36 protein-coding genes and 2 pseudogenes (1 of these 38 cut by a window edge) are annotated in these 50,077 nt (G+C 72.0%); 24 read left to right on the forward strand and 14 right to left on the reverse strand.

Translation table 11 applies throughout. The features are described from left to right. On the reverse strand, nt 1-494 hold the start of the coding sequence (locus Plo01_RS03950; RefSeq protein ID WP_203889097.1) for an alpha/beta fold hydrolase. It extends 1,153 nt beyond the left edge of the window; 494 of the gene's 1,647 nt are visible here — the first part of the coding sequence; it begins with the start codon at nt 492-494; its stop codon lies beyond the left edge, outside the window. Between the two features lie 310 nt (nt 495-804). Here Plo01_RS03950 and Plo01_RS03955 point away from each other — a divergent pair, with 310 nt between their 5' ends. Continuing rightward, nucleotides 805-2,604, forward strand: a complete 1,800-nt coding sequence (locus tag Plo01_RS03955; protein ID WP_203889098.1) for a glycosyltransferase — start codon at nt 805-807, stop codon at nt 2,602-2,604. 73 nt (nt 2,605-2,677) lie between these two features. Here the strand turns inward: Plo01_RS03955 and Plo01_RS39970 are convergent. From Plo01_RS39970 to Plo01_RS03970, 3 genes and pseudogenes are all read right to left on the reverse strand, one after another. Continuing rightward, nucleotides 2,678-3,316, reverse strand: a pseudogene (locus tag Plo01_RS39970) (alginate O-acetyltransferase AlgX-related protein); the annotation flags it as partial. Nucleotides 3,317-3,341: 25 nt separating this feature from the next. Continuing rightward, nucleotides 3,342-3,893: pseudogene (locus Plo01_RS41265) on the reverse strand (alginate O-acetyltransferase AlgX-related protein); the annotation flags it as partial. Next, nucleotides 3,893-5,332, reverse strand: coding sequence for an MBOAT family O-acyltransferase (locus tag Plo01_RS03970; RefSeq protein ID WP_203889101.1), 1,440 nt, complete (start codon nt 5,330-5,332; stop codon nt 3,893-3,895). The gene Plo01_RS03970 and the pseudogene Plo01_RS41265, both read right to left, overlap by 1 nt. Before the next feature lie 246 nt (nt 5,333-5,578). Here Plo01_RS03970 and Plo01_RS03975 point away from each other — a divergent pair, with 246 nt between their 5' ends. After that, on the forward strand, nt 5,579-6,061 hold the full coding sequence (locus Plo01_RS03975; RefSeq protein WP_203889102.1) for a trypco2 family protein: 483 nt from the start codon (nt 5,579-5,581) through the stop codon (nt 6,059-6,061). A gap of 17 nt (nt 6,062-6,078) precedes the next feature. Then, on the forward strand, nt 6,079-9,168 hold the full coding sequence (locus Plo01_RS03980) for a tetratricopeptide repeat protein (RefSeq protein WP_203889103.1): 3,090 nt from the start codon (nt 6,079-6,081) through the stop codon (nt 9,166-9,168). Between the two features lie 107 nt (nt 9,169-9,275). Here Plo01_RS03980 and Plo01_RS03985 read toward each other — a convergent pair whose 3' ends face one another. Both Plo01_RS03985 and Plo01_RS03990 read right to left on the reverse strand, forming a co-directional pair. Beyond that, on the reverse strand, nt 9,276-10,514 hold the full coding sequence (locus tag Plo01_RS03985; RefSeq protein WP_203889104.1) for a pentapeptide repeat-containing protein: 1,239 nt from the start codon (nt 10,512-10,514) through the stop codon (nt 9,276-9,278). Between the two features lie 77 nt (nt 10,515-10,591). Continuing rightward, nucleotides 10,592-12,463 carry a beta-galactosidase gene (locus Plo01_RS03990; RefSeq protein ID WP_203889105.1) on the reverse strand — a complete coding sequence of 624 codons (1,872 nt, stop codon included), beginning with the start codon at nt 12,461-12,463 and terminating at the stop codon, nt 10,592-10,594. A gap of 40 nt (nt 12,464-12,503) precedes the next feature. Here Plo01_RS03990 and Plo01_RS03995 point away from each other — a divergent pair, with 40 nt between their 5' ends. The 7 genes from Plo01_RS03995 to Plo01_RS04025 all read left to right on the forward strand — a co-directional run bounded on the left by Plo01_RS03995 (nt 12,504) and on the right by Plo01_RS04025 (nt 21,486). Further along, the gene (locus tag Plo01_RS03995; RefSeq protein ID WP_203889106.1) at nt 12,504-14,840 is read left to right on the forward strand and encodes a glycosyl hydrolase family 95 catalytic domain-containing protein; all 2,337 of its coding nucleotides are present in this window, start codon (nt 12,504-12,506) and stop codon (nt 14,838-14,840) included. A 14-nt stretch (nt 14,841-14,854) separates the two neighbouring features. Then, complete coding sequence (locus Plo01_RS04000) at nt 14,855-17,203, forward strand: TIM-barrel domain-containing protein (protein WP_203889107.1); 2,349 nt, start codon at nt 14,855-14,857, stop codon at nt 17,201-17,203. Between the two features lie 47 nt (nt 17,204-17,250). Beyond that, on the forward strand, nt 17,251-18,567 hold the full coding sequence (locus Plo01_RS04005) for an ABC transporter substrate-binding protein (RefSeq protein WP_203889108.1): 1,317 nt from the start codon (nt 17,251-17,253) through the stop codon (nt 18,565-18,567). A 57-nt stretch (nt 18,568-18,624) separates the two neighbouring features. Continuing rightward, nucleotides 18,625-19,569, forward strand: coding sequence for a carbohydrate ABC transporter permease (locus Plo01_RS04010; RefSeq protein ID WP_203889109.1), 945 nt, complete (start codon nt 18,625-18,627; stop codon nt 19,567-19,569). Next, a complete protein-coding gene (locus Plo01_RS04015; protein ID WP_203889110.1) occupies nt 19,566-20,381 on the forward strand; it encodes a carbohydrate ABC transporter permease in 816 nt (271 codons plus the stop codon). The genes Plo01_RS04010 and Plo01_RS04015 overlap by 4 nt, the downstream gene beginning before the upstream one ends. Nucleotides 20,382-20,626: 245 nt before the next feature. Next, a complete protein-coding gene (locus tag Plo01_RS04020) occupies nt 20,627-21,070 on the forward strand; it encodes an Hsp20/alpha crystallin family protein (RefSeq protein WP_203889111.1) in 444 nt (147 codons plus the stop codon). Nucleotides 21,071-21,171: 101 nt separating this feature from the next. Next, nucleotides 21,172-21,486, forward strand: coding sequence for a MerR family transcriptional regulator (locus tag Plo01_RS04025; protein WP_203889112.1), 315 nt, complete (start codon nt 21,172-21,174; stop codon nt 21,484-21,486). A gap of 54 nt (nt 21,487-21,540) precedes the next feature. Here the strand turns inward: Plo01_RS04025 and Plo01_RS04030 are convergent, their stop codons facing one another. From Plo01_RS04030 to Plo01_RS04040, 3 genes are all read right to left on the reverse strand, one after another. Continuing rightward, nucleotides 21,541-22,437, reverse strand: coding sequence for a carbohydrate ABC transporter permease (locus tag Plo01_RS04030; protein WP_203889113.1), 897 nt, complete (start codon nt 22,435-22,437; stop codon nt 21,541-21,543). Beyond that, nucleotides 22,434-23,378, reverse strand: a complete 945-nt coding sequence (locus Plo01_RS04035; protein WP_239315867.1) for an ABC transporter permease — start codon at nt 23,376-23,378, stop codon at nt 22,434-22,436. Before Plo01_RS04035 ends, Plo01_RS04030 begins: the two co-directional genes overlap by 4 nt. Before the next feature lie 235 nt (nt 23,379-23,613). Continuing rightward, nucleotides 23,614-25,296: an extracellular solute-binding protein gene (locus Plo01_RS04040; protein ID WP_203889114.1), complete on the reverse strand. Its 1,683-nt coding sequence runs from the start codon at nt 25,294-25,296 to the stop codon at nt 23,614-23,616. A 210-nt stretch (nt 25,297-25,506) separates the two neighbouring features. Between Plo01_RS04040 and Plo01_RS04045 the strand changes: the two genes are divergently transcribed. The 3 genes from Plo01_RS04045 (at nt 25,507) to Plo01_RS04055 (ending at nt 30,925) form a co-directional block, all read left to right on the forward strand. Beyond that, nucleotides 25,507-26,712 (forward strand): ROK family transcriptional regulator, encoded by a 1,206-nt coding sequence (locus Plo01_RS04045; RefSeq protein ID WP_203889115.1) that lies wholly within the window; start codon nt 25,507-25,509, stop codon nt 26,710-26,712. Nucleotides 26,713-27,020: 308 nt separating this feature from the next. Beyond that, nucleotides 27,021-29,909, forward strand: coding sequence for a glycoside hydrolase family 3 protein (locus Plo01_RS04050; protein ID WP_203889116.1), 2,889 nt, complete (start codon nt 27,021-27,023; stop codon nt 29,907-29,909). Beyond that, nucleotides 29,906-30,925: a LacI family DNA-binding transcriptional regulator gene (locus Plo01_RS04055; RefSeq protein ID WP_203889117.1), complete on the forward strand. Its 1,020-nt coding sequence runs from the start codon at nt 29,906-29,908 to the stop codon at nt 30,923-30,925. Before Plo01_RS04050 ends, Plo01_RS04055 begins: the two co-directional genes overlap by 4 nt. 168 nt (nt 30,926-31,093) lie before the next feature. Here Plo01_RS04055 and Plo01_RS04060 read toward each other — a convergent pair whose 3' ends face one another. From Plo01_RS04060 to Plo01_RS04070, 3 genes are all read right to left on the reverse strand, one after another. After that, entirely contained in the window at nt 31,094-32,497 is a 1,404-nt protein-coding gene (locus Plo01_RS04060; RefSeq protein ID WP_203889118.1) for a hypothetical protein, read from the reverse strand. Between the two features lie 445 nt (nt 32,498-32,942). Continuing rightward, the gene (locus Plo01_RS04065; protein ID WP_203889135.1) at nt 32,943-34,706 is read right to left on the reverse strand and encodes an acetyl/propionyl/methylcrotonyl-CoA carboxylase subunit alpha; all 1,764 of its coding nucleotides are present in this window, start codon (nt 34,704-34,706) and stop codon (nt 32,943-32,945) included. Between the two features lie 377 nt (nt 34,707-35,083). Beyond that, the gene (locus tag Plo01_RS04070; RefSeq protein WP_203889119.1) at nt 35,084-35,818 is read right to left on the reverse strand and encodes an SDR family NAD(P)-dependent oxidoreductase; all 735 of its coding nucleotides are present in this window, start codon (nt 35,816-35,818) and stop codon (nt 35,084-35,086) included. 177 nt (nt 35,819-35,995) lie between these two features. On the opposite strand from Plo01_RS04070, the gene Plo01_RS04075 reads away from it, so the two are divergent. Then, nucleotides 35,996-36,262, forward strand: a complete 267-nt coding sequence (locus Plo01_RS04075) for a WXG100 family type VII secretion target (RefSeq protein WP_239315862.1) — start codon at nt 35,996-35,998, stop codon at nt 36,260-36,262. A 182-nt stretch (nt 36,263-36,444) separates the two neighbouring features. On the opposite strand, the gene Plo01_RS04080 is transcribed toward Plo01_RS04075, so the two are convergent. Both Plo01_RS04080 and Plo01_RS04085 read right to left on the reverse strand, forming a co-directional pair. Then, entirely contained in the window at nt 36,445-41,550 is a 5,106-nt protein-coding gene (locus tag Plo01_RS04080; protein WP_203889121.1) for an FtsK/SpoIIIE domain-containing protein, read from the reverse strand. A gap of 445 nt (nt 41,551-41,995) precedes the next feature. After that, a complete protein-coding gene (locus Plo01_RS04085) occupies nt 41,996-42,211 on the reverse strand; it encodes a hypothetical protein (RefSeq protein WP_203889122.1) in 216 nt (71 codons plus the stop codon). Between the two features lie 427 nt (nt 42,212-42,638). Between Plo01_RS04085 and Plo01_RS04090 the strand changes: the two genes are divergently transcribed. The 10 genes from Plo01_RS04090 to Plo01_RS04135 form a co-directional block, all read left to right on the forward strand. Then, the gene (locus tag Plo01_RS04090) at nt 42,639-43,346 is read left to right on the forward strand and encodes a hypothetical protein (RefSeq protein ID WP_239315863.1); all 708 of its coding nucleotides are present in this window, start codon (nt 42,639-42,641) and stop codon (nt 43,344-43,346) included. Nucleotide 43,347: 1 nt separating this feature from the next. Then, nucleotides 43,348-44,151, forward strand: a complete 804-nt coding sequence (locus Plo01_RS04095) for a CpaE/TadZ family protein (RefSeq protein ID WP_239315864.1) — start codon at nt 43,348-43,350, stop codon at nt 44,149-44,151. Between the two features lie 94 nt (nt 44,152-44,245). Next, nucleotides 44,246-45,547, forward strand: coding sequence for a TadA family conjugal transfer-associated ATPase (locus Plo01_RS04100; protein ID WP_239315865.1), 1,302 nt, complete (start codon nt 44,246-44,248; stop codon nt 45,545-45,547). Continuing rightward, a complete protein-coding gene (locus tag Plo01_RS04105; protein ID WP_203889124.1) occupies nt 45,544-46,425 on the forward strand; it encodes a type II secretion system F family protein in 882 nt (293 codons plus the stop codon). The genes Plo01_RS04100 and Plo01_RS04105 overlap by 4 nt, the downstream gene beginning before the upstream one ends. Then, a complete protein-coding gene (locus Plo01_RS04110; protein ID WP_203889125.1) occupies nt 46,425-47,384 on the forward strand; it encodes a type II secretion system protein in 960 nt (319 codons plus the stop codon). Before Plo01_RS04105 ends, Plo01_RS04110 begins: the two co-directional genes overlap by 1 nt. Nucleotides 47,385-47,386: 2 nt before the next feature. After that, a complete protein-coding gene (locus tag Plo01_RS04115; RefSeq protein ID WP_203889126.1) occupies nt 47,387-47,647 on the forward strand; it encodes a hypothetical protein in 261 nt (86 codons plus the stop codon). After that, entirely contained in the window at nt 47,631-48,047 is a 417-nt protein-coding gene (locus Plo01_RS04120; protein ID WP_203889127.1) for a TadE/TadG family type IV pilus assembly protein, read from the forward strand. Before Plo01_RS04115 ends, Plo01_RS04120 begins: the two co-directional genes overlap by 17 nt. Further along, on the forward strand, nt 48,038-48,517 hold the full coding sequence (locus Plo01_RS04125; protein WP_203889128.1) for a TadE/TadG family type IV pilus assembly protein: 480 nt from the start codon (nt 48,038-48,040) through the stop codon (nt 48,515-48,517). Before Plo01_RS04120 ends, Plo01_RS04125 begins: the two co-directional genes overlap by 10 nt. Nucleotides 48,518-48,695: 178 nt before the next feature. Beyond that, nucleotides 48,696-49,097, forward strand: a complete 402-nt coding sequence (locus Plo01_RS04130) for a pilus assembly protein TadG-related protein (RefSeq protein WP_203889129.1) — start codon at nt 48,696-48,698, stop codon at nt 49,095-49,097. A gap of 112 nt (nt 49,098-49,209) precedes the next feature. Beyond that, on the forward strand, nt 49,210-50,077 hold an 868-nt coding region (locus Plo01_RS04135), incomplete at its 3' end, for a LysM peptidoglycan-binding domain-containing protein (RefSeq protein ID WP_373871666.1).

The following is a 50,077-nucleotide window of genomic DNA, read 5'->3' on the forward strand; positions in this document are numbered from 1 at the left end:
TCGGAGGGCGTGTGCCGCAGCGCCCAGTCGATGACCTTGGAGGCGTCGGCGACGTCCCGGGGACCGGCGACCTCGATCTTCCCGCCGGACTGCCAGAAGCCGCGCGAGTTGTAGGTCACCACGACGTAGCCCTCGGCGGCCAGCTTCTGCGCCTGGGCGAGATATTCGACCTGCGGCACGGACCAGCTGGTGGGCAGGACGATGAGGGGATGACGGCGCCCGCCGGCCCGGCCGCCGGGGGTGACGACGTTGGCCGCGAGCTTCGTGCCGCCCTGCCCGGAGACGGTGACGAACCGGATGGACGGCGCGGTCGCGCCGGAGGCCGTCCGCGGGGACGCCGCGCGGACGGGTGCGGCGGGCGAGCCGGTGTCCCCGGTGCGGCCGGTGGACGCGTGGGCGGCGGGGGCGGTCGGGCCGAGGGCGGTCCCGGCGAGCATCGCCGCCGCGACGGCGGCGACGGCGGGGGTGCGCGGCGGGGTGCGGGAGTGGTTCACGGGCCGTCTCCTCACGTCCTTGCCGGTCGATGGCGGCCGGTACGCGTGCGGGAAAAGTGACCCGACGGTATCCCGTGGTGTTACCGCTGGTAACCAGGGAATAAGTTACGTGTGGGTAACAATCCTCGAAGTCCTCCGCGAGCCGGGGTGTGACGGGGGACGCCGGAGAGCTCGCCCACGCCCACGCCCACGCCCATGCCCTTGCTGAGGGTGAGGCCGTACTTCATGCTTTGATGTCGTGCGTCTCGCCTACGCCCTTCGCACTTTCAGGCCGGAGCCCACCGGCGGCGCGTGCCCGTACGTTCGCGGGATGGCGGCGCTCATGGCCGGGGCCGGACACCAGGTCGTCGTCATCACCGAGTCCTCCGCGGAGAGCCTGACGTCGCTCGCGGACGCGGGGGTCGTCATCGTTCCCCCGCTGCCCGCGGACCCGGACTGGCGGTACTTGAGTCCGGTGCACGAGTACGCCGACCGCGTGAGCCGTACCCTCGCGAGCCTGGACGATCCGGTCGACGTGCTGGAGGCTCCGGTGGCGGGCGCGGAGTCCTTCACCGCGGTCCGGGTGAGGAGGCTGCTCGGCGGGCGCAGGGCGCCCGTGGTGGCGAGGCTCACGGTGGCGCCGGCGCCCGCGCCGCCCGTGACCTTCCACGACGACATCCGCGCGTTCGCCGAGGATTACGTCCTGCGTCACTGTGACGCGATCTCCCGCCCCCTCGGAGGGGGAGCCCGCGACCGCGTCCGGGGAGTGTGGCCGACGCCTCTGACCACGGATCCCCCGGCGCGGCCCACGATCGAAGACCCGGTGCGGAGGATCGTCTTCCTCGGTGAACTGAGCAGGACGAGCGGGGTCGAGACCTTTCTCGACGTCGCCGACCGCCTCGCCTCGTTCACCGTCGTGGTGGCCGGTCACGACACTCCGACGGATCCCTTCGGCAGGTCGTACGCGGCGTCGCTGCGGTCGGCCGCGACGATCCTGCGGGACACCGGCGATCTCGACGAGATCCTGGCGAAGCCCGCCATCCTGCTCGTCCCCGACCTGTCGCGGGCCTCCGCCGACCTTCTCGACGCCGCCGCCGCACGGGGCGCGGTGATCGTCGGCGGGGGCGCGTCGGCGCACCCGCACGTACTCACCGTGCCGGACACCTCGCCGCGGGCCCTGGCGGATGCCGTCCTGCGGTGGTCGGACCGGCCGGAGGAACTGGAGGCGTGGTCCCGCGCGGCCCGGCACGGCACACTGCGCCGGTGCCGGCCCGCGGCGGTGGCACGGAGCGCGGAGCGCCTGTACGCGACCCTGCGCGAGCGGCCCCCGCGGGCCCGTCGCGTGTCGAGGCGGCACCGGGTCTCGTTCGTCATCCCGCTCTACAACCAGGGGGCGTTCGTACGGGAGGCCGTGGCGTCGGCGCGTGCCACGCGGTGCGACGGCGCCGACGTCGAAATCGTGGTGGTGGACGACGGCTCGACGGACGACCGGACCAGGAGGGTGTTCGACGGGCTGGACGGGGTGACGAAGGTGCGGCAGCGGAACAAGGGACTGGCCGGAGCGCGCAACGCCGGCATCCGGGCGTCGTCCGGCGACCTGGTGGTGCCCCTCGACGCCGATGACCTGGTCGCGGAGTCCTTCACGGGCAAGGCCCTGGGCGCGCTGGCCGATGACGACGCCCTGGCGTACGTCTCCTGCTACTCCAGGAACTTCGGCCTCTTCGGAGGGGTCCTCGCCGCGGTGGGCAACGTTCCCGGCCTCATGCCGTTCCTCCACACCGACGCCCGGTGCACGAGCCTCTACCGCCGTACGGCCCTGGATCGGGTCGGCGGCTACGACGAGGAGATGCCCGCGTACGAGGACTGGGATCTGCAGATCCGGTTGCGGAAGGCGGGCCTGCTCGGCGACGTCATTCCCGAGGCGCTGTTCTTCTACCGCCGCCACCCCGGCTCGCTCGTGCACCGCTACAGCAACGCGGCGCGTGTCGAGTTGATCCAGTATCTGATGCGCAAGCACGCCGACCTGCTGGAGCCGCAGGGTCTCGATCTGGCCCTCAAACTCATTGATCTATGGCGCAACAAGTTCGAACCCAGCGAGTCGATGCGATTTCGGGATACGAACGACCTTTAGGTGCCGCGTTCCTCGAAGCGGGCACACCAACCGGCGGCGCGGGCATCGGGGAGGCGGGCCCGCCGCTGACGGCTCAGGGCGCCGGGTTCGTCTGCGAGCGGTCCAGGGCGGCGAGCATGACGTCGTCCAGCATCTCGGCGCGCCCGCCGACGAGATAGCGCTCCACGATCTCGAACACCACTGTCTCACTCCGGGCGATCGCCTCCGCGACATGCTCCGGCCCCGCCGTGGCGGGCGCGTCACTGCGCACGTAGGTGACATCGGCGAAGTACGGCAGCACCCAAGGCAGCGAGTTGCGCGTGAACGAGTCGCCGATGAGGAGGGTCCGGGGCTGGTAGAGCGGCGCCCGGTCCGAACGGTTGACGGTACGGAACGACACCGGCAGTCCGCGGTCGTCCTGCCGGACCCGCCGCACGCCGTCTCGGATCAGCCGCCACCGGTCGACGGTCTCCTCGCTGGGTATGCCCAGGAGCCCGCCCAGGTCGCCGTCTCGCGCCGCCTGCCCGGCCCGGACCAGCCGGGTGTCTCGGGACAGGCCGGGCTGGAGGGCTCGGGCCAGTTCCGTGCCGTACAGACCGGCGGAGCGCTCGGTCCAGTGACTGTCGGTCCGCCAGTACGCCGGCGTGCCGGACTCCCGCTGCGCCCGCTCCAGCGGGTCCCGGAGATCCAGGTAGCCGGGCAGGTCCGCCGCCCGCAACGCGGCCCAGAACTCCTGCTTGCGCTTTCGGAGGCAGGCCTGGCCGGAAGCGTTCCGGCAGCCGGCCGGGGTGAACCGTGGTCTTGTCGGGGGCCACGGTGAACAGGAACCGCCTGCCGGATCTTCGCACGATCTCGGCCAGGCGGCGCAGGCGTCGCAGAGTCTCGGTGATGGACCGGCGCGGCCGGCACGCCTCGGTCACGTCGTCACCGAAGTAGAGCCAGCCGTCACGCCCCTCGATCACCCGCGGATAGTCCGGGGCGCCCGCCGTGCCGTATGAGGGCGCCTCCCGGAACAGGAGTTCCGACAGGGCGGCGTTGGCGCGGACGGCGTGCTGCCGCAGTGGCAGGTGAGCCGACGCCCACGCCTCCACATCCGGCAGGGCCGCCCAGCCGCGCGACAACGCCGGGAACTCCGGCAGCCTGCGGTTCTCGATCTCCACCGCCCGGACGCCCGCGGCGAAGGCCAGCGCGGGCCCGCAGAAGAACAGCGCCGCCGCGAGCATCGTCATCGCTCGTCGCGCCGACGCGCCGCGGCCCTCGGCTGCGCATGGCGCCGGTTCGGCCCGTACAGCGATCATCGGTGTCCTCATCAGAACTGGTAGTACAGGAAAGGGCTGAAAGTGCCGGCGGCGACCAGCGTCGCCGCGTAGGGGGCGGCCGCCCACGTCACCGCGGCGCGCGCCAGCCGCACCGCCACCGGTCCCCGCTCGGCCTGGATCAGCGGGCCGAGCGCCGGCGAGGCCGGCAGCGCCACCACGGTCAGCGCCAGCGCGAAGACGACCATCCGCTGGTGGTTGGCGGCGAATGCGACGAACTCATCGAGTTCGCCCGGCTGCCAGGTGAACATCGCCCGCAGCATGCCCCATGCCTCGGTCATGCTTTCCGCGCGGAAGAACACCCAGCCGACGACGACCAGCAGGAGCGTGGCGCCCCGGCGCAGCACCAGGGCCCAGGCGGCGCCGGGCGGGCGATCCCAGCCGAGCAGCCGTTCGGCCACCAGCAGGGCGCCGTGGTACAGGCCCCACACCAGGAAGGTCCAGTCGGCGCCGTGCCAGAAGCCGCAGAGCACGAAGATGATCATCAGGTTGCGGTGGGTCTTCGGCGCGCCGCCGCGGTTGCCGCCGAGCGGGATGTAGACGTAGTCACGGAACCAGCGGGACAGCGACATGTGCCAGCGCCGCCAGAAGTCGGTGATGGAGTACGCCGAGTACGGCCGGGCGAAGTTCTCCGGAAGCCGGAACCCGAACATCAGGCCCAGGCCGACGGCCATGTCGGAGTAGCCGGAGAAGTCGAAGTAGATCTGCAGGGCATAGGCCAGCGCCCCCAGCCACGCCGTCGGAGTGTTGATCGGGCCGCCGGCGTGCGCGAACGCGGCGTCCGCGACGGAGGCGAGCGAGTCGGCGACGATCACCTTCTTGGCCAGGCCCAGGGCGAAGCGGGGGAAGCCCGCGGCGAGGTCGCCGAGGCGGTCCCGCGCAGTATCGCCGAGTTGCTCGGCGATCTCGTGGTAACGGACGATCGGCCCCGCGATGAGCTGGGGAAACATCGCGATATAAGTGACAAACCGGACAGGGCTTCGCTGGGCGGGCGTGCTGCCGCGATAGACGTCCACCACATAGGACAGGTGATGGAAGGTGAAGAACGATATCCCGATCGGCAGCGCCAAGGTCACGATCGGGCTGTGGCCCAGCCCCAGCGCGCTGGTCAGGGCGTCGATCTGCTCGGTGGCGAACCCGGCGTACTTCCACACCGCGAGCATCGCCACATTCCACCCGACGGTCGCCAGCAGGACACCGCGGCGGGCCCGGGGCCGATCCCGCAGCCGCGCCGAGTCCAGCCCGATGCCGGCCCCGTAGTTGACGACGACGGCCGACAGCAGCAGCAGGGTGTGCGGTCCGGCGCCCCAGGCGTAGAAGAGCAGGCTGGCCGCGGCGACGACCGCGTTGCGGTGACGCCGCGGGAGCGCCCAGGAGGCCAGCAGCGTGGCCGGCATGAAGAACCACAGGAACAACGGGGAGGCGAACGACATCGGGGTCCAGACGATTTCCGGCTCTCGTCCCGATGCCCGTCAACCTCTGACGCGCCGTCGGGAGCGCATCCCGTGGAGCAGTCGCCGCCGTGCCCCGGCCAGTCCCTCCGGGGTGGCCGGGGGAACGGCCTGCCACATGGCCTTCAGCACATCCATGGTCATCCTCCTTGTCGCTCGGGACCCGACGGATCCGGAGACGGGCTCGGCGACTTCGCGGGGGAGCGTCATGCACGCCGCCCTCTCCCGGTGTATGCGGTCACCTGCATTTACCGCGCCGGGCCGGAATCCTTCACGGGGGCCGCCACCGTCATCGCGTCGCCGACGCTCCGGCTCCGTCGCGCCGTCGTCATCCGTGGTCTGCCGATCCTCTGCGTGAGCGCCCTGCGGGCTGGGATACTCGTGCCAACGACGGCCAAGGCGGAGGCGGGCATGGCTGAACTGGGGTTGGCCGAGACGGTGCGGGCGCTGCGCGAAGAACTCGAGGCCGCGGTGGCCGGGTCAGGAGATCAGGAGATCCGGTTCCAGGTGGGCCAGGTCCAGCTCGAATTCCACGTCGGCGTCCGCCGTGAGGGAGGGGTGAACGGCAAGGCGCGGTTCTGGGTGCTGGAGGCCGGCACCGAGGGCAGGTACGCCCGCGAGTCCATCCAGAAGGTCAGCTTGACGCTCGAGCCGCTGACCGAGGACGGTCGGCCGGTCCGTGTCAGCCGCGGCTCCGCCGAACGTCCGTGACGGCGTAGTCGGCCGCCGTGCGCGTCTCTCAGGTCCTGGAAGTCATCTGCGACCGAGGTGAGGGGAGTGCCGCCCGCTGGTCGGTCGGATCCGGATACCTCGTCGCTGACGGGGTCGCCCTCACGGCCGCCCATGTGGTCGCCGACGCGGCGGCGCTCTCCGTTCGGTTCAACGGAGGCGCGGAGTACGAGGCCACCGTGCTCCTGCGCACACCTCCGGAGGTCGATCTCGCCCTGGTCGCGGTGAGGGCGGGGCCGCCGGCCGACCGGCCGGCGGCCTTCGGGGTGGTGTCGCGCGAGCGTCCGGGACGGATCGGGCAGGGACGCGCGGTGGGTTTCCCGCGTTTCAAGGAGATGTCGCGAGCCGGACGGCGTCTCCGCGACTCGGTTCAGGTGGACGGGTATGTGCCGACCGCCGAAGGCCTGGTCTCGGGATATCTCACTTTCCGGGTCGATGCGAACCCCGCCCCGATCGAGCGGGCACGGACCGAGTCGGCCTGGTCCGGCATGTCCGGCGCCGCCGTGTTCGCGGGGGACATCCTCATCGGCGTGGTGAGCGAGCACCACCTCGCGGAAGGAGACGCTTCGCTCACCGTGACGCCGTTCGACCGCCTGGACCTCGCCGGCGAACCGGTGCGCCGCCGCTTCTGGGAGTTGCTCCACGTCGACGAACCGTCCCGGCTGACCAGGCTGGAGCCGGACGCGGCCGGCACGCGACGCGGTCCGCTGGCGCGGATCATGGCGCTGCCGTCCCGGCTGGGCGACTTCACCGGCCGCGATGACGTGATGGCCGACGTCATCGACCGGGTGTCGCACCTGGGCGGACACGACCGGGTGGTCGTCATCTGGGGACAACCCGGTGTCGGCAAGTCGCAGCTGGCCGTCGAGGCGGCCCATCGTCTGTCCGAGCGCCATCCGGACGGGGCCTGCCATGTCGATCTGCAGGGATACTCGGCCAACCGGCTCTCGGCCGAGCAGGTCGCCGCCCGGCTGCTCGGGGTCCTCGACCCGGAATCGGAGCTGCCGGCGGAACCCGGCGCGCGTTTCGCCGCCTGCCGGGAGGTGCTGCGGCGGGGCCGCTATGTGGTCGTGCTCGACAATGCCGGCAGCACGGCTCAGATCCGGGAGCTGCTGCCCGGCCCCTGCGACACGACGGTGCTGGTGACCTCGCGGTCCTCCCTGACCACGATGGACGCCTCCCTGGTGGAACTCGACGTGCTCGACACGGCTTCGGCGATCGCGCTGATCCGCCGCATGGTCGACCGCGACGGGAGGTCCCGGTGCGGCGACGACGCCGAGGTGGGCGAGCTGGTCCGGCTCTGCGGCCGGCTGCCGCTCGCGCTGCGGATCGCCGGAGCGCTGCTGCGGGCACGACCGGCCTGGACCGTCGGGCATCTGGCCGGCAGGCTCGCCGATGAGAACCGCCGCCTCCATCTGCTGAAACGTGACGACCTGGCGGTGAGACCGGTGTTCGAGAGCGGTTACGCGGAGCTGGACACCACGGCCGGGCGCCTCTTCGCGCTCCTGGGCTCGGTGGGCGCCCTGCGCATCGCGCCCTGGATGGCCGCGGCCCTCCTGGGGACCGAGATCGACGAAGCGGAGGAGTGCCTGGAGCAGCTGGTGGAGGCGCAGTTGCTGCGTTCTTCCGAGACGGACTCCTCCGGGACCCTGCGCTATAGGTTCCACGACCTGGTGAGGCTCTACGCCCGGGAGAAGATGCGCGGCGACCTCGAACCGCAGGACGTGACCGCGGCCGAGGAACGCCTGCTGAGCGGTCATCTGGCGCTGGCGCTCCAGTACACGCGGGACCATCCCGTCACGGCCAACTTCGAGTTCGCGAAGTCCCTGCCGCTGCCCTGGGCGCCCCCGCCGGACGACGTGCCGGCGCCCGCCGACCCGATGGAGTGGCTGCTGGAGGAGCGCGCGGATCTGGTGTCCTCCGTCGAACAGGCTCACGCCCGGGGACATTGGCGCTATGCGTGGGGGCTGGCGGACATTCTGCACGCGGTGTTCATCCTCTCCCACCACGGTCCGGAATCGAGGCGGGTGAAGGACCTCGCCCTGGCCGCCGCGCTGGCGGCGGGCGACGAGGAGGCGGAGCTGGAGGTCCGCTACACCTACGTCAGCAACCTCCTGTCCGAGAACCGGCACGACGAGGGAGTCGCGTTGCTGCGGGAACTGCGGGAACGGCGGCTGGGCAGGGGGGAGGCCCGCAAGGTCGCCCACCTCGACCTGATGGCCGGCGTGATCGAGCGGGACGGCGGCGGGCTCTCTGCGGCCGAGCGAAGCCTGCGCCGCAGTCTCGAGGAGTTCGGGGTGCTCCGGGCCTCCGGCGACTCCACCGTCTCCGTGCTGATCGCCTCGGCACAGCACAATCTCGCCATCGTCCTGCGGGAGCAGGGACGGCTCGGCGAGGCCGACGCGCTGCTGTCGGCGGCTCTGGAGACCTTCGAGGCGCTGGACGACAGGATCGCCGCCGGGCGCGCCCTGCACACCCGAGGCGTGCTCCACTGCTACGTCGGCCGCTTCGACGAAGCGCAGCGGATGTTCCGGCGATCCCATGAACTGTGCCGCGGCGTGGGCGACCGCCGTTGGACAGTGATCGCGTTGCTCGCCCAGGCCCGGCTGGCGGCCCGGCTGCGGGACTGGCCGCGCGCCTCCCTGCTGCTCGACGAGTGCGAGGCGATGTTCACCGCCCTCTCCGACCTGCCGGGTATCGCCCAGGTGCAGCGGAGCCGGGCCGTCCTGCTCCGCCGTACCGGGCGCTACCAGGAGGCGGAGGCGATGTTCGAGACCGCGCACGCCGGCCTCAAGGCGGTGAACGACCGGCGTTCCCACGCCCGGCTGCACTACAGCCAGGCGCTGCTGGAACTCGCCCGTGGCCGCAGGGATGCCGCGCTGGACTTCGTGGGGCAGGCGGAGCGCCTGTTCACCGTGGAGGACGACGCCGTGTGGCGCTGCCGGGTCCTCGTGGCGCGGGCGAGGATCACCGGCAGACCGGAAGAGGGGCTGGCCGGGAGAGTCGACGAATTCGCCGACCTGGCCGGGGCGGGGTTCGAGCCGCTGTGGGTGACCGAGGCGCGCGGGGATCTCGGCGAGCGCTCCTGACCTGCCGGCCCGGGTGACCGGCCGTCACCAGGCGGGTCCCGCCTTCGCCTCGATCACGCTCTGGCTCCGGCACACCGAATCGTCAGGCCCCCGAGCGGCCCCGGGCCTCAGCGGACTCGGGCGCGCAGGCGGAGCAGCGCGTTCCTGCCGTCCTGTACGGCCCGCGCCACGCTGTGCAGCTCCTGCTCGCGCCTGGCGATGACCAGCGCGTTCTTGGCGGCCTCGTAGGCGTCGATGGCCAGCCGCCAGTCCTGGTCGGCCGTCATGCCGCTGTACCCGTTGAGCTGGAACTCGTAGTCGAGCTGGTCGATCTCCTCGCCGAGCCGGGTGATGTCCTCCTCGGCGCCGCGCCGCATGAGGGTGAAGCGGGCCTGGCGCCCGATCCGGCGCTGGTGGCTGACTCCCCAGGCCACCACGGTGAGCGCCAGGCCCACCGCGCTGAGCACGACCATGACGAGCCCGACGGAGACCCCGCCCTCGTCCGTGTCCTCGTCCGGAGTGCCCGCCGATCCGGAGTCCTCGCCTGCGGACGTCGGCTCCGAGGACGCCTCCGAGAGATCGATACCGGTCGGGGTGCCCTTGGCGCCCGCCAGGTTCACGTCGTCGGCCTGGGTGAAGTCGGCGTCCTGGACCGTCGCCCCGGTGAAGTCGGCCCCGTCCAGCTCGGCCTGGGTGAACACGACCTCGGTCAGGTCGGCGTCCTTGAACGTGGCGTTCTGCAGGTTCGCCTGGCCCATCTTGGCCTCGTGGAGCTTGGCGCGGGTGAAGTCGGCCTTGCGCCCCTTGAGCTGACCGGGGGTGCTGTCGGTGAGGTCGGCGTCGATGAGCTTGGCGCTGGTGAAGTTGGCCTGGGTGAGCACGGCGCGGGTCAGGACGGCGCCGGTCAGGTTCGCGTACGGGAACTCGGCCTGCCCCGCCTCGGCGTCCACCATGATCGCCTTGCGCAGGTCGGCGTGGTGGAAGCGCGCCTGCCCGAGGTCGGCCTCGGTGAAGTCGGCCTCGCGCAGATCGGCGTACTTCAACGTGGCCTGGGTGAACCGGGTCCGCTTGAGCGAGGCCCCGCGCAGGACCGCCCCGGTCATGTCCTCCTGGACGAATTCGATGTCGTCCAGTTTCGCCCCCGTCAGGTCGGCGCAGCGCAGGCTGTCGGGGAGCTGGGCGCCCTTGGTGAAGTCCCGGCCCCGGAGGTCGGGGCCCTCGCCGGGCTTGCAGGGTCCCGCCGCGGCCTGGCCGGTCGCGGTCTGCCCGGCCGCGGCGTGGGCGGGCGCGGCGGCCAGGGCCGACAGTGCGAAGGCCGCGGCGGCCAGGGTCAGCGGGACGGACGTCAGGGGAGTGGGACGACGCACGGGTTGCCTCCTTCACGAGCAGCCCCGAGCGTGCCAGCAGATCATTTCATCCCGCTGGACACCCGCTTGAACCTCGGCTACATCGTCTCGGGCCGAGGGATCTCGGTGACCGCGTAGCCTCCGGGGGGCAGCAGCAGGTTACCTGGGATCTTCCTCTCCCGGTCGCCGTGATTGATGGCGAACAGCCGGTCGCCGCGCCGTACCATCTCGACCGGGACGGCGGGGCCGAGCCCGAGCAGGCGGGCGTAGGCGTCGTCGTCGAGGCGGGTGGACAGGTAGACGGCCCGGCCGTGACGGGTGATCGCGGGGGTGCCGTCCGGGTAACGGGCCAGGGCCTCGGCCCCGGCGAGGTGGACGTGCTCGGTCCAGACGGACGCGGTGTCCCCGGTGTCGAGGGTCACCGGATCGCCGATCGGCAGGAACTCCTCCACCCGGATGCCGAGCAGGTCGCGCAGGGCCCCGGGGTAGCCGCCGAGCCGGATCCGCGCGTGCTCGTCGGCGATCCCGCTGAGGAAGGAGACCACGAGCGTGCCGCCACCGGTCTCCGCGTAGCGGCGCAGGCCGGCGGCGGCCTCGTCGCAGACGAGATAGAGGCTGGGGACGATCACCAGGTCGTAGCCCGACAGATCCGCCGAGGGGCGGACGAAGTCGGCGGTGACGCCGTGCCGGTAGAGCACCCGGTGCGCCTGCCGTACCGCGTCCAGGTAGTTCACCTCGGCGGACGGGAAACCGGGCGCCTGGAGGGCCCAGCCCGCCTCGGCGTCCCACAGGATCGCGGCCGTCGCCGTGACCGGAGCCTCGCAGGCCGCGGCGAGCGTGGGCAGGAGCGCGCCGAGGTCGCGGATCTCGCGGAAGATCCGCGAGTCGGGTCCGGCGTGCGGGACCATCCCGTTGTGCCAGAGCTCGGCCCCGCCCCGCGAGGCCCGCCACTGGAAGAACATGACCCCGCGCGAGCCCCGGGCGATGTGCGACAGGCTCAGCCGGGTGATCTCCCCGGGCCGCTTGGCGGCCATCCGGGCGCCGGTGTAGGTCACCACCGCCTGTTCCATCAGCAGCCAGGGCCTCCCCCGTGCCCAGCCGCGCGCGAGGTCGGCGGCGAAGGCCGTCTCCTCCGGGGGATTCTCGCTCGGGTAGTGGTCGACCGCGACGAGGTCCACCTCCTCGGCCCACTTCCACTGGTCGACCGGGACCCAGTCGCCGAAGACGAAGTTGGTGGTGACGGGGACGCCGGGGGTCAGCTCGCGCAGGATCGCCTTCTGCTCGCGGAAGTGGTCGAGCATCTCGTCGGAGAGGAAGCGGCGGAAGTCGAGGACCTGGGAGGGGTTGGGCAGGTACTGGGTGGCGCGGGGCGGCGTGATCTGCTCCCACGCCGAGTAGTGCTGGCTCCAGAACGCGGTGGTCCAGGCGTCGTTGAGCGCCTCCAGCGTGCCGTGCCTGCGCCGGAGCCAGACGCGGAAGGCGGCGGCGACGTGGTCGCAGTGGCACCAGGTGCCGTACTCGTTGTGCACGTGCCACATGGCCAGCGCGGGGTGGTCGGCGTAGCGCCCGGCCAGCGCGCGGGCGATGCGGGCGGAGGCGGCGCGGTACGGCGGGGCCGCGACGCAGTAGGTGTCCCGGCTGCCGTGGGTCAGCCGGGTCCCGTCGGCGGCGACGGTGAGCGCGTCGGGGTGGGCGAGGGAGAACCAGGGGGGAGGGGAGGCGGTGGGGGTGGCCAGGTTGACCTTGATCCCGCCCTCGTGGAGCAGGCCGAGGACGCGGTCCAGCCAGCCGAAGTCGTAGACGCCCTCGGCGGGTTCGAGCCGCGCCCAGGAGAACACGCCGAGGCTGACCACGTTGACCCCGGCCTCACGCATCAGGCGGACGTCCTCGTGCCAGACCTCCTCCGGCCACTGCTCGGGGTTGTAGTCCCCGCCGTAACACAACCCGTCGAGCCCTTTCGGCCAGCGCACTCTGGTTCCTTTGTTAGTACGGTATCTAAACTAATTATCCATGGATCACGGATTCGTCTCAAGGCACGCGACCGGGGACTGGGAACGGGCGCTGATCACCGGCAACGGCCGCCAGGGCGCCCTCGTCTACGGAGGTCCCGGCCGCGGGCCGGCGGGTACGCCGGGCGGGTCGTCCGAGGGAACGTCCGGCGGACCGGGCGACTTCCGCGTGACGCTCTCCCACGAACGCCTGTTCCTGCCGGTCACCGAGCCGCTGCCGCCCCCGTCCACAGCATCGGCTCTGCCCGGGTTGCGGGCCTCGTTGTACGGCGGGCGCTTCCGCGAGGCGGCCGAACGGGTCGTCGAACTCGCCGCCGGGGAACACCCCGGCTACGCCGCCACCCGCTGGATCGACCCCCTCGTCCCCTCCGCCACCCTCGCCTTCACCCCCGCCTCCACCTCCGGGGACTACCGCAGGACGTGCGACTTCGCGACGGGCCTGGTGACGCAGGAGTGGGGGGAGGCGCGGCAGGAGGTGTTCGTCTCCCGCCCGGCCGACGTGGCGGTGATCCGTCACCCGGGGTCCGGGGGGTCGTTGAGGCTGGCCCCGATCGAGGAGGAGCCGCCGGTTCCCATCCGGTTCACGCGGGTCATCGGTCCCGGTCGTCTCGTTCTCGAAGCGGAGTTCTCCACGCCGTGGCCCGGGGCGATCAGGGGATACACGGTCGAATGCCGGGTCCTCGGCGATTCCGAGCCGATCGCCGACGGACTCGCGGTCGACGGTGAGGCGCTCGTCCTCGCCAGGACGGTGATCCACGGCAGCCGGCCCGATCCGATCGAGGAGATCACCCCTGATTTCGATCTCCTCCTCCGCGAGCACACGACCGTCCACGGCGAACTGTTCGCCCGCTCCTCCATCCGCCTGGGCCGCCGTACGGAGGCGCCGGAGGCGGAGGGCGTGAGCGGCGGCGGTGGGAGGGGGGAGGCGGCCGAGCGGTTGGTCGAGGCGGGCCGGTATGCGGTGATCTGCAGTTCGGGGGAGCTGCCGCCGACCCTGCAGGGGGTGTGGAGCGGGACCTACAGCCCGCCCTGGTGCAGCGGGTTCACCCTGGACGGGAACCTGGCCTCGGCCGTGGCGGGACTGGCGGTGACCGGGACGCCGGAACTGATGACGCCGGTGTTCGACCTGCTGGACGGCAAGATGGCGGACTTCAGGGAGAACGCCCGCAGGCTGTACGGCTGTCGCGGGATCCTGGTCCCCGCCCACATGTCGACGCACGGCCTGCACAACCACTTCGGGCCTGTCTGGTGCCTGACCTTCTGGACGGCCGGGGCGGGGTGGCTGGCCAGGCTCTACTACGACCACTACGCGCACACCGGGGACCTGGCCTTCCTGCGGGACCGGGCCTGGCCGTTCATGACCGAGACGGCCCTGTTCTACGAGGACTTCCTCACGAGGAGCGGCGACTTCGTCCCGTCCTACTCGCCGGAGAACACCCCCGCGGGGGGCGATTCCCAGGCGTGCGTCAACGCGACCATGGACGTCGCGGTCGCCCGGGACGTGCTGGGCAACCTCGTGCACGCGTGCGAGGTCCTCGGGCTGGAGGATGCCAGGTGGCGGCGGCTGCTGACCCGGCTCCCCGGCTACCGGGTCGCGCCGACCGGGGAACTGGCCGAGTGGATCGGCGCGGGAGGGGCCGGGGCGGGCGGTGCGGAGAGGCCCGGCGCAGAAGGATCCGGTTCAACCGGCGCGGGAGGGGCCGGGGCGGGGGAGCCCGGAGACAACCACGCCCATCGGCACGCCTCTCATCTCTACCCCTTCTGGTACGAGCGGGACCCGGCCTTCGCCGATCCCCGGCTGGAGGCGGCCGCGGTGCTCGCGGTCCGGCGGCGGATGGAGTGGTGGCGCGGGGCGGGCAGCGACGAGATGGCCTTCGGGCTCGTCCAGCTCGGGCTGGCGGCGGCGGCGCTCGGACTGGCCGAGGAGGCGCACGAGACGGTGACGCTGCTGGCCACCCGCTACTGGCGCGAGGAGAACCTGGTCTCCACCCACAACCGGGACGCGATCTTCAACGTGGACGTCTGCGGCGGGCTGCCCGCGGTGGTGGCCGCCATGCTCGTGCGGTCCTCGCTCCCCGCCTCCGGGTACGGCCGGCTGGACCTGCTGCCCGCCCTGCCGCGGGAGTGGCCGTACGGCGAGGCGCGCGGGCTGGTCGTGCGGGGCGGCACGGTCGATCGCCTGACCTGGGAGCCGGGCCGGGTGGAGGCCGTGATCACGGCCTGGGCGCCGCTCCTGGTCACGTGGGGGGCGCAGCGGGCCCGGGTGCTCCCCGGGGAGACGGTGCCATTGACGTTTGTTGGTTTGGACGCAAAACTAACTCGGGAATCGAAAGTCTGAGCGCTGGAGTCCCCATGCCCTACCGTCCCCCTCTGATCGCGCATGAGTACTTCGTCGCCGACCCGCCGGAACTGCCCGTGCGCGCGCACGGCGAGGGCGGTCTGTCGGCGTTGACCTCGGCGGAGCCGGTGGCGGCCGACGAGGCCGGAGTGACGCTGAAGGCCTCGACCTCGGCCGGGGAGACGCTGGTGGTCCAGGTGGGCGTGGCGGGCGAGGGGGTGATCCGGGTCCGGCTCGGCCAGGACGCCGACGCGCGGACCCGCTCGGCGCGGGCCATCTCCATGGTCACCCCCGGCTCCTTCGGCGGGGCCCGGGTGGAGCACCGGGGCCCGGCCGGAGACGGGGGCGGCGGCTCGATCGGTGTGAGTGTGAGCGGGAGCGCGCTCGGTGCGGGTGACGGCGCGGACGGGGGCGGCGGGGCGTCCGGGACCGTCCTGGTCGACGCGGGGTCGATCCGGGCGGAGATCACCCTGTCCCCGTGGCACCTGCGCTTCACCGACGCCTCCGGCGCGACCCTGCTGGAGCAGGACCCCGGCCACACCGACATCAGCGGCCGGCTGCGCACGCTCCCCTTCGGCCGCTCCCTCGCCGACGGAGCGGTGGCCGGCTACCACGAGAGCTTCGCCGCCCCCGCCGACGAGGCGTTCACCGGGTTCGGCGAGTCCTTCACCCCGCTGGACAAGCGCGGCCAGCGGCCGCTCATGTGGAACTTCGACGCCTTCGGGGCCGAGTCCCAGCGCGCCTACAAGAACGTGCCGTTCTACCTGTCCAGCCGGGGGTACGGCGTGCTGGTCGACAGCGGTGCGCCGGTGGAGTTCGACGTCTGCCAGACCACCCACAGCTGCGTGCAGATCGTCGTCCCGGACGACCTGATCGACTACTACGTGATCGCCGGCCCGACCCCGCCGGAGGTGCTCGACCGGTTCGACCGGCTGACCTGCCGTCCCGCCCTCCCGCCGAAGTGGTCGTTCGGCACCTGGATCTCCTCGGGCTTCTTCGTGGACACCCAGGAGCGGGTGATGAACCGGGCGCGGACCATCCGCGAGCGCGGCATCCCGTGCGACGTGCTCCACCTGGACACCTACTGGCAGACCGACGGGCACTGGTCCGACCTGCGCTGGGACGAGACCAACTTCCCCGACCCGGCCGGGATGCTGGCCGAGCTGAAGGAGATGGGCTTCAAGGTCTGCCTCTGGATGAACCCGTACGTCTCCCACCTGAGCCCGGCCTTCCCCGCCGCCGCCGAAGCCGGATATTTCCTGAAGAAGCAGGACGGCGAGGTCTACGTGGCCGACTCCTGGCACGGCTCCTACCCGGCCTGCGGCGTCGTCGACTTCACCAACCCGGAGGCCGTCGAGTGGTTCCGCGGCCTGCTCCGCCCGCTGCTGGAGCAGGGCGTGCAGGTCTTCAAGACCGACTTCGCCGAGGGCGTCCCGCACGACGCGGTCGCCTTCAACGGGATGACCGGCACCGACCTGCACAACGTCTACACGCTGCTCTTCAACGACGTGGTCTCGGAGGTGACGCGCGAGGTGACCGGGCACGGCATGGTCTGGGCGCGCTCGTCCTTCCTCGGCGGGCAGCGGCACGCGGCCCAGTGGAGCGGCGACACCTACACCAGCTACCCCGCGATGGGCAGCACGATCCGCGGCGGGCTCGCCCACGGCCTGTCCGGCGTCCCGTTCTGGAGCCACGACGCGGGCGGCTTCACCGGCCGTCCCACCGACGACCTGTACGTCCGCTGGACCCAGTTCGGCGCGTTCTCCCCGCTGCTGCGGCTGCACGGCACGACCAGCCGGGAGCCGTGGGAGTTCCCCGAGGTGGAGGCCGAGGCGGTGGCCGCGCTGAAGCTGCGCTACCGGCTCATGCCGTACATCTACACCGCCGCCGTCGAGGCCGCGCGGACCGGCGCTCCGATGATGCGGGCCCTGTGCGTGGACCACCCGGACGACCCGGTCGCCTGGCAGGCCGACCTGGAGTACCTGCTCGGCCGTGACCTGCTGGTGGCCCCGATGACCTCGCCGGAGGGGACCCGGAGCGTCTACCTCCCGGCCGGGGACTGGGTCGACTACTGGACCGGCGAGGTGCACGCGGGCGGACGGTACGTCACGGTCTCGACGCCGCTGACCGAGATCCCGCTGTTCGTCAGGCACGGCGCGCTCATCCCGGTCCTCACCGATCCCGGCGAGGCCGTCGGCGACGGCCCGTTCGGGGAGATCACCCTCGTCGGGTACGGCACCGCCACCGGCACCGCCGTGATCTCCGACCTCGACGGCGACACCACCGTCACCGTGACCGCCGGCGGGATCCGGGCCGACGGCCCCGCGCGGATCACCGGCGTCGAGCGGGCCCGCGGCCGGTAACCGCGCTTCCAGGAAACCTCGGGGATCTCACAGGAGAAGAGAGAACGATGTCCAAGGTGAGAACCGGCGCGGTCGCGCTGGTCACGGCGGTCGCGCTGGCGGCGCTGGCCGCCTGCGGGAACGGCGAGCCGGAGGCGGGCAAGCCGACCGCCTCCGACGGCCCCCGCGTGCTGAAGCTCTGGCACTACGAGAGCGCCGACGGCGCGATGGGCAAGGCCTGGGCCGAGGCGATCAAGCAGTTCGAGGCCTCGCACCCCGGGGTCGAGGTCCGGTTCGAGGAGAAGGCGTTCGAGCAGATCCGCCAGTCGGCGGGCATGATCCTCAACTCGGACGAGGCCCCGGACGTGATGGAGTACAACAAGGGCAACGCCACCGCCGGCCTGCTCTCCAAGCAGGGGCTGCTGACCGACCTGACGCCCGAGGTCGCCAAGCGCGGCTGGGACAAACTGCTCAGCCCGTCGCTGCAGACCACCGCGAAGTACGACGACCGGGGCATCATGGGCGCCGGCAAGTGGTTCGGCGTGCCGAACTACGCCGAGTACGTGATGGTCTACTACAACAAGGACCTCTTCGAGAAGCACAAGGTCGAGGTTCCGACGACCTTCGACGAGTTCACCGCCGCCATGGACACCTTCGTCGAGGCCGGGGTGACCCCGATGGCGGTCGGCGGCGCCGAGTACCCGGCCCAGCAGATCTTCTACCAGCTCGCCCTGTCCAAGGCGCAGCGCCCGTGGGTGGACAACTTCCAGCTCTACAAGGGCAAGGTCGACTTCCACGGGCCGGAGTTCACCTACGCGGCCGAGACCATGGCCGACTGGGTGAAGAAGGGCTACATCGCCAAGGACTCGGCCGCCATCAAGGCCGAGGACATGGGCGTGTCGTTCATGGGCGGCAAGTACCCGATCGTGGTCACCGGCTCGTGGTGGTACGGCCGGTTCGCCTCCGAGATCAAGGACTTCGAGTGGGGCTCGTTCCTGTGGCCGGGCAACACCATGAGCGCCGGGTCGAGCGGGAACATCTGGGTGGTCCCGGAGAACGCCGAGAACAAGGACCTGGCCTACGACTTCATCGACATCACGATGAAGAAGGAGATCCAGAACCTGCTCGGCGACTCCGGCGGCGTCCCGGTGGCGGCCGACCCCGCCGCGATCACCGACCCGAAGAGCAAGGAGCTCATCGAGAACTTCACGAAGCTCTCGGGCGGCGACGGGCTCGCGTTCTATCCCGACTGGCCCGCGCCGGGCTATTACGACGTGCTGGTCGCCGGGGTGCAGAACCTGATCAACGGCAGCAAGACGCCCTCCCAGGTGCTCGACGAGATCGCGGCGCCGTACGAGGAGAACCTCGCCGACCTCGGCAACTGACGCGCCTCGGCGGCTGACACGGCAACCGGCACCCGGAGAGAAAGCCCGGAGAGAAATATGGCAGTGCACGCTCCGGCCGCGCGGCCGAAGGCGGTCCGCGAGCCGGAGCCGCGCCCCCGGCGCCGCCGCACCGGTGGCTACTGGGTGTTCCTGCTGCCCAGCGCGGTGCTGTTCACCGTGGTGATCGTGGTGCCGTTCCTGATGAACATCGGGATCTCCTTCACCCGGTGGCAGGGGATCGGCGACCCGCGATGGCTCGGGATCGACAACTACACGCGGCTGTTCGCCGACGAGCGGTTCTGGGCGTCGTTCCGCAACAACCTCGCGCTGATCGTGGCGATGGCGATCGTGCCCACGATCGTCGGGCTGGTCCTGGCGGCGACGCTCTTCGACGACGTGGGCAAGAAGTTCGGCCCCCGTACGGCCAGCGCCCTGCGGGCCGCCTACTACCTGCCGCAGGTGCTGCCGGTCGCGGTGGCCGGCATCGTCTGGGGGTGGATCATGCATCCCCGGTTCGGCGCGCTCAACGCCTTCCTCGGGCTGTTCGGCGCGGAACCGCGCAGCTGGCTCGGCGACCCCGCCTGGGCGCTGCCGAGCGTGATGCTGATCATGGTGTGGTTCCAGATCGGCTACCCCGTCGTCATCTTCATGGCGGGCCTGCAGCGGGTGGACCCCGCGCTGTACGAGGCCGCGGAGATGGACGGGGCGTCATGGTGGCGGCGGTTCTGGCACATCACGATCCCGCAGATCCGGCCGGAGATCTACGTGGTCCTGCTGACCTGCACGATCGCCGCGCTCAAGGTCTTCGGTCCGATCTTCGTGCTGACCCGCGGCGGCCCCGGCGGGGCCACGCTCGTGCCGTCGTACTTCAGCTACCAGAACTTCTTCGAGAAGGCCAACGTCGGGTACGGCGCCGCCATCGCCACCGTGCTCACCCTGCTGATCATCATGGTCACGGCGCTCTTCCTGCGGATCCAGGACGACGAGGACAGGAAATCATGATCCGGAAGTACTCGGTCCTGATCTCGCTGGCCGTGCTGGCCGCCGTGATGCTGGTGCCGTTCGCTATCGTCACCCTCAACGCGGTGCGCTCCCCGCAGGACTACTCCGCCAACGGGCCGCTGAGCCTGCCCGACGGCCTGCACCTCGACGGGATCGTCGAGTTCTGGAACCGGGTGGACTTCGGCGGCAAGCTCTGGAACAGCCTGCTGATCAGCGGCTCGGTGGCGGTTCTCGCGGTGATCCTGTCGGTGCTCAACGCCTACGCGCTCGGTGTCGGCCGGGTGCGGGGCCGCGTCTGGATCATGGTCGTCTTCCTGGTGGCGAACACGCTCCCGCAGGAGGCGCTGGTCTACCCGCTGTACTACCTGTCCAAGGAGGCCGGTCTCTACGACACCCGGCTCAGCATGATCATCATCTTCACGGTGATCCAGAGCGCGTTCGGCACCTACCTGCTCGCCTCGGTGCTCGGCCGGTTCCCGCACGAGATCCTGGAGGCCGCCGCGATCGACGGGGCTGGGAAGTGGCGGGCGCTCTGGCGGATCGTGGTCCCGATCAGCCGTCCGACGCTCTCCGTGCTGCTGATCTTCTTCTTCATCTGGACCTGGAACGAGTTCTTCCTTCCGCTGATCTTCCTGATCTCCAACGAGAACCAGACCGTCCCCGTCGCGCTGGGCGTCCTGCAGGGCGACAAGATGATGGACGCGACCATGTCCAGCGCCTCGGCGCTGCTCGGCGTGCTCCCGGCGGTCGTCTTCTTCCTGATCTTCCAGCGCACCCTGACCCGCGGCGTGACCGTGGGAGCGATCAAGTAAGGACGCCGGGCGATCCCCCTTCGCAGATCCGCCGCGACGGCAGCCTCCGGATCAAGGACCTCGTCCTGACCCGGTGACGCCGTCTTCCGTACGGCCCGCGCCTCGGCGTCTGCGAGGCGCGGGCCGTACAAGATTTTCCGGATGGGGCTTGCATCCCCGGCTCCCAGTAACTTATAACTGAAGTAAGAGGTTTTCGGGAAGGCAGGCTTGAGGAAACCTGCCTGTTCATACGGAGGTGGTTCTCCATGCTGCTGACGTCGATCGACCCGTTCATCCAGGAGTTCGACCGTCAGTTCGACCGGCTCACGCGGCAGACCCTCGGATGGCGTGAGGGCAACGCGGGTGCGGCCATGCCTCTGGACGGCGTCCGCCGCAAGGACGACGTTCTCCTCAAGTTCGACCTGCCCGGGATCGACCCCGAGAGCATCGAGGTGACCGTCGACCGCGGCGTCCTGTCGGTGAGCGCCCGCCGCGAGGAGGAGTACGGCCAGGACGACCGCCTGTTCGTCCGCGAGCGCCAGATGGGAACCTTCACCCGTCGCGTCTACCTGTCCGAGCACCTCGACAGCGAGAAGATCGACGCCGCCTACTCCAACGGCGTCCTCGCGGTCCGCATCCCGGTGATCGAGAAGGCCAGGCCCCGCAAGATCGAGATCCAGAAGTCCGAGCAGAGGTCCATCAAGGCCTGACGGAACGATCATGAGGTGGGCGCCGGGGACGCGGCGCCCACCTCGTCGTCTCCGGGAAAGCAGCGCCGGGGAAGAATCGTCGGAGAGGGAGGGGAGAGAGGATGGTCCGCCTGCCGTTCGACGACGAGCACGCGCCGCTGTACTCCGTGGGTCAGGTGGCCGAGATGCTCCAGGTCCAGCAGGCGTTCCTGCGCCGCCTCGACGAGCACGACGTCGTCAGCCCCTCCCGCTCCTCCGGCGGGCAGCGCCGCTACAGCCGTCACGAGATCGGCGCGGTCCAGGACGCCGTCCGGCTCATCGGCGAGGGCATGAGCCTGGTCGCCGTCCGCCGGATCTTCGAGCTCCAGCAGGAGGTCCGTGAACTGAAGGCCGAACTCGCCCGCGAACGCGCCGCCCGCGCCGTACAGGGGGAGTGACCGCCGTACGCGCAGGCGGTCCGAGATGCCTCAGGGAATGCTCCTCGACGGCGGTCAGCCCTTGACGGCGCCGATGATGACGCCCTTGGTGAAGTGGCGCTGGACGAACGGGTAGACGAACAGCACCGGCAGCAGCGCGAGCACCACGATGGCCATCTGGATCGCCAGGTTGGGCGGGAGCGCGCCGGCGGACGAGGTGTCCACCGCGGAGCTGAGGGTGAGCGACTGGCCCTGCTGGACGTACTGGCGCATCACCAGCTGGAGCGGCCACTTGGCGTTGTCGTTGAGGTACAGGATCGCGTTGAAGAAGGCGTTCCAGTAGCCCACGGCGTAGAACAGGCCGATGACCGCGATGACGCCCTTGGACATGGGCAGCACGATCCGGGTCAGGATGCGGAACTCGCTGGCCCCGTCGATGCGGGCGCTGTCGGGGACCTCCTCCGGGATGTTCATGAAGAAGGCCCGCATCACCACGAGGTTGAAGGCGTTGATCGCGCCCGGCAGGATCAGGGACCAGTAGCTGTCGATCAGGCCGAGCGACTTGACCAGCAGGTAGCTGGGGATCATGCCCGGCGTGAACAGGAACGTCAGCAGGATCATGAACAGCAGCGGCCGGTGGAGCATCGAGCCGGGCCGGGACAGGCCGTAGGCCGCGAGCACCGTGCAGACCAGGCTCACCACCGTGCCCACCGCGGTGACGCCGAGGCTCACCAGCACGGACTGGGTGACCACGCCGCCGGAGAACAGCTCCCGGTAGGCGGCCAGCGAGAATCCGTCGGGCACCACCACCAGGCCGCCGGCCTCGTTCACCGCGTCGGCGGGGGACAGGCTGGTGAGCACCACGATGTAGATCGGGAAGAGGACGATGAGCGCGATGAGGGACAGGGTCAGGCCCTTGGTCAGCCTGCCCGGCAGACTCGGCCGCTCCTCCCAGACGGGACGTGTACTCATGATCGTTTGTAGATTCCCTGTTCGCCGAACCGGTGGGCGACCTTGTTGGCCACGAGGATGAGGACCAGGCCGACCACGCCCTTGACCAGACCGGCCGCGGCGCCGTAGCTCCATTCCCCGGTGACGAGCGTGCGCCAGAAGATGAAGGTGTCCAGCACCTCGGCGGCCTCCCGGCCCACCGCGTCGCGCTGGAGGAAGAACTGCTCGAAGCCGACGTTGAGCGCGTCGCCGAGACGGAGGATCAGCAGCAGCACGATGACCGGGCGCAGCCCGGGCAGGGTGATGTGCCACATCCGCCGCCACCGATTGGCGCCGTCCACCGCCGCCGCCTCGTAGAGGTTCGGGCTGATCGCCGCCAGCGCGGCCAGGAAGATGATCGTCCCCCAGCCGGCGTCCTTCCACACCGACTCCGCCGTCACGAGCAGCAGGAACGTGTCCGGGTTGGTCATGATGTCGATGCCGTCGTAGCCGTTGTTGCGCAGCATCTGGGAGATCAGTCCCGCACCGCCCAGGATCTGCTGGAACAGCGTGACGACCAGCACCCAGGAGAAGAAGTGCGGCATGTAGACGATGCTCTGCACGAACAGCCGGATCCTGGGGCTCATCACGCTGTCGAGCAGGATCGCCAGGAAGATCGGGATCGGGAAGTAGAACACCAGCTGGAACGCCGTGATGGTGAGCGTGTTCAGCGTGGCGTCCCAGAAGCTCTGGTCGGTGAGCAGCCACTGGAAGTTGGTGAGGCCGATCCAGGGACTGTCCGTGATCCCGACGTGGGGGGAGTAGTCCTGGAAGGCGATCACGTTCCCGAGCATCGGGATGTAGTGGAACACCGCCAGCAGCCCGACCGCGGGCACGGTCATCAGCAGCAGCTGCCAGTCGCGCAGCAGCCGCTGCCGCAGCGGGCGGGGGCGGGCCCGGCGGCCGGGGGCCCCGCCCCCGATGCGGGAGGCGCCCCCGGCGCGGGCCCTGCCCCCGCCGGTCTTCCCGTCGCCGGTCCTGCCGGCGCCGGTCTTGTCACCGGTACGGGGAGCGGCGGCCGGCGCGACCGACCCGGGCGATCCGGCCGGGGCGGACGTCTCCGGTGCCTCCGGTGTCTCGGGCGGCGCGGTCCGGGCGGCGGCTCCGGGCCCGGCGGGCGAGGTCAGGTCGCCCGCCGGGACGCTGTCGGTGCGGTTCTCAGGCACGGCCGTTGTCCTGCAGCACCTTCATGTAGAACTCGCGGCTCTCGTCGCCGCCGTCCTTGCGCCACTCGTCGACGACCTGCTTCAGCTCGGTGAGCGGGCGGCGGCCGCGGACGACGTCCTGGATCTTGTCCTCGGTGGGCTGCTCCAGGGCGGCGTACTTGGCGGGCCGCTGGATCCGGATGCCCTCGTGCGGGTTGGGCGCCCAGTGCTTGGCGGCCTCGTTGTACCAGTTGGCGGCGGTCTCCACGTATTTGGGGAGCTCGCTCTCGGTGATCGCGTCGGGCCGGCCGCTGAGGAAGAAGTAGGTCGGCGGGGCCTCCTTGAGACCGAGGTCGGTCTTCTTGGGGGCGCCGACCTCGTTCTTGGTGAAGTGCTTGCCCTCGACGCCGTAGACGGACAGCATGTTCTCCTGCGTGCCGAACGGCGCGGCCAGATAGTTCAGCAGGGACAGGATCTCCTCGACCTTCTCCTTGCCCAGGCCCTTCTTGACGAAGGTGTACTGCCCCGGCTCCTCGCTCTTGTGGTAGCCGGGGGCGCCCCCGTCGTGGCCGAAGTGCGGCAGCGCCTCGATCCAGAAGTCGGGCTTGGTGGGGAGCATCTGCTCCAGCATCTCCTTCCAGCCGCCGAAGCCGTCCTGGGTGATGACGATCTGACCGGCCTTGAACAACTCCTTGGCGTTGGCGCCCTTGCTGCTGACGATGTCGGGGTGGATCAGCTTGTCCTCGTAGAGCTTGCGCATGAAGGCGATCGACGCCTCGAACTCCGGCGTCTCGTACCGGTGGACCAGCTTGCCGCCGGACAGGACCCACTCCTTGGGAGCGCGGAAGAGCTGGTAGGCCATCAGCTTGATGTCGCCGAAGGCCCAGCGCTTCTTCTTGGGATCGGTGATCTCCTTGCCCAGGGCGAGCATCTCGTCGGCGGTCTTGGGGGCGGTCCAGTCGTTGGCGTCGAACATGTCCTTGCGGTAGAGGAGGACCAGGCCCATCGGGAAGGTGTAGCCGCCGGGGATGCCGGTCAGCTTGCCGTTGAAGACCCCCCACTTCCAGGCGTCGGTGGAGATGTTGGCCAGCAGCGGGTACTTCTTGGCGGCGTCGCCCTGCAGGTGGGGCGTGAGGTCCTCGAAGAGCTGACCCACGGCCTCGCCGAACTGGGGGATCTGGTTGACGGTCCAGCTGGGGATCATCGTGATGTCGACGACGTCGCCGCCGGCGATGACCGCGTTCATCTTCTCGATGATCGTCATGCCGTCGAGGATGTTGAACTCGATGGTCGCGCCGAGGTCGGCGTTGACGGCCTCGAAGTAGGAGTTCTTGCCCAGCGGCGGGGGGAGCGGGCCCCACAGCGGGGTCATCGCCTTGTAGTGGCCGCCCTTGCCGGGCTTGGTGGTGATCGCGTCGACGAGGGTGGTGGGATATTTGGTGAAGCCGCCGGGCGCGCCGTTCTGTCCGACGATGTCGGGGGTGACGCCCGCGTAGGGGATGTGGGTCGGCGTCAGTGAGGTCAGCTTGTCGAGGGCGGCCGCGGTGGCCCCGCCGGTCCCGGGCCTGGGGCCGGCCGGGGTGGAGCAGCCGCTGAGAAGGCCGCCGCCCGCGACGGCGACGGCACTGAGTCCGACCAGCCCGAGGAAGCCGCGGCGGCTGGTGGTCGTGGTCGCGCCTTCGGGGGAATTGTTCACGGCGCGTTCCCTTCGTAGGTCTCGGATCGGGGGTGTCGATTGAGGACGGCTCGCGATAGAGTTAGTTCGTCTTTCGACCAAACAAATTAGTCGAGGGTGCCGCCCGCCACAAGGGTCCGTCGATCGCGGTTACCGGGGTGGGTGGGGCATGATGGGGCCAGCCGGGGGCGTCCACGGACATCACCTGGGCCGATCAGGACGGGACTGACCTTGATCACATCTACCACGAACCCGCAGCCGGCCGACTTCGCCGACGTCCGGGCCACCAACCTCGCCGTGGTGCTGAGGTTCGTGCGGGAGCACGCACCGTGTTCCCGTGCGGACATCGCGGCCTCCACCGGGCTCAACAAGGCGACTGTGTCGAGCTTGGTCGCCGACCTTATCGACCGGCGGCTGGTGCGCGAGACCGGGCTGACCGAGAACCGCGTCGGCCGTCCGGCCACGATGCTGGTGCTCGACGGCTCGCCGTACGCCGCGATCGGGGTGGAGGTCAACGTCGACTACGTCACCGCGGTCGCGGTGGATCTGTCGGGGGAACGGCTGCTGTCCTGGCGGCGCTCCTTCTCCGGCGCGACCAGCACGGTCAACCAGGCCGTCGCCACGGTCGCGGCGCTCGTGCGCCGCGTGACGGGCCGGATGGCCAAGGAGGAGCGCCAGGTCCTCGGGCTGACCGTGGGCGTGCCCGGCCTGGTCGGCACGGACGGCACCGTGCTCATCGCGCCCAACCTCGGCTGGCGCGACGTGGACCTGTCCGGCGACCTCGCCAAGGCGCTGCGCGACCCGGGTTTCCCCGTCCAGATCGACAACGACGCCAACCTCGCGGCCCTGGCCGAGCACCGCTTCGGCGCCCAGGCCGGCACGGCCAACCTGGTCTACCTCACCGGGGAGATCGGGGTCGGCGCCGGGGTCATCCTGGACGGGCGGCTGCGCCGGGGCGCCGGGGGGTACAGCGGCGAGATCGGCCACATCCAGCTCGACCCGCTCGGCGCCGAGTGCCGCTGCGGGCGGCTCGGCTGCCTGGAGGCCGTCGCCGGGATCGGGGCGGTGCTCCAGCACTCGGCGCTCTCCCCGGCCGAGGTCGAGATCGAGCTGGAGGAGGTGGTACGGCTGGCCCGCTCCGGCGACGGCCGCACCCTGGACCTGCTCGCCGGCGTCGGCCGCTACCTGGGCAAGGGCGTGTCCGTGATCGCGAACCTGCTCAACCCCGAGGTGGTCATCCTCGGCGGCTACTACGTGCCGCTGGCGCCGTGGTTGCTGCCCGCGGTCGCCGGGGAGATGCAGGGGCGCACCATCGCGCCGGACTCCGGGGGCTGCCATGTCGTGGCCTCCGGCCTGGGATACGACGCGGCGGCCCTGGGCGGCGCGGCGCGGGTGCTCGACTCGGTCGACTCGGGCCGCCTGCCCCGCGTCTCCTGAGACCCCGGCCCCGGCTGCCCCGCGTCCTGACGCCCCGGCCCCGCCTGCCCCGCGTTCTGACGTCCCGGCTCCGTCGGGACCTCCGCGGAGGGCGCGGAACCGAAGAATGATCCGCGATTTTCCCCGCACCCCTTGACCCGGATCTCACATCCGGGCACCCTTCAGGAAACTCCGCTTGAAACCTGCGCGTAACGGGCGGAGTTTTTCTGGACCGACTATCGAAGCGCTTCGACAGAGGCGCGTTCTCTCGCCCGTTGTCGAAGCGCTTCGACGCTCACTCAACGCTCATCCAGAGGGATGGTCCCCCCATGAACGAACCGTTCCGCGACCCGCAGCTCCCGCTCGCCGACCGCATCGCCGACCTGCTGGGCAGGCTGACGCCGGAGGAGAAGGTCGGGCTGCTCCACCAGTACCAGGCTCCGGTCGAGCGGCTGGGCGTGGAGGCGTTCCGCACCGGCACCGAGGCCCTGCACGGCCTGGCCTGGCTCGGCCCGGCGACGGTCTTCCCGCAGGCGGTCGGGCTGGCGAGCACGTGGGACCCCGAGCTGGTCCGGCGGGTGGGGGAGGCGACGGGTGACGAGGTCCTGGCCTTCCACCGCAAGGATCCGTCGGGGGCCGGCCGGAACGTGTGGGCCCCGGTGGTCAACCCGCTGCGCGACCCGCGCTGGGGCCGGAACGAGGAGGGCTACTCCGAGGACCCGTGGCTGACCGGCGTCATGGCCACGGCGTACGCCCACGGCCTTCGTGGGAGCGATCCCACCGTCATGAAGACCGCCCCGACCCTCAAGCACTTCCTCGGCTACAACAACGAGACCGACCGCTGCGTCACCTCCAGCAACCTGCCGCCCCGGGTGCTGCACGAGTACGAGTTGCCCGCCTACCGGCCCGCCCTGGAGAAGGGCGCGGCGGTGGCCGTGATGCCCTCCTACAACCTGGTCAACGGCCGCCCGGCGCACCTCAGCCCGCTGATCGACGACGTGCTCCGGGCCTGGGCCCCCGACGACATCCTCGTGGTCAGCGACGCCTACGCCCCCGGCAACTTCACCGGCCTGCAGGCCTACTACGACGACCCCGCCGAGGCGTACGCCCACGCGATCAAGGCCGGGCTCGACAGCTTCACCCAGGACGACGACCGCACCGAGGCGACGCTCGGGCACATCCGCCGGGCGCTGGAGCGCGGCCTGCTGACGGAGGCGGACGTGGACGCGGCGGTGCGGCACGCGCTCTCCATCCGGTTCCGGCTCGGCGAGTTCGACCCCGCCACGCCGTACGACGACGTCAGCGAGGCGGTCGTCAACTGCCCCGAGCACCAGGAGCTGGCCCGCGAGGCCGCCCGCCGCTCGATCGTGCTCCTGGAGAACGACGGCGTCCTCCCGCTCTCCGATGTGCGGCGGGTGGCGGTCATCGGCCAGCTGGGCGACACCCTCATGGAGGACTGGTACTCAGGCACGCTGCCGTACGCCGTCACCGCCCGCTCCGGGATCGCCGAGCGGTGCGAGACCGTGTTCTGCGAGGCCGTGGACCGGATCTCGCTGTCCCTGGAGAACGGCCAGGAGAACGGGTACGTCGTCGCGGACCCCGGCGGGGGGCCGCTCGGGATCGGCGCGGAGCCGGACCTGTTCGACCTGTTCGACTGGGGCGGCGGGTCCTACGCGCTGCGCGCGGTGGCGACCGGCCGCTACCTGTCGATCGACGAGGACGGCGTGCTGGTCAACGACCAGCCGGGCCCGAACGGATGGGAGGTGCGCCAGACGTTCCGGCTGGAGGACCGGCCGCGCGGCACGGTCGCGCTCCGGCACATCTCCACCGGCCGCTACGTCGCGCAGGCTGCCGGGACGGGCGGCGGGGCGGGCGACGGGGTCTTCCGGCTGGTGGACGACGCCGACGGGGCGGCCTGGCTCGGCATGGAGGTGGTCGCGAGCGGCGCGGAGAACGCCGCGGCCCTGGCGGCGACCGCGGACGTGGCGATCGTCGTGGTGGGGGACCACCCGCTGGTCAACGGGCGCGAGACCGAGGACCGGCTCGACATCGCGCTGCCCCCGGCGCAGGAGGCGGTGGTCAGGGCCGTGCGGGCGGCCAATCCCCGGACCGTCATGGTGATCAGCAGCGGCTACCCGATGGCCTGGACGGCCGAGGGACTGTCCGCGGTGCTGTGGTCCTCGCACGGCGGCCAGGAGTACGGCCACGCGCTGGCCGACGTGCTCTTCGGCGACGCCGATCCCGAGGGGCGGCTCACCCAGACCTGGTACCGCTCGGCGTGCGAGCTGCCCGACCTGCTCGACTACGACATCATCGCCGCCGACGCCACCTACCAGTACTACCGGGGCGCCCCGCTGTACCCCTTCGGCCACGGCCTGTCCTACACGACCTTCGACTACTCCGGGCTGACCGTCACGGTGGACGACGGCGGTTCCGGGACGGGAGCGGACGGGGCCGGCGGTCCCGGGGCGGACGGTTCCGGGACGGGCGGGACGGTCACCGTCACGGCCACCGTGACCAACACCGGTTCCCGGCCCGGCGTGGAGGTCGTCCAGCTCTACACCCACCAGCAGCGGTCCCGCGTCAAGCAGCCGCTGCGCCGCCTGCGCGATTTCGCCAAGGTACGGCTGGAGCCCGGGGAGAGCGAGACGGTCACCTGGACCGTCGACCTGCGCGAGCTGGCCTTCTGGGACGTGACCCGGGACCGGTTCGTGGTCGAGGACGCCCCGCACAAGGTCATGGTCGGCCGTTCCGCCCGCGACATCCGCCTGTGCGCGCCGTTCCACGTCGCCGGCGAGCGCATCCCGCCGCGTGACGCCCTCACCGGCCCGATCCCGGCGGTCAACCACGACGAGTACGACGGGGTGACGCTGGTGGACGCCGCCAGGCTCTCCGGCGACGCCGTGCGGTCCGCCGTGGACGGGGCGTGGATCCTGTTCCGCGAGGTCGATCTCGGGCCGGAGACCGGGGCCGGGGCCGCGGCGTGCGCGGTCGAAGCCACCAGCACCGAAGGCGGGGTGCTCACCCTCCGGCTGGACGACCCGCTGTACGGCCGGGCCGCCGCGACCTTCCCCGTCCCCCGCGCGGGCCGGTACGACCTCGGCCGTGTCCGCGCCGTGCTTGCGGAGGCCCACGGCGTCCACGATCTTTATCTGGTGTTCGAGAACGCCGGGATAACCGTCTCCCACCTCGCCTTCGAGCCCGTGGAGGGTGCGTGAGCGGGCGGGCCGTGACGATCGCCGAGGTCGCCCGGCACGCGGGGGTCGCGGTGAGCACGGTGTCGTACGTGCTCAGCGGGAAGCGGGCGATCTCCGCCGACACCCGCCGCCGGGTGCTCGACAGCGTGCGGACGCTGGGCTACCACCCCAACGCCGGGGCCAGGGCGCTGGCCAGCAGGCGGGCGAACGTGATCGCGCTGGTGCTGCCGCTCCGCGCCGGGATGCACGTGCCGGTGCTGATGCAGTTCGCCACCTCGGTGGTGACCGCCGCCCGCCGGTACGACCACGACGTGCTGCTGCTCACCGCGGACGAGGGCACCGACGGGATCCGCCGGGCCGCGGCCAGCGCACTGGTGGACGGGCTGGTGCTCATGGACGTGGAACTCCACGACGGCAGGGTGGACCTCCTGCGCGAGCTGGCCGAGCCGAGCGTGCTCATCGGGTTCCCCGCCGACCCCTCCGGCCTGACCTGCGTGGACCTCGACTTCACCCGGGCGGGCGCGCTCTGCGTGGAGCACCTGGCCGGACTCGGGCACCGGAAGCTGGCGCTGCTCGGCGCGCCCTCGGTGGTCTACGAGCGCGGCACCGGTTTCGCCCGCCGCACCTGGGAGGGCTTCACCGAGGCCGTGGACCGGTACGGCCTGTCCGGGATCGCGCTGCCCTGCGAGGAGACGTTCGAGGAGGTGGCGGCGGCCGTGGGCGGGCTGCTGGAGTCCCACCCGGATCTGACCGCGCTGGTGGTGCACAACGAGACGGCGGTCAACCACGTGCTCGGGGCGCTGCGCCTGCACGGCAGGCGGGTCCCGGAGGATGTGGCGGTGGTCGCGATCTGCCCGGACGACATCGCGGAACGCTCCAGCCCGCCGCTCACCTCCGTGCTCGTCCCGGCCGAGGACGTCGGCCGCGAGGCGGTGCGGCTGCTGATGGACAAGCTGGAAGGCCGCGCCGTACCCGGGGGGACTCTCCTGGAGCCCCGGCTGACCGTCCGCGACAGCACCCGCTCCGGCCCCGCCTGACCGTCCGCGACAGCACCCGCTCCGGCCCCGCCTGACCGTCCGGGACGGCGCCGGCTCCGGCTCCGGTTCCGCCCGACCGCCGCCCGGGAGAAGTCCGGGGCCGTACGGATTCCGGCTGATGGAATCCGTACGGCCCCGTCGTATCTCGTGACGATGCGGATCGCGCGGCTACCAGTCGCCCCCGCCGAAGTCCCCTCCGCCGAAGTCTCCGCCGCCGAAGTCGCCCCAGCCGCCGCCGAAGTCTCCGCCGCCCATGCCCGCGTCACCGCCGGCGTCGGACACGCCCTCCTGGTAACCGGCTCCGTAGCCCATGCCGTAGCCGCCCATGCCCCAGCCGCCCATCATGCCGCCGAGCATGGTTCCGACGAGCATGCCGGTCATGACGTCGCCGAAGCCGCCGTAGTAGCCGTAGGCGTAGGGCTGGTAGGCGGGGCCCGCCTCGTAGTAGGGACGGTAGCCGCCGTTGACCATGACCTGGCGCGTCTGCGGCTCGAAGCCCTTCTCGACGGCCTCGGCGTCGGCCGCGCAGGCCGGGACGTCGCGCACCGCGCCGCCGGGCGGGGCCCAGCGCACGTCGCGCGCCGAGGGCCCGTGCTGGGGGTTGAAGAAGCACGGCGAGCGGCGCTCGGGCAGCGGCTCGTGGTTGACGCGCGCCTTCACGCAGGCCAGGGCGTAACGGCCCTCCTCCAGCGCGGTGGTCACGCCCCGGAGGTCGTCGGGGCGCTTGACCGCGTCGAGCTCCGCCTTGGCCCGCTCGTAGGCGTCGAGGGCGCGGGCCCAGTCCTGCTCGTGGTCGCCGCCGTCGGCCATCATCTTGACGTCCATGTCCAGCGCGGTGATCTCCTCGCCGAACTTGGTGACGTCCTCGTCCACGGTCTGCTTGACCGCGGCCAGCTCGGCGGCCTCGCGGGCCTGGCGGTCCTTCTTCTTCTTGCGGGAGTAGAAGAAGACGCCGGCGCCGCCGGCCAGGGCCAGCACCAGGATGCCGATCAGCACGCCGACACCCCCGCCGCCGGAGGAGCCGGAGCTCTCGGAGTTCGGCGCCGCCGCACCGCCGGGGTTGTCGACGGCGGCGTCGGCCAGCCGGACGAAGGTGACGACGCCCTCGGTCATATTGCCGCCGCCGGTCTCGTTCCGGGCCTGCTGGAAGACCCGGTCCAGGTTCAGGCCGGGGATGTCGGTGTTGTAGAGCAGCTTGAGCTGATCGTCAGCCCGCGGAGTGACGACCACGACGACCTCCTTGCCGGAGATCTCCTTGTTCAGGCCTCTCAGGAAGTTGCTTGCCTCGGCGTCGCTCGTGATCGAGCCTTTCGGCAGCAACGCGACATCGACGTTGGATGCCTGCTGGACCGCAGCGCGCATGGCGTCCAGCGAATCCCTGGGCACACTGAGGGCTGGATCGTGGTAGAAGCGGCCTCCGCTCTCCAGCTGCGACGCGATCGTCCCCGGATCGGGTGGAGCCGCGGCGTGAGCAGGCAGGGCAGGAGCGGTCAGGAGAACAGCCAGCACCCCGGCGATCAGCGCGGCGATCGCGGCACCGAGACGACCTGGCATGGTTTGTGTGGTGGTCACGGCAGACAGCCTCCTTCGTCCGGTTAGGACGAATGAGCGGACATCGGAGTTCCCTCTTACCCGACCGTATCCCCTTCACCCCCAGGTTTGGTGCTGAGCTTGACCATTGGGGCGGAACGTACCCGGAAACATCCATCCATTCGGAATGGCCGTCTCTTGTCACGGTGCGTACGGCACAGCGCACGCCTGCGCACGGTGTGCACCCGTTGACTTCCTCCCCAGCCCCCACGGGCAGGGGGTCCCGCATCCGGGCGGACCGCCGCCCGAGAGGCAGCGCGGAGCACACGCCGGAGCACACGCCGGGACACCGGCCCCCGGGTGTCCTCGATCCGCAGGCGTCCTCGACGCCGCGGATCGTCAGGCTCGGCGGCACAGCCTGCCGGGTTCGGCAGCGGGGTCCGTCAGGCTCGGCGGCGCAGCCTGCCGGGTTCGGCAGCGGGGTCCGTCAGGCGTCCTTGATGTCGCAGATCGTGGCCCCGGCGGTGACGGTCTGGCCGACGGCCGCCGTCAGCCCGGTGACCGTCCCGGCCTTGTGGGCGGCCAGCGGCTGCTCCATCTTCATCGCCTCCAGCACGACGATGGTGTCCCCGGCCGCGACGGTGTCCCCGTCGCCGGCGACGACCTTCACGATCGTGCCCTGCATCGGGCTGACCAGGGCGTCCCCGCTGGCCGCGGCCTTCTTCGCCGCTCCGCCGCCGCGCCGCCGGGGAGCCGCGGCCGCCGCGGGACGGCCCGCGCCCGACGTGCCGAGACCGGCCGGCAGCACGACCTCCAGCCGCTTGCCGCCCACCTCGACCGTGATCCGCTCGCGCTCGGAGGGCTCGTCGGCGCCGGCCTCCCCGGCGTACGGCTCGATGGTGTTGTCGAACTCGGTCTCGATCCACCGGGTGTGCACGGAGAACGGCTCGCCGTCGGTGGCCGGGGCGAAGGCGGGGTCCTCGACGATCACCCGGTGGAAGGGGATGACCGTCGGCATGCCCTCGATCTCGAACTCGGCCAGCGCCCGCCGGGAGCGCTCGAGCGCCTGCCGCCGGGAGGCGCCGGTCACGATCAGCTTGGCCACCAGCGAGTCGAACGACTGCGGCACGGTCATGCCGCTCTCGTACCCGGAGTCCAGCCGCACGCCCGGCCCCGAGGGCGTGGACATGCGCGTGATGGTCCCGGGGGCGGGCAGGAAGCCGCGCCCGGCGTCCTCGGCGTTGATCCGGAACTCGATGGAGTGACCGCGCAGCTCTGGGTCGCCGTAGCCGAGCTCCTCCCCGGAGGCGATCCGGAACATCTCGCGGACCAGGTCGATCCCGGCGACCTCCTCGGTGACCGGGTGCTCGACCTGCAGCCGGGTGTTGACCTCCAGGAAGGAGATCGTGCCGTCCTGGCCGACGAGGAACTCGCACGTGCCCGCGCCGACGTAGCCGGCCTCCTTGAGGATCGCCTTGGAGCTGCTGTAGAGCAGCTCCAGCTGGGCCTCGGACAGGAACGGCGCCGGAGCCTCCTCCACCAGCTTCTGGTGGCGGCGCTGGAGCGAGCAGTCCCGGGTGGAGACCACGACCACGTTGCCGTGGGCGTCGGCCAGGCACTGGGTCTCCACGTGCCGGGGCCGGTCGAGGTAACGCTCGACGAAGCACTCGCCCCGGCCGAAGGCGGTGACGGCCTCGCGGACGGCCGACTCGTACAGGTCGGGGATCTCCTCCATGGTGCGGGCGACCTTGAGGCCGCGCCCGCCGCCGCCGTACGCCGCCTTGATGGCGATGGGCAGGCCGTTCCCGGCGGCGAAGGCGACGACCTCCTCCGCGCCCGAGACGGGGTCCTTGGTGCCGGCGACCAGCGGTGCGCCGACCTTCTGGGCGATGTGCCGGGCCTGGACCTTGTCGCCGAGCGCGATGATGGCGGAGGGCGGCGGGCCGATCCAGATCAGGCCCGCGTCGATCACGGCCTGGGCGAAGTCGGCGTTCTCGGCGAGGAAGCCGTAACCCGGGTGGACCGCGTCGGCCCCGGTCCCGGCGGCGACCCGGAGCAGCTTGGCGATGTCGAGGTAGGTCTCGGCGGGGCTCTGCCCGCCCAGGGCGTGAGCCTCGTCGGCGACGCGGACATGGAGGGCGTCCAGGTCCTGTTCGGAGTAGACGGCTACGCTGGCCAGCCCGGCGTCCTTGCATGCGCGGGCGATTCGCACGGCGATCTCACCACGGTTGGCGATCAGGACCTTCTGCACCGACGTCGATCCCTTCATACGGCGAACAGGGGGCTGGCGGGCCTCCCACGGAGTGTAAGCGTCTCCTGATCCCTTGTTCTCGCGGGGGTCTCGCCTATCGAGACGGACACCGTGCGGACGGGGTCCGTCCGCAGGCGGCGGACCACCGCGGGGACGAGGGCGTCTACCAGAATGGACGCTCTCCGGAGTGGAGTTATCTTCCAGAACGGCGACCTTCCCGACGGCGCCGCCCGCCTGCGAGCGGGACCGCCCGCCGGAACGGGCGATCTCCCGGGTGAGGCCGTCCGCCGGGGTGGCGGCGTTCCCGGGGAGGCCGTCCGTCGGGGTGGCGGCGTTCCGGGTGAGGCGGTCCGCCGGGTGGGCGGCGTTCGAGGGGGTCACCTGCCGAGGTAGGCGCCGCCGTTGACATGGATGATCTGCCCGGTGATGTGCCGCGCCCCGGGGGAGGCGACGAACCTCACCGTCTCCGCCACGTCCTCGGGCGTCCCGGCGCGCCCGTTCCTGGTGCCCTCCACCCGGCGCCGTATGCCCTCCTCGGTGAGACGGCCCCGGAAGAACTCGGTGTCCACGATCAGGCCGGGGGAGACCACGTTGACGGTGATCCCGCGCGGGCCCAGTTCGGCGGCCAGATCGGCGGTCCACGCCTCCACGGCGGCCTTGGCCGCGCCGTACGAGCCCGAGCCCGTGCCCCTGGCGGCGATCGAGCCGATGGTGACGACCCTGGCGTGGTCGGCGAGCCGGGGGATCAGCGCGGTGGTGACGAGAACGGCCGACATCAGGTTGGCGTTGAGGTTGGCCCACCAGCTCTCGGCCACGTCCATGAGGTCGTCCTCGGCGGGCGCGCGGTCCAGGTTGGTGTTGCCGCCCGCATTGTTGACCAGCACGTCCACCCGGGCGGGCAGCCTGTGCAGCGATTCGCCCACGGCGACCGGGTTGGCCGCGTTGAACGTCACGTAATTCACCCGGTCGGGGCCGCCCAGCCGGTCGGCGGCCTCTTTGAGCACGTGCTCCCGCCGCCCCGTGATGGTGACCCGGTCACCCTGGGCGGCGAACGCCGCCGCGACGGCGTGGCCGATCCCGGTCCCCCCGCCCGTCACCACGATTTCCCGCACTGTTCTCGGTCCTCCGATGAGAATGGGCCGATATAGCCAATTGGGGCCGATCCATATTGAATGTCACGTTAGCCGATGGCAGCCATAGTGGATAGGCATAGCATTGATAACAGATTGATCTACGCTTTATTATTTGGTCCTTTGGCGTAACCGGCGCCGACTCAAAGGGAGATGGCCATGACCCTGTACGGTGGCGATCTGAATGAAATGGACCAGATGGCCAAGCAGTTCGGCACCCAGTCCGAACAGGTGCGGAGCACGATCGCCGCACTGAACGCCGAGGTGAGCAAGATCGGCACATCCTGGACGGGTCCCCGGGCCAACCAGTTCAGGGACGCCTGGGAGGGGAGCCGGCCGGCCTTCGAGAGGATGGTCGACGCGCTCAGGGAGGCTTCGGAGGCCATCAGAGGCTCCCGCAACGACATCGACGCCGCCACCCGCTGAACCTCGCCGTTCCTGCACGCGTCCGGCGGACCCGCGGCCCGGGGAGACATCCCCAGCGCGGGTCCGCCGGACGCGTTTATCCGGGCGGCGACGCGTTCGGGCGGGTGGCGATGCGTTCACCCGGGCGGTGCGGCATACGACACGTTCACCCGGGTGGTGAGTGTTCGCGGACGGTGACGCGTTCACCCGGGCAGGGCCGTCTGGATCGGGGTGATCGTGCCCAGGGTGACCAGGAGGCCGCGACCGGGAGGGCCGCCGACCGCGCCGCGCGGGAGCCGTACGGCGAGCAGGTCGCCGTCGCTGGGATTCTGCACCGCCAGCAGCAGGCCGGTGCGGGACTTGCGGGCCTCGGCGACGAACCCCCGGTAGGCGCTGGTCAGGTCACCGGTGGCGCCGCCGATGATGAGTCCGTGCTCGCCGTCGCGCCCGGTCCGCAGCGTCCGCTCCAGAGCCGTGCCGAGCGGGGAGTCGGCGGGGATCAGCTCGGCGTCGTCGACGATCACCACGTAGCGTTCCTGGCCGGCCACCGCCTCGTTCAGGTCGCCGTTCGCGTCGAGCACCGCCAGCACGCCGGGTTCGTCGACCAGGGTGCTCAGCGGGCTGCGCCGGGGGGCGACCAGGACCACCGGGGTGCCGCGGGAGAGCAGGGAGCGGGTGGCCGTCAGCAGGGCCGAGGAGCGGCCCGAGCGAGGCGGGCCCGCGACGACCGCGCCGGGCCCCTGGGCGAGGAGGTCGACGCCGAGCGGGGCCAGCGCGTCCCCTCCGGCGCCGAACAGCGCCCACAGCGGTGACGGCGGCTCGAAGGCCGGGATCAGGTCCGCGGCCTGGGCAGTGGTGATCCGCATCGGCAGCGCGTCCACGCGCAGCGGAGGCTCCCCCGCCCAGATCCACCCGACGACCTCCCCGGCGGATCCACGCGAACGTCCGGTCTCGCCGGGTTCTGAGGCGCGTCCGGCCGCGGATTCCGGGGGGCGTCCGGTCGCGGCGGATTTCCCGGGGCGGCTTGCGCCGACGGTCTCCCCGTTCGCCGCCCGGAGGTCCTCCCCGTGCTGTCCGGCCGGGCCGTCGCCCGCCGCGGTTCCCGGGAACCGGGCGGGCACCGTACGGGCCAGGGATTGGAGCATGGCGACCTGGGCCGGTCCCGAGGGATCTTCGTCGAGCAGTCCGATCTGGCTCTCGGTCAGGCCGTGCTCTCCCATGGAGAGCGCCCGCCCGGGGACGAGGACGGTGGGCAGGTCCCTGGCGGGAAGGCCGGCCAGGCCGTACTCGGAGGGGTCGGCCATGCGCAGGATCAGCCGGTCGTCGAAGATCGTGGAGATCTGCCCGATCAAGGTGGACCGGTCGCCGGTCACGACGGCGCGGAGCCCGACCGCCGGCCCCTCCCGCAGCAGCTGCAGCATCGAATCGATCAGCCGCCCGTAGTCGTAGCCCTCGAACGCCGAGACGAACCCCTCCCAGCGGTCCAGCATGAGCACGAGCCAGGGCAGCCGCGGCTCGCCCCGGGAGGCGCGCAGCTCGGTCAGGGACGCGTATCCGGCCTCCGCCAGCAGCTGCTGGCGCCGCCCCACCTCGGCCCTGAGCCGGGCCAGCAGGCGCTCCACCCGGTCGAGCTGGTCGCGCGTCACGACGGCGCCGCAGTGCGCCATGGTCACCAGCGGCAGGAGGGCCCCCGACCCGCAGTCGATCGCGTGCAGGTGCACGTCCTGAGGGGAGGCGCCCGCCGCGATCGCGCCCGCCAGCGTGCGCAGCGCCGTGGACCGCCCGCTGCGCGCGGTCCCCGCCAGGAGCAGGTGCCCTCCGTGCGCCAGGTCCAGCGTCAGTGCCCGCCGGTCCTGCGCCCACGGCAGGTCGGTCACCCCGAACGCCAGCGGCGGCACCTCCTCGTGCCCCGCCCGGTACGGCGCCGCGCCGTCGCCGCCGGGGAAGGACATGCCCGTCCGGTACGGTGCTGTGCCGTCGCCGTCGCCGTCGCCGTCGGGAGAGGACGCGCCTGGCCGGTGCGGGGGCGCGGTGGTCGGAACGGCCGCTCCGGTGGGCGGGGTCCCGGACGGCAGGCCCGGCAGCCCGGGGGCGACCACGAGGTCGGTGAGCGGTTCGAGCCAGGGGCTCGGCTGCTCGGGGACGCCTGCCGCGCGGGCGGCGTCGGCCAGCGCGTCGACGACCAGGGAGAGATCGGTGACGGGCGAGCCGTCGGCCGCCCCGGTGTCCGGCGCGGGCGCGGGGTGCCCCAGGGCCTGCCAGCCGACCTCGGTCACCCGTGCCCTGGTCGCGCCCTGCCCGCCCCGTTGCCCGCCCGGCGGCCCGTTCGGGCTCCGCCCGCCGATCCGCGCGGTCTGCACGGCCGTCGCCGCGCCCGCCCCCGACTTCACGTAGCAGCGGCCGGGGGTGGACTTGGGGATGTGGGCGGCGTCCGGCCGCCCGATGACGTCGGCCGACTCCGTCGAGTCGGTCACCCGGAGCGCGATCCGCAGGGAGGTGTTGGCCTGGATGTCGGGCGTCACGACGCCGGCGGGCCGCTGGGTGGCCAGGATCAGGTGGATGCCCAGGGAACGGCCCCGGCGGGCGATGTCCACCAGGCCGGTCATGAAGTCGGGCAGCTCGCTGACCATCGCCGCGAACTCGTCGATCACCAGCACCAGCCGGGGCAGCGGCTCCAGCGGGTCGCCCCGCCCGCGCAGCGGCGTGACCGGCGAGGAGCCGCCCGCGACGAGCAGGTCCCGGGACGCGCGGGCCGTCTGGGCGTCCCGCAGCCGGTGGTAGTCCTCGATGTCCTTGGCCCCGGCCGCCAGCAGCAGCCGCTCGCGGCGCCGGATCTCGGCGGCCAGCGAGGCCAGCGCCCGCTGGGTCAGGTGGCCGTCCAGATCGCTGACCATGCCGACCGTGTGCGGGAGCCGCACGCACTCCTTGAACGCGGCCCCGCCCTTGTAGTCGATCAGCACGAAGGTCATCTCATCGGGACGGTTGGCCACCGCGAGGGAGCAGATCAGCGTCTGCAGCAGTTCGGACTTGCCCGCGCCGGTGGTGCCCGCGATGAGGGCGTGCGGGCCGTCGGCCCGCAGATCGACGGAGAAGGGGCCGTCCGGCCCGACCCCGATCAGGGCCTCGGTGGACCGGCCCCACCGCGAGGCGAGGACGGCGCCCGAGACCGCGGGCAGCGCCAGCAGGTCCAGCAGTCGCGTGGATCCGGGCAGGGCCAGGCCGGGATCGTCGCGGCTGACGTCGCGGATCGGGGCCAGGGACCGGGCGAGCCGGTCGCACCAGGACTCCGGGACGCGGTCGGCCAGGATCTCCCCGAGGCCGTCCAGCCCGCCGCCGCGCAGCCGCAGCCCGCCGTCCGGGACGGCCTGGACGACGGTGGCGCACTCTTCGGGCAGCAACCGCTGGTCGTCGTCGATCGCCAGGGTGTGGACGCCCGCGCGGGGACCCTGGCGCAGCACCTGCGGCATGCCGGGCAGCGCCCGCAGGACCTGGGCGCCGTCGAGGACCACCAGAACGTCGTAGGGGCGCTCGTCGTAGGCGGGGGCGAAGTCTCCGGAACGGCCCGGCCCGCCCCGGCCGCCCGTCGCCCCCGACCCGAGGTCGCCCCAGCCCGACGGGACGCGGCCCGCCTTGAGGGGGGATCCGCTCTCGCCGAGGCGCTCCTCGATCAGGGCGGCCAGCTCGCCGACCCGGCGGGCGGCGGCCTCCGGATCGGCGCCGACCAGCGCCACGCAGTCTTCGCCGCCGTGCGGGGCGCAGTGCGGCAGCCAGCGGGCCCAGTTCCACCGCGCGCCGCCGTCACCGCGCGCCGACAGCACCACGATCGCCAGATCACGCGGGCTGTGCAGGGCGGCGGCCTGGCCGACCAGCCAGCGGGCCAGGCCCGCGACGTCGTCGCGGGGCCCGGTCAGGCCCACCACGCCGAGCTGCCGCACGGCCAGGGTCACCGGCACCGCCCGGCAGGTCGGGGGGTCGGGCAGCGGGGCGTCCGTCGGGGCGCCCCGTTCCGGGACGAGCTCGAGGTCGGCGGGGAGGTCGGCGAGCCCGACCCGGAGGCGGAGCGCGTCGGGGTCGTGGTCGCGCCGTTCCCAGAGCCGCCGCCGGGGACCGGTCGCGGTGAGCAGCACCTCGGCGGGGTCGGGCGCGGCGGCGCGGCGCGCGATCTCGTCGGCGGCGCGGGCCCGCTCCATGGTGGCATCGAAGGCCGCCATGCGTTCGCGGTACTCCTTCATCTGCAGGCGGTACCGCTTGCGGCCGTGCCGCCGGTCGCTCCACCACTGGCCGAACATGATCATCGGGCTCATCAGGGCGAACAGCAGGAAGTACCACGTGTTGAGGACCCACGCCAGGGTCAGGCCCACCAGGGCGGGAAGGAGGGCGGCCAGCAGGTGCAGCCGCATGGGCTCGGCGCGTCTCGGCTCGGCGGGGACCGCGAAGCGCCGCGGGCTCTCCGGCGGCCGGAGCCGGGGCGGCCGGTTGTAGGCGAGGCCGCCGTCGGGCTGGGCGTCCAGGTGCGCGTCCGGCGGCTCCACGGCCTTCAGCGTCAAGACCGAGGACCCGCAGATCAACAGGGCGTGCTCGGGCCAGTCGAGGACTCCGTCCAGCGGCTCGCCGTCCAGCTCGGGCGTCGTTGCCGCGCGCCGTACGCCGCCGGTCTCACCCGCGGCGGCGCCTCCTGCCGTGTCGCCGGTGCCGTCCGCGCCTCCTCCCGCGCGGCCGCCCCCGCCCTCGGTTCCGCCGCCCCGGCCTCCGCCCCGGCCTCCGCGCCTGCCCGGCCGCGCCGCCCGCTCCCCGGCGGAGCCGTCCGGGGCGACGTCGGCCCCGGGCTCGACGGTGATGGCGTCGGGCGTGAGCCGCACGACGGCGGCCTCGCCGGGCAGGGAAGGGTCGCGCACGGACACCGCGCAGGCGGGGTCGGAGCCGACGGTGTGGACGCCGAGCCCGAGGCGGTGCACCGACCCGGCGCCGGGACCGCCGATCACCCGGATCTCCACGATGCCGCCGGGCTCCTCGGCGAGCGTCGAGGCGGCCAGGCGGCGGTCCAGGGTGACCAGGTCACCGTCGCGCAGGAGCCCGAGCAGCGGGGCGTCGGGGGGGAGCTCGCGGCCGTCCAGCCAGAGGGAGGGGGCCTCGGCGCCGTCGCCCATGCCGTAGGGGGCCTTGCTGCGCGTCAGCCGCACCACGTTGGTCGGCCGCTCGGCCTGCCCGGTGAGGGCCTCCGCGAGCCGCGCCACCGTGGTCGTCTCGTCGCCCTCGACCACGACATCGCGGTCGGCGTGCTCGCTGAGCACGGTGAGCATGATCCGCATCGCGCTCTCCTCGGGTCAGGCGCCCCCGCTCCAACCTAACGACTGGGAACGGTCCCGAAGAGATGTTCGCGATAAACCGGATGGCCCGGGGCCACCTCGGACGGTCCTGTGGAAAACCTGATCGCCTGTGGATAACCGTCCGCCACGGCCGGCACGCCGTACACCGGCCCATGTGTCGTGATTCGTGTGCTTCCTCCACTCCCCGACGAGAACGGCTTCCCGCCCCCTCCGGGGGGAACGGCCGGGGCGGACGGCGACCACGCCCCGGCCGATGCCGTCGCTGAGCAGGAGGAAGCACGACGAAGGAGACGGTCGCGCCACCGGGCGAACTCGGCGCCCCGCTCGCCGGGGAAACCCGGCGGTTCCCCCGCCTGGTTCGGCGGAGGCGCGTAGTTTCCGGACGTTCAGGGCACCTGTGGATTCTCCGGACATGCCTGTGGAAAACTCACCCGGAATCCGGGGTGTCCTTCAGCGTGCGCGTCTTGGACCGCAGTTCACCGGTCTTCTCCTCCAGCAGCCCCGCGTAGGCGTTCACCTCGGAGGTGACCTCCACCAGCCCGGCCGCCGCCCGGTGCAGGCCGTCGACCACCTTCTCGGTGGCGGGAGCGGCCGCGAGCCGCTCGACTCCTCTGCGGCGCAGGCGCTCGACGGTTCTCCTCAAGAGGAGACGTACGCGTCCCGGACCCCGTACGCGTCCCGGACTCGATGCGCGGCGCCTGAACCACTTGGCCATGGGCCAAGGATGACACATTTTGAACAGGTTCAGGGTGAAAAGAGGCGCACAGGTGTGCGGCGTGATGGTGAAGGGAGCGGAGAGAGTCCGGGGGCTGGAGGGGGAATTCCAAATCGGGGATGAAAGTGATGTGACACATGATGCGCAGATTTATTCATGTCCCTATCACGCGGATGAGTTGTGTGTCATGACTGGGAACCGTAAGGTTTCGGTGGATCGTCGTTGACAGACGTGTCCCTATCGAACGAGCATTGATCCTCGCTTTTCCCCGACAATCGATCGGCGGGGTGCACATAATGGCGTAAATTCGTCCGTAATTCCCGAAGATATGATCACTCAGGGAGTTCCCCCGCCCATGAGGACCAGTGAGAAGTCAACGGGCCGCGCTCCGGTGAATGCCGAGCGTCCAAGTCCGGCGGGCACCCTGTCGGGGCCGGCGTCACGCAAGCTCCCCGTCTCGCCCCGCGAGCGCAGGCCCGCGCTCGCCGCGCTGGCCGTCCTGCTCATCCTGGGCGGCGCGCTGGCCACCACCCTGCTGGTCATGCGCAGCGGCGACCGGGTCTCCGCGATCGAGATCACCCAGAAGATCGGCGCCGGCCAGCGGATCCCCCTGGAGGCGATGCGCGAGGTGCAGATCGCCGACACGGGGATCGGTTACGTGTCCTTCGCCCACCGCGAGCGCATCGCGGAGGGGAACAACCACGCCCTCGTCACCCTGCTGCCCGGCACCCTGCTGATCAGGGACATGGTCGTCTCCTTCAGCGAGGAACTGGGCCCGGGCAAGGCGCAGGTGGGCCTGTCGCTCAAACCGGGCCAGCTGCCCGGGGGCCTGCGGGAGGGCGACCGCGTCCAGGTCATCCACGTGCCCGGCAAGGGCGCCGCCGAGCAGGGCCGGGTCCTGGCGCAGAGCGCGCTGGTCCACCGGATCGGTGAGAGCCGCACCGGATCGTCCGGCGCTTCCGGCCGGGTCACGGTGATCGTGGACAGCGCGGTCGCGCCGACGATCGCCGCCTACGCCTCCAACGGCGAGATCGCCGTGGCGGGTCTGCCGGGAGAGCGCTGAAGTGGCGCTCATCGTGCTGGCCGCCGACAAGGGCGCGCCCGGCGTGACCACGGCGGCCACGGCGCTCGGCGCGATCTGGCCGCGCCCGGTGCTGCTGGCGGAGTGCGACCCGGCGGGCGGAGACCTCGCCTACCGGCTCCCCGCGGCCGACGGGGGAGTCCTCAACCCCGGGAGGGGACTGCTCACCCTCGGAGCGACGGCCCGGCACGGGCTGAGCCACGCCCTGATCCACGAGCACACCCAGAAGATCGTCGGCGGGCTGGACGTGCTGGCCGGCCTCACCCACGGTGAGCAGGCCGCCGGGCTGACCTGGCTCTGGGGGCCGCTCGGCCGGGCGCTGGCCACGCTGCCCCACGCCGACGTGCTGGCCGACTGCGGGCGCCTGGGAGGCCACCCCGAGCTGGGCGATCTGATCACCGAGGCGGCGCTGACGGTCCTGTTCACCAGGGCGAGCCTGGACCACGTCGCCCACCTGCGCGAGCGCCTCCAGGTCATCCCGCGGGGCACGCAGGTCGGGGTGGTGGTCATCTCCGACCCCCGGCAGTACCGCGCCACGATCGACGAGGTCCGCCGGATCGTGGGGGGCACCGGCAAGGACGTCGTCTTCGTGGGCGGGCTCGCGCACGACCCGAAGGGCGCGGAACTGCTGCGCGGGCAGTGGGGCGGGCGTCTGGACCGCTCGCTGCTGATCCGCACCGCCCGTGAACTCGCCGGCCGTCTGGCGTCCCACGTCGGCCCCGGCCGTCTGGCCTCCCACGGCGGTCCCGGCCGCAAGACGGCCCCCGGCCGCAGGGAGGCCGTGTGAACGGGCGCAGCGAGCGGGCCAGCCGTGTGAACGAGCGCGGCGAGCGGGCCATGGGCGCGGCGGCATCGCGGACGCGGCCGGCGAAGGGGGTCGGGTGAGCATCGACCACGGGTTGGTGAAGCGGTTCCGGCAGGAGGTCGGCGACCGGCTGGCGCACCAGCGCCGCCTGGACCAGGCCGGCGGCCTGACGCCGATGACGGGAGAGGACGAGCGCCAGTTCGCCCGGGCCCTGATCGCGCAGGTGCTGGAGGAGTTCGCCCGCGGCGAGATCGGCGTCGGCCGTACCCCGCCCACCGCGGAGGAAGAGGAGGCGCTCGCCGCCGGGATCCACGCGGCGCTGTTCGGCGTGGGCCGCCTGCAGCCGCTGCTCGACGACCCCGAGGTCGAGAACATCGACATCAACGGCTGCGACCGGGTCTTCGTCAGCTACGCCGACGGCCAGGAGGTCATGGGCGAGCCGGTCGCCGAATCCGACGACGAGCTGGTCGAGCTGATCCAGATCCTCGCCGCCTACAGCGGTCTGTCCAGCAGGCCCTTCGACACCGCCAACCCCCAGCTCGACCTGCGCCTGCCGGACGGCTCCCGGCTCTCGGCGGTCATGGACGTCACGGTCCGCCCGGCCGTCTCCATCCGCCGCGCCCGGCTGGGCAAGGTCTTCCTCAGCGACCTGGTGGGCAACGGCACGCTCAGCGCGGAGCTGGGCCGCTTCCTGTCGGCCGCCGTGGGCGCCCGGAAGAACATCATGATCGCCGGGTCCACCAACGCGGGGAAGACGACCCTGCTGCGCGCGCTCGCCAACGAGATCCCGCCGTCGGAGCGGTTGATCACCGTCGAGCGCGCCCTGGAGCTCGGCCTCGACCAGTTCCCCGAGCTCCACCCCAACGCGGTGGCCTTCGAGCAGCGCCTGCCCAACTCCGAGGGGCAGGGCGAGATCTCCATGGCCGAGCTGGTCCGCCGCTCCCTGCGGATGAACCCGTCCCGGGTGATCGTGGGCGAGGTCCTCGGCGACGAGATCGTCACCATGCTCAACGCGATGACCCAGGGCAACGACGGCTCGTTGTCCACGATCCACGCCAACTCCTCGATGGAGGTCTTCAACCGGATCGCCACCTACGCGCTCCAGGCCTCCGAACGGCTGCCGGTCGAGGCGACCCACATGCTGATCGCGGGCGCGATCGACTTCGTGGTCTTCATCGAGAAGCGCAACGACTACGCCAGGGGCGGCACGCTGCGCCGCTTCGTGTCGAGCGTGCGCGAGGTGTCCGGGGTCGACGGCCGGGTGCTCTCCTCGGAGGTCTTCGCCCTCTCCCCGGACGGCCGCCTCCTGCCGCACGCGCCCCTGTCCTGCCTGGAGGAGCTCGCCCAGCACGGCTACGACCCCGGGGGGTGGATGTGATCCCGCTCCCCCCGGAACTCCTCGACCCGCTGGTGCTCCTGGCCGGGGCGGCGATCGGCGGCGGTCTGTTCCTGCTCGGTCTCGCCCTGTACGGCACCCGCCCGCGCCCGGCCGGTCCCGGGAAGAAGGCCGGGCGGCGCGAGCTGATCCGGGCCCTGTCCACCCGCTCCGGGGCGGGCGCGATCGCCGGCGTGGTCGTGCTCGCGGTGACCGGCTGGCCGGTCATGGCGGCCGGGGCCGTGCTGCTCGCCCTGGGGTGGCGCGGCCTGTCCGGCGGCGCGGCCGAGGAGCGCGCGGCGATGCGGCGGCTGGAGGGCCTGGCGGCCTGGACCGAGTCGCTGCGGGACACCATCGCCGGAGCCGCCGGTCTGGAGCAGGCGATCCCGGTGTCCATCCGCGCCGCGTCCCCCATGCTCCGCCCGCACCTGCGCGCGCTCGTGGACCGCCTGCACACCCGCATGCCGCTGCCCGACGCGCTGCGCCTGTTCGCCGACGAGCTCGACGACCCCTCGGCCGACCTGGTCGTCGCCGCACTGATCCTCAACTCCCGGCTGCGCGGCCCCGGCCTGCGCGACGTGCTCGGCGCGCTCGCCGTATCGGCCCGGGAGGAGCTCGACATGCGCCGCCGCGTCGAGGCCGAGCGCCGCTCCACCCGGCGCAGCGTGCAGATCGTGGTCGGCGCGGCCGTCGCCTTCGCGGCGTTCCTGGTCGTCTTCAACCCCGATTACGTGGCCGAGTACGACGACGCCCTCGGCCAGGCGGTCCTCGTGGTGGTCGCCGCGTTCTTCGGCGCCGGGTTCGCCTGGATGCGCCGCCTGGCCCGGTTCGACAAGCCCGCCCGCCTGCTGGGGCCGTCCGTTCGAAGGGAGGACGCGTGATGGTTGAGGCTCTGCTGGCGGGAGGGGTGGCCGGTCTCGGGCTCTTCCTCCTGGTGCGGGCGCTGTTCCCGGCCCGGCCGGGCCTGGTGACACGGCTGCTGGCCCTGGACGCGGCGCGGGAGGGCGCCGGTGTCCCGCGGATGCAGCTCCTCCTGCCCGATGAGGAGGTCAGTCCCTTCCGGCGCGGGCTGGGCGAGCGGATGGCCCGTTTCTACGCGGCCCGGCGGTGGGAGATCCGCTCGGCCAGGGCGGACCTGGCGCTGCTCGGCAAGTCGCTGGAGGGATATCTGGCGACCAAGGTGCTGCTGGCCGTCTCCGGGCTGTTGGCCTTCCCGCTGCTGGCCGGCTGGCTGGCGCTGATGGGATGGGGCGTCTCCCTGACGATCCCGCTGTGGGCGGCGATCACCTTCGCCACCGTCTTCTTCTTCCTGCCCAACCTGCAGATCAGGCGGGACGCCGCCCGGATGCGGCGCGACTTCCGGCACGTCGTCGGGGCCTTCCTCGACCTGGTGGCGATGAACCTGGCCGGCGGGCGCGGCGTGCCCGAGTCGCTGATGATGGCGGTCTCCGTGGGCACCGCGAGTACGGCGGGCGGCGCGGCGGGCGGCCCCGACGACGAGGGCGCCAACTGGGCGATGACCCGCATCCGCGACGCCCTCGCCAACGCCAGGATCGTCGGCATCACCCCCTGGCAGGCGCTCGGCCAGCTCGGCGACGAGATCGACGTGGACGAGCTGCGCGACCTGTCGGCCGCGCTCGGCCTGGTCGCCGACGACGGAGCCAAGGTCCGCGCCTCCCTGACCGCGCGCGCCGCGACCCTGCGCCGGCGCGAGCTGGCCGAGGTGGAGGGGCAGGCGGGAGAGCGGTCCCAGTCGATGCTCGTCGCCCAGCTCCTGCTCTGCGCGGGCTTCATGATCTTTCTGAGTTTCCCGGCCGCTATGAAGATGTTGGGGTCCTGACCATGCTGAACCATCCGTGGATCGCCTACGCGGTCGCGCTGCTGAACGTGCGGATCGACAGAGCCCGCACCGCCCCCACCCGCGGCGCCTCGGCCGTCGAGTGGGTCATCATCACCGCCATCATCGCCGCGGTCGCCCTCGGCCTCGCCACGCTCATCAGGCAGCTGGTCCAGGAGAAGCAGGGCGAGATCTCCGACACCTTCGGCGGAGGCGGCGGGGGCGGCGGAGGGGACGGAGGCGGTGACGGTGGCGGAGACCCCTGACCGGGAGCGGGGCGCCACCGTCGTCGAGCTGGCGATGATCATGCCGGTGGTGCTGGTGGTCGTCCTGCTCATCGTGCAGTTCGCCCTGTGGTTCCACGGGCGCCAGGTGGCCGACGCCGCGGCGCGCGAGGGAGCCCGGCTGGCCCGGATCGACAGCGAGTCCTGGCGGCAGGACGCCGAGGCGCGGGCCGACGAGGTGATCGAGGCCGTCGGCCCGAAACTCCTCGACGAGGCCACCGTCACGGCGTGGGAGGAGGGAGATCAGCGCGGAGTCGAGGTCACCGCGACAGCGGTCCAGGTCGTCCCGCTCCTGCCGGCCACCACGTTCACCATCACCGCGCGCTTCGGCGGTCCCGTGGAGTGCTTCCGGCCCGACGACGGGAGTGAGGGATGCGAATGAGCCACCGGTACGGCCGGGCGCGAGCCGGTCCGCGGATCCGGGACCGCCTGAAGGCGCGGTCGAGGACCCGGTCGAGGACCCGGAGCCACCGCGAGCGCGGCTCGTTGTCGGCGGAGACGGTGCTGCTCGCCCCGGTCTTCCTGCTCTTCCTGCTCTTCCTGGTCGGCGCGGGGCGGTTGGTGGAGGCCCAGGGCGAGGTCAACGGCGCGGCCAGAGACGCGGCCCGGGCCGCGTCGGTCGAGCGCACCCGATCCGAGGCCGAGACCGCCGCGGCCGCCGCGGCGAAGGAGGCCCTGACGGGCGAGTGCGAGCCGCGGGTCGACCTGTCCGGCACCGTCTGGGAGGAGGGAGGTCAGGTCAGAGCCGAGGTGAGCTGCTCCCTGGACCTGGGCTTCCTCGGTTTCGGCGCGGTCAAGGACGTCCGGGGGGACTCGGTGGTCCCGCTGGAGCAGTTCCGGAGGGTCGACTGACATGCGATGCCCGAGTGCCCCGAAGGCGGCCGGAACGCCTGCAGCGACCACCGGTGGAAGTCATGCCCTGAGGAGCGGTGGATCTCATGCCGTCAACACCGGTGGAACGCATGTCCTGACCTGCGGTGAAAGGCATGTCCTGAAGGACGGTGGTCACGATGGGCCGGAGCGGGGGTCGATGTCGGTCTTCACGGTGCTCTTCTCCCTGGTGGTCTTCCTGCTGGCGGGACTGCTGGTGGACGGCGGGGCCGCGATCAACGCCCGGCTGCGGGCGGCCGACGTCGCCGAGCAGGCGGCCCGGGCCGGCGCCGACCAGATCGACGTCGAGTATCTCCGCGAGACCAGCCGGGCCCGGCTGCTGGAGAGCGACGCCGTGTGCGGGGCGGCCGAAGAGATCGTCTCCGGTCACACGGGCGGAGAGGTCGGCCTCGCGGGATGCGAGGCCGGCGAGGCGGAGGTGGAGGTCACGGTCTCCGTCCGCTGGGAGGCGTTCTTCCTCGCCGCCCTCGGTTTCCCGGGGGCGGAGATGAAGGCGACGGCCGTGGCCGGCCCCGACACGGGAGAGGCTCCGGTGCCGTGACGGGGCCGGGGACGAGGGCGGGGCCGGGGACGAGGGCGGGGCCAGACCGATTGTGACGAACCGCTGGCCCGGCGGGTGACCGAGGACGAATCTGGATGAGGAGGGGAGAGGCATGCCGACGCGACAGCCGACGCGACAGCCCACGCGTATCAAGCCCAGGCGCACCGCCGGCGACCTGTTCGCCGGGCTGGGCGCCCTGATCGTGCTGGTCGCGCTCGTCGGCGGGGTCCCCTACGCGCTGCTCCGGCTGGCCGGACCGCCGCTCCCGCCCGAACTGCTCGACCTCGACCTGCTGAACAGCGAGGTCGGCACCAGCACGATCGTCGCGATCCTGGTCCTGCTGGTCTGGCTGGCCTGGCTGCAGCTGGTCGTCTGCGTGCTCGTCGAGCTCTACGCGGGACTGCGCCGGGTCGGCATGCCGGCGAGGGTCCCCCTCTCCGGAGGCACCCAGGCGCTGGCCAACCGGCTGGTCACGGCGGTCCTGCTGCTGTTCACGGTGTCGGCGGCGGCCGTGCCGTTCGTGAAACCGGCCGGCCCGCCCGCCCGGCCCGCGCCCGTCTCCGCCGCGCTGGCCGCGCCTCCCCTCACCGCCGAGCGGGAACCGCTGGCCCCCGTGGCGAAGGCCAAGAAGGTCTACGTGGTCCAGCCGCCGCACGGGCGCCACCACGAGAGCCTGTGGGAGATCGCCGAGAAGTGCCTCGGCGACGGCCGCCGCTATCCGGAGATCTACCGTCTCAACCAGCACAAGGAGCAGCCCGACGGCAGCCGCCTGCGGATGGCCGATCTGATCAGGCCCGGCTGGGTGCTCGACATGCCGGACGACGCGAGGAACGTTCACATCGTCCCCGCCGCCCAGCCCCGCACCGCCACCCTGGAGGAACACCCGGGCAAGCCGGCCGAGCTCGACGGCCGTACCCACACCGCCGCCCGTGCCCCGGCCGACCCGCCCGGCACGTCCTCGGTCCCGGACCGGGGGACCG

Source organism: Planobispora longispora, from assembly GCF_016863135.1.
Taxonomy (GTDB): Bacteria; Actinomycetota; Actinomycetes; order Streptosporangiales; family Streptosporangiaceae; genus Planobispora; species Planobispora longispora.

Coding starts and splice junctions, on each gene's coding strand:
- Plo01_RS04025 (WP_203889112.1), top strand. CDS start 21,172: ATGGTCCGCCTGCCGTTCGACGACGAGCACGCGCCGCTGTACTCCGTG.
- Plo01_RS04010 (WP_203889109.1), top strand. CDS start 18,625: ATGGCAGTGCACGCTCCGGCCGCGCGGCCGAAGGCGGTCCGCGAGCCG.
- Plo01_RS04090 (WP_239315863.1), top strand. CDS start 42,639: ATGAGGACCAGTGAGAAGTCAACGGGCCGCGCTCCGGTGAATGCCGAG.
- Plo01_RS04005 (WP_203889108.1), top strand. CDS start 17,251: ATGTCCAAGGTGAGAACCGGCGCGGTCGCGCTGGTCACGGCGGTCGCG.
- Plo01_RS04115 (WP_203889126.1), top strand. CDS start 47,387: ATGCTGAACCATCCGTGGATCGCCTACGCGGTCGCGCTGCTGAACGTG.
- Plo01_RS03955 (WP_203889098.1), top strand. CDS start 805: ATGGCGGCGCTCATGGCCGGGGCCGGACACCAGGTCGTCGTCATCACC.
- Plo01_RS04030 (WP_203889113.1), bottom strand. CDS start 22,437: ATGAGTACACGTCCCGTCTGGGAGGAGCGGCCGAGTCTGCCGGGCAGG.
- Plo01_RS04080 (WP_203889121.1), bottom strand. CDS start 41,550: ATGCGGATCATGCTCACCGTGCTCAGCGAGCACGCCGACCGCGATGTC.
- Plo01_RS04000 (WP_203889107.1), top strand. CDS start 14,855: ATGCCCTACCGTCCCCCTCTGATCGCGCATGAGTACTTCGTCGCCGAC.
- Plo01_RS04050 (WP_203889116.1), top strand. CDS start 27,021: ATGAACGAACCGTTCCGCGACCCGCAGCTCCCGCTCGCCGACCGCATC.
- Plo01_RS04015 (WP_203889110.1), top strand. CDS start 19,566: ATGATCCGGAAGTACTCGGTCCTGATCTCGCTGGCCGTGCTGGCCGCC.
- Plo01_RS04110 (WP_203889125.1), top strand. CDS start 46,425: ATGGTTGAGGCTCTGCTGGCGGGAGGGGTGGCCGGTCTCGGGCTCTTC.
- Plo01_RS04075 (WP_239315862.1), top strand. CDS start 35,996: ATGACCCTGTACGGTGGCGATCTGAATGAAATGGACCAGATGGCCAAG.
- Plo01_RS04125 (WP_203889128.1), top strand. CDS start 48,038: ATGCGAATGAGCCACCGGTACGGCCGGGCGCGAGCCGGTCCGCGGATC.
- Plo01_RS04130 (WP_203889129.1), top strand. CDS start 48,696: ATGTCGGTCTTCACGGTGCTCTTCTCCCTGGTGGTCTTCCTGCTGGCG.
- Plo01_RS03995 (WP_203889106.1), top strand. CDS start 12,504: ATGGATCACGGATTCGTCTCAAGGCACGCGACCGGGGACTGGGAACGG.
- Plo01_RS04020 (WP_203889111.1), top strand. CDS start 20,627: ATGCTGCTGACGTCGATCGACCCGTTCATCCAGGAGTTCGACCGTCAG.
- Plo01_RS03970 (WP_203889101.1), bottom strand. CDS start 5,332: ATGTCGTTCGCCTCCCCGTTGTTCCTGTGGTTCTTCATGCCGGCCACG.